General features: G+C 71.0%; 39 protein-coding genes. 20 read left to right on the top strand and 19 right to left on the bottom strand.

The window, feature by feature from the left end; all coding sequences use genetic code 11:
• A partial coding sequence (locus tag AB0C26_RS45815; RefSeq protein ID WP_360261516.1) for a hypothetical protein occupies positions 1–271 on the top strand: 271 nt, incomplete at its 5' end.
• Between the two features lie 314 nt (positions 272–585).
• Here the strand turns inward: AB0C26_RS45815 and AB0C26_RS45810 are convergent.
• Positions 586–1410, bottom strand: a complete 825-nt coding sequence (locus AB0C26_RS45810) for an alpha/beta hydrolase (protein ID WP_360261514.1) — start codon at positions 1408–1410, stop codon at positions 586–588.
• Between the two features lie 32 nt (positions 1411–1442).
• A complete protein-coding gene (locus AB0C26_RS45805; RefSeq protein ID WP_360261512.1) occupies positions 1443–2144 on the bottom strand; it encodes an alpha/beta hydrolase in 702 nt (233 codons plus the stop codon).
• Positions 2145–2721: 577 nt separating this feature from the next.
• On the opposite strand from AB0C26_RS45805, the gene AB0C26_RS45800 reads away from it, so the two are divergent.
• Positions 2722–3228, top strand: coding sequence for a sigma-70 family RNA polymerase sigma factor (locus AB0C26_RS45800; RefSeq protein WP_360261509.1), 507 nt, complete (start codon positions 2722–2724; stop codon positions 3226–3228).
• Here the strand turns inward: AB0C26_RS45800 and AB0C26_RS45795 are convergent.
• The 4 genes from AB0C26_RS45795 to AB0C26_RS45780 all read right to left on the bottom strand — a co-directional run bounded on the left by AB0C26_RS45795 (position 3205) and on the right by AB0C26_RS45780 (position 7865).
• Complete coding sequence (locus AB0C26_RS45795; RefSeq protein WP_360261507.1) at positions 3205–3954, bottom strand: alpha/beta hydrolase; 750 nt, start codon at positions 3952–3954, stop codon at positions 3205–3207. The two genes, AB0C26_RS45800 and AB0C26_RS45795, sit on opposite strands and share 24 nt — an antisense overlap.
• Positions 3955–4001: 47 nt before the next feature.
• Positions 4002–6131 (bottom strand): AAA family ATPase, encoded by a 2130-nt coding sequence (locus tag AB0C26_RS45790; protein WP_360261505.1) that lies wholly within the window; start codon positions 6129–6131, stop codon positions 4002–4004.
• Positions 6128–6277, bottom strand: coding sequence for a hypothetical protein (locus AB0C26_RS45785; protein WP_360261502.1), 150 nt, complete (start codon positions 6275–6277; stop codon positions 6128–6130). The genes AB0C26_RS45790 and AB0C26_RS45785 overlap by 4 nt, the downstream gene beginning before the upstream one ends.
• A gap of 67 nt (positions 6278–6344) precedes the next feature.
• Positions 6345–7865 (bottom strand): GMC family oxidoreductase N-terminal domain-containing protein, encoded by a 1521-nt coding sequence (locus AB0C26_RS45780; RefSeq protein ID WP_360261500.1) that lies wholly within the window; start codon positions 7863–7865, stop codon positions 6345–6347.
• Positions 7866–7970: 105 nt separating this feature from the next.
• Here AB0C26_RS45780 and AB0C26_RS45775 point away from each other — a divergent pair, with 105 nt between their 5' ends.
• The 5 genes from AB0C26_RS45775 (at position 7971) to AB0C26_RS45755 (ending at position 13049) form a co-directional block, all read left to right on the top strand.
• Positions 7971–8798, top strand: coding sequence for a helix-turn-helix domain-containing protein (locus AB0C26_RS45775; protein ID WP_360261498.1), 828 nt, complete (start codon positions 7971–7973; stop codon positions 8796–8798).
• A 32-nt stretch (positions 8799–8830) separates the two neighbouring features.
• Positions 8831–9265, top strand: a complete 435-nt coding sequence (locus tag AB0C26_RS45770) for an FCD domain-containing protein (RefSeq protein WP_360261495.1) — start codon at positions 8831–8833, stop codon at positions 9263–9265.
• Between the two features lie 12 nt (positions 9266–9277).
• The gene (locus AB0C26_RS45765; protein ID WP_360261492.1) at positions 9278–12031 is read left to right on the top strand and encodes an AAA family ATPase; all 2754 of its coding nucleotides are present in this window, start codon (positions 9278–9280) and stop codon (positions 12029–12031) included.
• Positions 12032–12179: 148 nt separating this feature from the next.
• Complete coding sequence (locus tag AB0C26_RS45760) at positions 12180–12734, top strand: sigma-70 family RNA polymerase sigma factor (RefSeq protein ID WP_360261489.1); 555 nt, start codon at positions 12180–12182, stop codon at positions 12732–12734.
• A 21-nt stretch (positions 12735–12755) separates the two neighbouring features.
• Positions 12756–13049, top strand: coding sequence for a hypothetical protein (locus AB0C26_RS45755; protein WP_360261486.1), 294 nt, complete (start codon positions 12756–12758; stop codon positions 13047–13049).
• Between the two features lies 1 nt (position 13050).
• Here AB0C26_RS45755 and AB0C26_RS45750 read toward each other — a convergent pair whose 3' ends face one another.
• Together AB0C26_RS45750 and AB0C26_RS45745 are read right to left on the bottom strand one after the other, a co-directional pair.
• Entirely contained in the window at positions 13051–13725 is a 675-nt protein-coding gene (locus AB0C26_RS45750; RefSeq protein WP_360261483.1) for a GntR family transcriptional regulator, read from the bottom strand.
• Between the two features lie 77 nt (positions 13726–13802).
• Positions 13803–14903 carry an FAD-dependent monooxygenase gene (locus AB0C26_RS45745; protein ID WP_360261480.1) on the bottom strand — a complete coding sequence of 367 codons (1101 nt, stop codon included), beginning with the start codon at positions 14901–14903 and terminating at the stop codon, positions 13803–13805.
• 206 nt (positions 14904–15109) lie between these two features.
• Here AB0C26_RS45745 and AB0C26_RS45740 point away from each other — a divergent pair, with 206 nt between their 5' ends.
• Positions 15110–16150 carry a class I SAM-dependent methyltransferase gene (locus AB0C26_RS45740; protein ID WP_360261477.1) on the top strand — a complete coding sequence of 347 codons (1041 nt, stop codon included), beginning with the start codon at positions 15110–15112 and terminating at the stop codon, positions 16148–16150.
• Here AB0C26_RS45740 and wrbA read toward each other — a convergent pair.
• The 4 genes from wrbA to AB0C26_RS45720 form a co-directional block, all read right to left on the bottom strand.
• The gene (wrbA, locus tag AB0C26_RS45735) at positions 16140–16763 is read right to left on the bottom strand and encodes an NAD(P)H:quinone oxidoreductase (RefSeq protein ID WP_360261474.1); all 624 of its coding nucleotides are present in this window, start codon (positions 16761–16763) and stop codon (positions 16140–16142) included. The two genes, AB0C26_RS45740 and wrbA, sit on opposite strands and share 11 nt — an antisense overlap.
• A gap of 130 nt (positions 16764–16893) precedes the next feature.
• A complete protein-coding gene (locus AB0C26_RS45730; RefSeq protein WP_360261471.1) occupies positions 16894–17364 on the bottom strand; it encodes a MarR family winged helix-turn-helix transcriptional regulator in 471 nt (156 codons plus the stop codon).
• A gap of 122 nt (positions 17365–17486) precedes the next feature.
• On the bottom strand, positions 17487–17966 hold the full coding sequence (locus AB0C26_RS45725) for a DUF6924 domain-containing protein (protein WP_360261468.1): 480 nt from the start codon (positions 17964–17966) through the stop codon (positions 17487–17489).
• Entirely contained in the window at positions 17963–19219 is a 1257-nt protein-coding gene (locus AB0C26_RS45720; RefSeq protein ID WP_360261465.1) for a M20 family metallopeptidase, read from the bottom strand. The genes AB0C26_RS45725 and AB0C26_RS45720 overlap by 4 nt, the downstream gene beginning before the upstream one ends.
• A gap of 129 nt (positions 19220–19348) precedes the next feature.
• On the opposite strand from AB0C26_RS45720, the gene AB0C26_RS45715 reads away from it, so the two are divergent.
• Together AB0C26_RS45715 and AB0C26_RS45710 are read left to right on the top strand one after the other, a co-directional pair.
• Positions 19349–20869: a M1 family metallopeptidase gene (locus tag AB0C26_RS45715; RefSeq protein ID WP_360261462.1), complete on the top strand. Its 1521-nt coding sequence runs from the start codon at positions 19349–19351 to the stop codon at positions 20867–20869.
• Between the two features lie 182 nt (positions 20870–21051).
• Positions 21052–21549, top strand: a complete 498-nt coding sequence (locus AB0C26_RS45710; protein ID WP_360261459.1) for a hypothetical protein — start codon at positions 21052–21054, stop codon at positions 21547–21549.
• Between the two features lie 12 nt (positions 21550–21561).
• Here the strand turns inward: AB0C26_RS45710 and AB0C26_RS45705 are convergent, their stop codons facing one another.
• The gene (locus tag AB0C26_RS45705; RefSeq protein WP_360261456.1) at positions 21562–24402 is read right to left on the bottom strand and encodes a BTAD domain-containing putative transcriptional regulator; all 2841 of its coding nucleotides are present in this window, start codon (positions 24400–24402) and stop codon (positions 21562–21564) included.
• 47 nt (positions 24403–24449) lie between these two features.
• Between AB0C26_RS45705 and AB0C26_RS45700 the strand changes: the two genes are divergently transcribed.
• From AB0C26_RS45700 to AB0C26_RS45690, 3 genes are all read left to right on the top strand, one after another.
• The gene (locus tag AB0C26_RS45700) at positions 24450–27215 is read left to right on the top strand and encodes an AAA family ATPase (RefSeq protein ID WP_360261453.1); all 2766 of its coding nucleotides are present in this window, start codon (positions 24450–24452) and stop codon (positions 27213–27215) included.
• 63 nt (positions 27216–27278) lie between these two features.
• Positions 27279–27791, top strand: a complete 513-nt coding sequence (locus tag AB0C26_RS45695) for a sigma-70 family RNA polymerase sigma factor (protein ID WP_360261451.1) — start codon at positions 27279–27281, stop codon at positions 27789–27791.
• 190 nt (positions 27792–27981) lie between these two features.
• Entirely contained in the window at positions 27982–28809 is an 828-nt protein-coding gene (locus tag AB0C26_RS45690; RefSeq protein ID WP_360261448.1) for a maleylpyruvate isomerase family mycothiol-dependent enzyme, read from the top strand.
• Positions 28810–28827: 18 nt separating this feature from the next.
• Here the strand turns inward: AB0C26_RS45690 and AB0C26_RS45685 are convergent, their stop codons facing one another.
• The 4 genes from AB0C26_RS45685 to AB0C26_RS45670 form a co-directional block, all read right to left on the bottom strand.
• The gene (locus AB0C26_RS45685; protein WP_360261446.1) at positions 28828–29253 is read right to left on the bottom strand and encodes a DUF6924 domain-containing protein; all 426 of its coding nucleotides are present in this window, start codon (positions 29251–29253) and stop codon (positions 28828–28830) included.
• 4 nt (positions 29254–29257) lie between these two features.
• Complete coding sequence (locus tag AB0C26_RS45680) at positions 29258–31138, bottom strand: penicillin-binding transpeptidase domain-containing protein (RefSeq protein ID WP_360261443.1); 1881 nt, start codon at positions 31136–31138, stop codon at positions 29258–29260.
• A 254-nt stretch (positions 31139–31392) separates the two neighbouring features.
• The gene (locus AB0C26_RS45675; protein ID WP_360261440.1) at positions 31393–32037 is read right to left on the bottom strand and encodes a TRIC cation channel family protein; all 645 of its coding nucleotides are present in this window, start codon (positions 32035–32037) and stop codon (positions 31393–31395) included.
• A 36-nt stretch (positions 32038–32073) separates the two neighbouring features.
• The gene (locus AB0C26_RS45670) at positions 32074–32205 is read right to left on the bottom strand and encodes a hypothetical protein (RefSeq protein ID WP_360261437.1); all 132 of its coding nucleotides are present in this window, start codon (positions 32203–32205) and stop codon (positions 32074–32076) included.
• A 310-nt stretch (positions 32206–32515) separates the two neighbouring features.
• On the opposite strand from AB0C26_RS45670, the gene AB0C26_RS45665 reads away from it, so the two are divergent.
• From AB0C26_RS45665 to AB0C26_RS45635, 7 genes are all read left to right on the top strand, one after another.
• Entirely contained in the window at positions 32516–33151 is a 636-nt protein-coding gene (locus tag AB0C26_RS45665) for a nitroreductase family protein (protein ID WP_360261434.1), read from the top strand.
• Entirely contained in the window at positions 33148–33720 is a 573-nt protein-coding gene (locus tag AB0C26_RS45660) for an SDR family NAD(P)-dependent oxidoreductase (RefSeq protein ID WP_360261431.1), read from the top strand. The genes AB0C26_RS45665 and AB0C26_RS45660 overlap by 4 nt, the downstream gene beginning before the upstream one ends.
• 99 nt (positions 33721–33819) lie before the next feature.
• Entirely contained in the window at positions 33820–34353 is a 534-nt protein-coding gene (locus tag AB0C26_RS45655; RefSeq protein ID WP_360261428.1) for a MarR family transcriptional regulator, read from the top strand.
• A 110-nt stretch (positions 34354–34463) separates the two neighbouring features.
• Positions 34464–36338 carry an LLM class flavin-dependent oxidoreductase gene (locus AB0C26_RS45650; RefSeq protein WP_360261425.1) on the top strand — a complete coding sequence of 625 codons (1875 nt, stop codon included), beginning with the start codon at positions 34464–34466 and terminating at the stop codon, positions 36336–36338.
• Positions 36335–37234 (top strand): LLM class flavin-dependent oxidoreductase, encoded by a 900-nt coding sequence (locus AB0C26_RS45645; RefSeq protein WP_360261422.1) that lies wholly within the window; start codon positions 36335–36337, stop codon positions 37232–37234. The genes AB0C26_RS45650 and AB0C26_RS45645 overlap by 4 nt, the downstream gene beginning before the upstream one ends.
• 15 nt (positions 37235–37249) lie before the next feature.
• Positions 37250–37375: a hypothetical protein gene (locus AB0C26_RS45640; protein WP_360261419.1), complete on the top strand. Its 126-nt coding sequence runs from the start codon at positions 37250–37252 to the stop codon at positions 37373–37375.
• Positions 37376–37418: 43 nt separating this feature from the next.
• Complete coding sequence (locus AB0C26_RS45635; protein ID WP_360261416.1) at positions 37419–38063, top strand: TetR/AcrR family transcriptional regulator; 645 nt, start codon at positions 37419–37421, stop codon at positions 38061–38063.
• Positions 38064–38089: 26 nt separating this feature from the next.
• Here AB0C26_RS45635 and AB0C26_RS45630 read toward each other — a convergent pair whose 3' ends face one another.
• Positions 38090–38827, bottom strand: coding sequence for a DUF2625 family protein (locus tag AB0C26_RS45630; RefSeq protein WP_360261413.1), 738 nt, complete (start codon positions 38825–38827; stop codon positions 38090–38092).
• Positions 38828–38911: 84 nt separating this feature from the next.
• Positions 38912–40518, bottom strand: a 1607-nt coding sequence (locus tag AB0C26_RS45625) for a hypothetical protein (protein ID WP_360261410.1), incomplete at its 5' end; no start/stop codon positions are given.

The raw sequence follows: 40518 nt of genomic DNA, 5'->3' as shown, positions 1-40518 counted from the left end.
TCTCACTCAACCCCACCGGCTGACCCGCACCAGCCAGCAACAACGCCAAAATCAAACGCTGCTGCCGCGCACCCAGATCAACCTCAACCCCGCCCCGCCACACCCGCACCGGCCCAAGCACGCCGAAAGAGAAAGAATTGTCGTCACCATTGGTCAAAGGCACGAGCTCACCCCCCACGTGCACCAGAGCCCTTCGACCGAAAACATGCCCAGGCCCCTCGAAGACTTCCTGATCATGCGCGCGAACAACGCTTGCCGGCATTCCATGTGACTGCGGTGTAACTGAAAGTCATCACTGAACGAATCATCCATTGTCGATAGAGCGACCGATCGTGCTTTCTGGAAGACTACACCTAAAGGTGATCTATCGATAACTGGACGACACTGATGTCCGGATCTGACGCACGTACCCGCCGGGATATCAATGCTGCCCTGAGTGAGAGTCAATCGCCGCAGCCAGCAAATATCTCACACAAGACCGGACGAGAAGGATTTGAACATAAAGAACATGAGCTATGCGGGCCGGAGCCCGCCCGGCCGGCCTCGCTGTGCGCGGCAGGGCCGACCGGGCAACCGTCCTTCCGCTCAGCGCGTGGTCGCGCGGGCGGCTTCGGTGATCAGCCGGGCCACCGCGTCCGGCTCGGAGACGGTGACCGCGTGCGAGGCGTTGATCTCGACCGTGCGCGACTTGGCCCGCTTGGCCATGAACCGCATCGAGTCGGCCGGGATGGCCAGATCCTGCTTCGTGATCATGAACCAGGACCGGATCGACTTCCACGCCGTCCGGGTGGCCTTCTCATCCAGCGCCGCACTCGTGATCGGCCGCTGCGTCGCCGCCATCAGCGCCGCCTGACCACGCGGCACATCGGCCGCGAACACCCGCCGGAACTGGTCCTGCTTGATGTAGAGGTCCGTGCCCGGCCCGGCGCCCGGCACCGTCACCGGCACCTCGTTCAGCGCCTCGCCGAGCTGCCCGCCCGGGAACTTCGCCGCCAGATCCGAGGTGCTTTCGCCCTTCTCCGGCGCGAAACTGGCGATGTAGACCAGCGCCTTGACGTCCTTGTCACCGTCGGCGGCCTCGCTCATCACCGACCCGCCGTACGAATGCCCGGCCAGGACGATCGGCCCCTTGACGCTGGCGAGGACGGTACGCAGGTACTGGGCGTCCGAGTGCAGCCCTCGCAGCGGGTTCGCGGCCGCCACCACCGGATAACCGTCGTGCAGCAGGTCGGCGACCACACCGTTCCAGCTCGACGAGTCGGCGAACGCCCCGTGCACCAGCACGACCGTCGGCTTCTTCCACGCATGTCCCGACCCCGACGCCGACGCCGCGCCGGCCGATCCGGCGACAAGCGCCGCGATCGCGACGCTCGCGGTGACGGCCGTCTTCTTCGAGAAACGAAGCTTCATGAGAGTGGTCCTTTCAGAGATGGAGAGAGAACTCAGACCGCGGCCGCGGCCCGGAGGATGAAATCGGCCACGGCCTGCGGCTGTGACACCGGCAGGGCGTGCGAGGCGCCGGCGATCTCCACCGACTCCTGGGCGTTGGCCCGCTCGGCCATGAAACGGAAGGTCTCCAGCGGGATGGCGCGGTCGAGCTCCGGCGAGATGAACCAGGACGGAATGGTCTTCCACGCCGGCTCGCCGGACGCCTCGTTGAGCGCCACGCTGTTGAACGGCCGCTGCGTCGCCGCATCGAGCGTGGCCTGCTCGGCCGGGAGGTCAGCGGCGAAATGGTCGTGGTAACAGTCGGGGTCCACGTAGACATCGGCCGTGCCGTCGCTGCGCGGAACCTCGTACAGGTGCTCGCCTAGCGTGGCGCCGGGAAACTTGGTGAGCAGGTCGGGCGTCGTCTCGCCCTTGTCGGGGGCGAGTGCGGCCACGTAGACCAGGGCCTTCACGTTGTCGGCGCCGACCGCGGCGTTCGACACCACGGCCCCGCCGTACGAATGCCCGACCAGCACGACCGGGCCGTCGATGGTGGCCAGCAGGTCGGACACCGAGGCGGCATCGCCTGACAAGCTCCGCAGCGGGTTGCCCGGCGCGATGGTGTGGTGCCCGGCCGCCCGCAGCCGGCTGATGACACCGTTCCAGCTGGCCGACTCGGCGAAGGCGCCGTGGACAAGGACGATGGTTGGCTTCATGATCACTCCCTCGAAGCTGGTATCGGCGCGTCCTGGATCGAAGCGCGCTGCCGACATCCACCATCGGCTCTCGGCCCGCCGGCCGAATCAGTCATTCGCCTCCGCCTGGCGTGCGGCCGAGCGGCCGCTCGGCCGATCGGCTCACCGCTGCTCGACCAGCGGTGGGCCGATCCCGGCACGTGAGCTCCACGCGGGCGTGGCCAGCGGCACAGATCCTTTAAGTCATTCGACAGATACGCCGTGAGCGGCGACTTCGCCCGTACGTCCACAGGAGACGGAGCCGGTGTCCTCGTTCGGCGGAAACCGTGAAAGAACTGACCGCCTTGTACGGCATCCTGATCGGCACGCACACCGCGTGGACTGGGCCGATGCCTTCCATGAGCCGGGCCGCTCGTCTGATCAGCGGGCCCGCGCCGAGCGCGTCGGACCCGGTCGCCTGCTCGATGGTCAGGCGGCCGGCACCTGAGGTTCGGTGACGGCCCGCCGTCGAAGGTGAACCGGTGGTGGAAATCGGCCGCGAGACCGATGTCACTCGGGCATCACAAATTCGTCACTGCGCCTTTTCTAGGTTGGGTGGATGTCCCGTCCGGAGAACTCGACCGACACCGAAGCCCGGATGCGCGAGCTGGTGTACCAGCACTGCGAGCCGCTGACCGATCTCGCCGCGGCGATCACCCACGACGGCGACGCCGAAGATCTGGTCCAGGAGACGATGCTGCGCGCCTGGCGCCACCTCAACGCTGTCCCGGCCGGCGAACAGGCCGGTCGACGATGGCTGCACACGGTCGCCCGCCACGTGGCCATTGACGCGTCCCGCCGGCGGCAGGCCCGGCCGGTCGAGGTGGCGGCGACGGCCGAGCCGGTCGCGCTCGAGGACCGGACGGCGGCCGCGGCCATCGCCAACGTGACGCTGCGCGAGGCCGTGGCCGGGCTGAGCCAGGCTCACCGGGACGTGCTGCTCGCCCTTGCCGTGGAGAACCGGGCACCTCGGGAGGTGGCCGAGCGCCTCGGCATACCGATCGGCACGGTCCGCTCCCGCTTGCACTATGCCCTGCGGGCGCTACGCGACCAGGTTGGCCACTGAGCCGGCCGACAGCAGCCGCGCCAGCTCGGCCGGGTGCTCCAGATGCGGAAGGTGGCCACCCGGTAGCACCGTGACGGCGACCGCCGGCAGCGCCGCGCGCAACCATTCGACATAGGGAGCCGGCGGCTCGGCGGCGGTGACCCAGCGATAGCCGATGCCACGCTCGGCGATCGCCCGCAGATCAGCCTCCCGGTCGGCCCGGATCTGCTGGTCCGCGCCCTGCAGGATTTCGGCCCAGTAACCCAGTAGGAGGTCGGGCCGCGGATCGGTGGCGGTCTCGGCGAGGCGCCGGGCCTCTCCGTGGAGTTTGTCGATGCCCATTCCGGCCAGCATCCGCTCCCACACCGCGCGCCAGCCCGGGCCCCGGAGCTCCGGTTCCGCCGCGCGCACGATGCCCCCGAAGGGGCCGGGCAGCAGGATCTGATCAAGGTTGACGACGTCGCGGACCGGGTAGCGGGCGGCGTAGACGGTGGCGATCACTCCACCGACCGAGTGGCCCACGACGGTGGGCGGCCCGGGCAGAGCCGCCGCCTCGATCTGGCCGTGCAGCACCTCGGCGACCTCCTCGGGCCGGTACGACGCCCGGCGCTCGGCGGCGCCGTGGCCCGGCAGGTCGAGGGCGAGAACCTGGCGGTCGGGATCCAGGGCAGCCAGCTCCCGGCGCAGCGGCTCCCAGTGCCGCCGGTCGAAGCTCAGCCCGTGCAGGAGAACGAGGGGAGATGTCATGCCCCTACGGCGTAACCGGGCCGGGAACATTTTGTTCGTGGCCGGGGTCACAATTGCCAGCGGGCCGGCCCACCGGCGGCCGGCTCGTACCGGAAGAAGCTGCCGGTCCGTACCGACGCCCGCAGGTGGGCGGCGGCGATCGGGACCAGCGGCTCGAGCCGGGTCAGCACCGTCCGAAGCGCGCGTGTCGCGTTGACCCGCGCGCGCTCCGCCTCGGCGTTGTGCCGGCGGGTGCGGCCGCCGAGTCCCGCGGCCCGCCGCAGCTCGTCCACCAGGGCCTGCCGTTCGGCGACGAGCCTGGTCGCCCGGTCCACGTCGCCGGCGCGGTCGGCGTCCTCCAGCCGGCCGGCCAGCTCGTCGAGCCGCTTGCGATACGCGGCCCTGGCCGCGGTGTCGAGCACCGGCTCGGGCGGGGTCAGCGTGAGTCCGGCGCCCCCGGCCACGAGGTCCAGGGCGGCGATCTCCCGTCCCGGAGCGGCCAGCAGCGTCCGCAGATAGTGCAGTCCGCGCACATCACGGAGGCGGGCGTGCTCCCGGCCCGCCTCGAGGACCCAGTCGCCGTCGTCGCGCACCAGGCGCCACGCGCCGGTGACGGGCGCCGCCGGCTCCAGGCCGGCGCGGGCCGCGCGGGTGGCCGCCAGCCACGGCAGCGCCCCGAGCCGCGCCTCCAGCTCGATCGCCTTGTCGAGATGGGCCCGGGCCTGCGCGGGACGGCCGAGCCGGGCGGCGAGCCGGCCGAGATAGTCGTCGACCGGCCCGGTGACGGTGTTCGCCCCGCCCCAGATCACGAGGCGACCGGCATAGGGCAGCAGCGCGTCGTAGAGGGCCTGGGTGGCGGCGGGGGTACCGCCGAGCGACGCGACCAGCGCGAGGTCGGCCACGGCGCCGATCCAGCGGGGACCGGCCCCGGCCAGCACCGCCGGCACCAGCCGTTCGACCTCGAGCAGCGCCTCGGTGACCTGCCCGGACTCGGCCAGCGCCCGAGCCGCCGTCACCTCGAAGAAGTGTCCGGGCAGTCGCCGCGCGAGCGCCCACAATGGCTCTACCTGGCCCGCCGCCTCGCCCCGGAGCAACGCCAAACGGCCCCGCAGCGAGGCGGTCAACCGGCCGGTGTCGGCCAGCCCGGCCCGCTGCCCGGCCACGGTCACCTCGGCGGTGAGCGTCTCGGCGAGATCGAGGCGGCCACGGATCAGCGCCAGCACCGCCTGCCGGGACAGCGCGACAGCCATTGCCTCCGGATCACCGTCGCGCTCCCCGGCTCGCGCGTACGCCACCAGCGCGGCTTCCGCCGCGTCGAGGTCGGCCAGCTCGACCAGGGCGACGAATCGCCAGAACAGGCCCCGGCGCTCGAGACCCGCGTCGCCCGCCCGCCGGGACAGGCCGACTATCTCGGACGCGGTGGCCAGCCGTTCATGGGCCGCCGCCGGGTCCCACAACGCGTGCAGCCGCCCGTCCAGCACCTCGGCCAGGGTCCGTGAGTCGCCGGCGGATCGGGCCAGCCGCACCGCCTCGTCGGCCAGCTCCCGTCGCCGCGCCGCCGCCGACGGGTCGCCCAGCAACTCCCCGGCCAGCCGCGCCAGCACCCGGGCCCGGACGGCCGGCGGGAGCACCCGCGACGCGGCGTCCTCCAGCAGCCGGATCAGGGCCGTGTCGACGGCGAGGAACTCACCTCGGGACGGGGCCGCCAGGACGATCCGCACCACCGCGTCCTCGCCCGAGCCGGGCGGTAGGCCCGCCGCGAGGTCGAGGGCCGGACCGGGCCATCCCGCGGTGAGCAACCACACCGCGTGCACTGTCTCGGGCGATTGTTCGGGCAGCAGGGCCGCCAGCTCGGCCTCGGGCAGCGGGGTGAGGTGGAGATGCCGGCCGGCTGTCCCGGCCGTGCCGGCGGTGACCAGCACGGCGGCGCCACCAAGAACCAGCTGGTCGACACGCTCCGAACCGCCGGCCGGGCCGAGGCCGTCGAGGATCACCAGCCGAGGGCCCGCCCCACCGGCCTCGGGTGACCGGCTCACAGGCAGTCCGCGCCGGCGGGCGAGCTCGGCCGCGGCGTCGGCCAGTGCCGTCTTGCCGGAGCCGGAGGGGCCCACGACAGTCAGGCGGTCTCCCGCTCCGGCGACCGTGCGGTCCAGCAGCCGGCGTACGGCGGCCAGCTCACGACTGCGTCCGATCATCATGCGTCAGGCGCGCCCAGCCGCCTCGGGTGACCGATGACCCGCGCGGTCGCGATCTGGTCGGGCTTGTAGTGCCGGTAGCCGGTGAACGGGTCCACCGCCGCCGGATCCGGCCGCCCGGCCTCGTGATAGCGGCGCAGTGTCCGCATGCTCAGGTGACTGAGTGGGGAACTCGCCGATACTCAAGCCGTTTCGCACCGTCACAGTGTCCCTCGATCAGACGTGCGCGGAGCGGATCATGTCAGCGGCCTTTTCACCGATCATGATGGTGGCCGGGTTGGTGTTGACGCAGACGATGCGGGGCATCACCGACGCGTCGGCCACCCGCAGCCCGTCGACGCCCTGGACACGCAGGTCCGGGGTGACCACCGCGTCGGCCCCGTCGCCCATGGCGCAGGTGCCGACCGGGTGATAGTAGGTGCCGGTGCCCCGGCTCAGATATTCGCGCAGCCCGGCGCGCTCGCGAACGTCCGGCCCGGGCAGCACCTCGCGGCCGCGCCATCCGTCGAACGGCGCGGTGGCGGCGATCGTCCGGGCCACCTCGAGGCCCTCGACGAGGCGGCGGACGTCGCTCTCCTCGGCCAGATAGTTCGGGTCGATCAGCGGCGCCACGTCGGGATCGGCTGATGCCAGCCGGATCGTGCCCCGCGAATCGGGCACGGTGGCGACGCCGAACGTGAAGCTGTTCGCCGGCGCCAGCAGGGCGGGCCGGTGGAACGGCGCCTCGATGAACATGATCTGCGTGTCCGGACCGGGCAGCGCGCTGTCACTGCGCCAGAGCATCGACGTCTCGGCGTGGTTGGTGCGAGCCGCGGGGATCGGCTGCGACGCCTCGAAGACCAGGCTGGCCAGCGGGTGGTCGTGCAGGTTGCGGCCGACCCCCGGCAGGTGCTGCGCCACCGGGATGCCCAGCCGGGCGAGGTCGGCCGCGTCGCCGATGCCCGAGTACATGAGCAACCGCGGCGAGTCGACCGCGCCGGCGCTGACGACGACCTCGTAGTCAGCGTAGGCCGAAGTGACCTCGCCCTCCCGCGCGAAGATCACGCCGACGCAGCGGCCACGCTGGATGATCAGCCGGTGCGCGCGGGCCCCGGTCAGGATGGTCAGATTGGGCCGGTCGGCGGCCACCGGGTGCAGATAGGCAGCCGCCGTGCTCTGCCGCAGACCCCCGGTGATCGACAGGTCGTGCCAGCCCACGCCCTCGGCCACAGCGCCGTTGAAATCCTCGGTACGCGGATATCCGGCCGCGACAGCCGCGTCGACGAAGACCTGAGAGAGCGGGTTGGGGTCGGCCGCGATCGCCGGCCGCATCGGGCCGCTGTCTCCGCGGTAGGCCGGATCGCCGCCCTCGACAGTTTCGATTCGGCGGAAGTACGGCAGCACCGAGGCGAAGTCCCAGCCGTCGGCGCCCTGCTTGGCCCAGCCGTCGAAGTCCGCGGCGTGCCCGCGGAGGAAGACCATGGCGTTGATGCTGCTGGAGCCGCCGAGGGTGTGTCCTCTCGGCCAGTCGTGTCGTTCGTCGCCGGTGCCGCTCTGTGGGACGGTGACATAGCCGTAGTCGACCGCGCTACCCCACAGCGCGGGCCAGGCCGGCGGAACCGAGATCTCGGGCAAGGTGTCGGCCGGACCCGACTCGAGCAGGAGAACCCGTACGCGCGGATCCTCGGACAGCCGGGAGGCGACGACCGCGCCGGCCGAGCCGGCACCGACCACGATGAAATCATAGTTATCTGCCATGCCGACCACGGTTGCTCGGCTCCGGCACAGGTGATTGACCATTTCCGCCCCGGCGTTTGACCGTCGGCGTCTGAACTTCGGTGGTGCCGACGCGTAAAGCTAGGCGTGACCTCACCGCCCGGCGCTGCTCTCGGCACCCTGTTGGCCTCCCGAGTCAGTGGGAGTCCGCAGACTCTGCGGCGCACGCCGCCCGTCCGGCGCGGGCCGAACGACCGCCTCAAGCTGTGTATGCAGCAGGACGGGAGTACCACGGTCAGTCAGGACGGTCACCAGGTGCGCATCGGGCCGGGACAGATGGCGCTCTATGACACCGGCCGGCCCTACACCCTGCGGCTGGAGGGCCAGTGGTCGTGCGTTGTGCTCGCCTTCCCGCGCCATGTCCTGTCCCTGCCGGACAACGTCGTCCGGCAGGCGATGCGGCACGCGCATTCGTTCGACGCGGGGCCGGGGGCCGTGCTGGCCGGTTTCATCGCCGCCGCGATGGCTCAGCGAACGACCATCGGCGCCTCGGCCGGACGTCTCGGCGAGGCCGCGTTCCACCTCATCGCCGGTGCGCTCCGGATCACGGACCCGGACCGCGAGGAGGCCGCTACGGACGGGCGGCGGCTCCAGGTGCTGCGGTACGTCCGTGAGCACCTGCCGGAGCCGGATCTGACCCACGACGGGATCGCGGCCGCCCACCGGATGGCTCCCCGCAGCCTGCACCGGCTCTTCGAGGACGAGCCGCACTCGGTCACGGAGTACATCCGGTTGCGGCGTCTGGAGGCGGTGCTGCACGACCTGGCCGATCCGTTGCTGAGTCATCTGAGCATCGCCCGCATCGCGGCCCGATGGTGCTTCACCAGCCAGGCCCACTTCACCCGAGCGTTCCAGGCTCGCTACGGCGTGCCGCCGTCGGCGGTCCGCCCAGGCGCCTCGACGCGCGCGGCTTGACATTCTCTCGCTGCCGTTATGCAATATATTGCATGTCCTTTGCTCGCGTGGCGCTGGCGGTGACCACAGCCATGCACGAGCTCGCCGTCCGCGAGGCCGTCCCCCTGCTCACCGTCGCCGACTTCGAAGCCATGCGGCAGGCGAACACACGCTTCGCCGCCGCCGTGGAGACCGGCGACGCCGAGGCGGCGATCCGCGCCGACGAGGAATTCCACGCGATCACGGTCACCGCGTCGGGCAATGCCGCCCTGCGCACAGTGCTCGAGCAGTTCACGCCCCCGCTCCTGCGGGCCGCGCGGCTCCGGTTCTCGTCACCGAGCGGGCACGATGCGGTCGTTCAGCACAGCCACATGATCGAACGGGGTGAGTCCGGCGACGTCGACGCCGCCGTGGCCGCCACCCGCGCCCACTGGCAGGAACTGGCGCCCCTGCTGGGCCGGCCCCTCGCGGGGCCGGCCACGACCTGATCGGAGCCGGTGGTGGAGGACCTGTTCGGACGCGAGGTGGAGCTGGCGCGCATCGACCGCTTCATCGCATCGGCGCGGCAGGACGGTGACGTGCGCCTGGTGCGCGGCGAGCCCGGTGTCGGGAAATCGGCGTTGCTGACGGCCGCGGCCCACCGGGCCCACGCCGCCGGTCTCCGCGTGCTGCGCGCGTCGGGCTCCGAGTTCGAGGCGGAGGTCAGCTACTCGCTACTCAATCAGCTGCTGTTACCGTTGTCGTCCGAGATAGCGCGACTTCCGCCCGCGTACCGCGATGCCCTCGTCGTCGCCCTGGGCCTCGGGTCCGGCCCCGCTCCGCAGACGTTGCTGGTGGGCAACGCCACCCTGTCGCTGCTGACCGCCGTGGCTCGCAAGGCGCCCCTCCTGCTGGTCGTCGACGACATCCAGTGGGCCGACCGGCTCAGCGCTGTCGTGCTCGGCTTCGTCGCGAGGCGGGTCAAGGCATCGCCGATCGGTGTCATCGCCTCGTCCCGCATCGGCACGGAAAGCTTCCTCGATCGGCGCGGCCTCACCGAGGTCACGGTCGAGCCGCTCGCGCGGGAGGCCAGCGCACGGCTGGTGGACGCCCGGTTCCCCACCATGGCTCCCCACGCCCGGGAGCGGCTGCTCGAGCTCGCTCAGGGCAACCCGCTGGCTCTCGTCGAGCTGCCCGCCACCGTGGCCACGTCCACGGAGCAGTTTCTCGAGCAGTCAGCGGTGGTTCCGCTGAGCGAGCGCCTGCAGAAGGTGTTCGCCCTGCGCGTCGCGGGTCTGCCTGACGCCACCCGCCTGCTGCTGCTGCTCGCTACTTTCGAGGGCAGCGGCGACGTGGGTGTCCTGCGCGGCTTGACCGACCTCACCGACCTGGCACCGGCCGAGCGAGCCGGGCTGGTAAGAGTCGACGACTGCACCGGCGTGCTGGTCTTCCGCCACCCGCTCATCCAGTCGGCGATCGTCGCGACCTCGACCCATGAGGAACGCCGCGGCGCCCACCTGGCCATCGCCTCCGGGCTGACCAGCGATCCCGAGCGCCGGGCCTGGCATCTGGCGGCCGCCACGGCCGGACCCGACGAGTCGGTGGCGGCGCAGCTCGAGGAGGCCTCCCGCCGAGTGCTCCAGCGCGGTGACGTCCTGGCGGCGATCGCCGCGCTGGTCAGGGCCGCGGAGCTGAGCGCCACCACCGAGGACCGGGCTCGGCGGCTGGCCGAGGCCGCGTACATGGGAGCGGAGGCCGGCGGCGTCAGCGACGCGACCACGTTGCTGGCCGACGCCCAGGCGACCAGCCCCAACTCGGCCGGGTCGCTGCACGCGGCGAACGCGGCGGCACTGTTGATGGTCAACGGCGACGGGGACGTGCACACCGCGCACCGGCTGCTTGCCGGGGCGATCGAGTCCGGCGAGCACGGCTGGCGGGCCGACGACGCGGCCCTCGACGAGGCTTTGCACACCCTGCTCCTGCTCTCCTGGTATGCGGGCAGCGCCGAGCTCTGGGCCGTGTTCCACCGGGCCGTAGCACGGTTGACGCCGGCACCGCCCCTGCTGCTCTCGGTGCTCAGCCGGACCTTTCCCGACCCGGTTCGCACCGGCGCGGCCGCCGGGCGCGACCTGGAGACCCTGCTGTCCACCCTGGACACCGAGGAGGATCTGACCCGCGTCATGCGGATCGGCACGGCCTCGGTCTACCTCGACCGGCTCGGTGACAACCGGGAGCATTCCTGGCGGCTGGTACGCCAGGGCCGTGACGGTGGGGCACCTCGACGGCACCTCAGCGCGATCATGCACCTGTGCCTCGACGACTACCTCACCGGTCGCTGGGACGAGGCCACCGAGCTGGCGCACGAGGCCCAGAAGGTCTGCTCCGTCAGCAACCTTCCGTTCCTGAACTGGTACTTCGCCTACAACCGAGCCATCGTGGCGGCGGGCCGGGGCCGGACCGACGAGGCGTTCAAACTCGCCGACGAGATCACCCACTGGGCACTGCCGCGGGGTGTCGCCGGCGCGGTGGCCATCGCCCATCACCCCCGCACGCTCGCCGCGGCCGCCGACGGTGACTTCGAGGCCGCCTACCAGCACGCCACGGCGGTCAGCCCCGCCGGCGTGCTCGCGCCGCACGTGCCGATCAGCACCTGGGTGATGTTCGACCTGGTCGAGGCCGCCCTGCGTACCGGCCGATCGGACGAGGCCCGGGCGCACGCCGAAGCCATGCGCTCGGCTCAGGTCGCCATGATCTCCCCGCGTATGCGGCTGATCCAGCACGGCGTCGACGCGCTGGTCCTGGACGGCGAGGAGGCCGCGGTCCGCCTGGAGGAGACGCTCGACGATCCGGCCTGCGAACGCTGGCTCTTCGAGTCCTCCCGCATCCGGCTTGCCTTCGCCGAAAAGCTGCGGCGGCGCAAGGAGTTCTCGCGCGCCCGTGGGCATCTCGCCGTCGCTCATGACGGTTTTGCCGCGATGGGCGCGGATCCGTGGGTGGCCCGCACGCTCACCGAATTGCGGGCGACCGGATTCCGGGCGGACGCCGACGAGCAACCGCCGGCCGCGCTGACCGCGCAGGAATTCGAGATAGCGAGCCTGGCCGCCTCGGGTCTGACCAACAAACAGATCGCCGAGCGCCTTTATCTTTCGCATCGCACGGTCGGCGCGCACCTCTACCGAATCTTCCCCAAACTGGGCATATCGACACGGGCGGGCCTGCGCGACGCACTGTCCGGCCAAAATGTGCATCGTCCCCACCAACCAATTCTTGACTAATAGCTGACAGCCCATAAGCTGGTCGCAAGCACACTTCAAATGGTCACCGAATTCCTATCCACATCGGCGTAACAAGTCTTTAAGTAGGATTTCACAGCCCTCCTCGTACGCTTTTCTGGAACCTGCCGAATTGCTACGGGGATGAGCTATGACAACCGCGACCAACGTCATCGACCGCAAATTCACCGTCGCTGCCAGGCCCGGCCGGGCCGAGGTCCAGATGCGGGACATCGTCCGCGACAATGGCGCTCCCCTGCTGCACTTTCTGCGAGGGCTGCTCTCACCGGGCGCCGCGCACACCGCCGAGGATCTGGTGCAGGAGACCCTGCTCCGGGCGTGGCGCAGCCTGGACGCCGTACCGGTCGAGCCCGAGTCGCAGCGGCGCTGGCTGTTCACGGTGGCTCGCCGGCTGGCCATCGACGCGTACCGCAAGCGGCAGTCGCGGCCCGTGGAGGTCGGCCTGATCGACAGCGAGCCGGCCGCGGCCGGCAGCGAGGCGGCCGAGACGGTGATCGCGACGATGACCCTGCGCCACGCGATCGGCCGGCTCAGCGTCGCGCACCGGTCGGTGCTTCTGGAGCTGTACTTCGAGGGCCACACCCTCGACGAGACCGCGACCCGCCTCGGGGTCCCGGTCGGCACGGTCAAGTCCCGCGCCCACTACGCCATGCAGCAGCTGCGCAGCGCGCTGATGGAGGGCTGACCCCGGAGCAAGGGAGCGAAAGTGGAACAGAGCCAGCACACTGCGACGGACCACGAGTTCCGGCGATTCCTCGAAAGCCTGGACGGGCGGCTCCCGGCCGAGTTCGTCGCGGGCCTGAGGGCCAGAATGGCCGGCGGTCACGTGGCGGAGGTGGCCCACGCGGTCGTCTTCGCCGCCGTCGCCGGGCCCACCGCCCTGAGCGACGCCGAGATCGACCTGCTGATCGCCACCCTCGCCGGGGCGGACGAGGATGCCACGATGACACAGGCCATCCCGCGATCCGGCCTGACCGACGCCGGCCGCCGCCCCTCCTGAGTCACTCCGCCCGGTCGCCCGTCTCGAGGTCGAAGACCTGCTCGAGACTCATCCAGTTGTCACGGGCGGCCGCCGCCGCGCCTTCGGCGTCGCCCGCCTCGCACAAGGTGATGATGCGGGCGTGCAGGGCCACCGAGGCCCGGCCGTCGAGCGACGAGAACCGCAGCCGCTCCAGTCGCCTCAGCATGGGGGTGAACTGGTCGACCACCGAGCGGAGCACCGGGTTGGCCGAGGCTGTCACCGCGATGCCGTGGAACTCGTCGTCCGCGGCGATGGCGGCATCGACGTCGTGCGCCTGCAACGCCTCAGCGAAACGGGCATTGGCCGTACGCATCGCCTCGATCTCATCGGCCGACAAGCGGGGCACCGCCTCGCGGACAGCCAGCTCGTGCATTGCCGCGGTCACCGTCTGAGCGGCCCGCGCGGCCCGCCCGTCCAGCGGGCTCACCATCGTGTAACGACCGGGCTTGGTCTGCACCAGCCCGGCTTCCTCAAGCCGGGCCAACGCTTCGCGCACCGGGGTGCGGCTCACTCCGAGCCACTGCGCCAGCTCGACGTCGTTGAGCCGCTCCCCGGGAGCGAGCGTGCCGTCGACTATGGCGTCACGGATCGACTGGTAAGCGTTGTCCCGTAACAGCGATCGCGGGATCACACCCACACGAGGAGGCACCGGCATGCAATATATTTCACACCCGCGATCAGCGGTCGTCAACGAGGGAAACACCACCCAGCGTCACCGGTGCGGGCCTCGGTTCACGGGCGGGCGAGCAACTGCTTGTGGTTGGACCGGAAGATGCCCTCGGCGAAATGCCGGAACACCACCCGGCGAACGAAGGCCGGCATGTGCCGGGCCTGATCGCGCCGCCGGTTCTGCGCCAGGACGAAACGCAGACGATCGGCTCGGCGCTCCCGATACGCCGCGAGCAGAGCCGGGACGGTCTCCCGGCCCCGGGCCTCGGCCAAGGTCTCGGCCAAGACGATCGCGTCCTCGGCGGCCATGGCGGTGGCCTGCGACATGCTCGGCGAGCAGGCATGCGCCGCGTCACCGATCAGCACGGCCCTGGGGTGGGTCCGGTCGAACGCGTTGACCTCGTACAACGGGGCGAAATGGGCCTCGCCGGCGTAGTCGAGCAAGCCACCCGTGGCGAAGTCGTCGAACACCGCACGCCAGTCGTCCGGCTGCCCCCCAGGACTCGCGCTGTCCATCGCCGCCGAGCAGTACACCTGCCCATCGCCCACCGGCACGATAAGGAACGTCCGGCCCCGGTCACCCAGCATCACCGTCCAGGTGTGCTCGGGCAGGCCGGCCGAGGGTGCCAGGAATCGCCAGGTCACCTGGCCCAGGAACCGCGGCTCGGCCTCCGGGAAGGCATAGAGGCGGACGGCCGAATGAATGCCGTCGGCCCCGATCACCAGGTCATATCGGCTCTGCTGTCCATCACCGAAAGTCACGGTCCCGTCGCGGTCTACTTCGCGGACGGCGACGCCGAACCGGACCTGGGTCTCACCGACCGCCTCGAGCAGCAGGCTGTGCAGGTCGGCTCGGCGCATCGCCACACAGTCGCCGGTCTCGCCCCAGATCGCGCTGACCGGCAACTCGGCCAGCACCCGGCCCCGCTCGTCCTCGAGCTGCTGCCGGTGGATCGGGTGGGAACGCTCGCCAAGTTGCTCCCCCAGGCCGAGGTCGCGAAGCGCCCGCACCGCGTTGCCGGGGAGATAGAGGCCGGCCCCGGTGATCCTCGGTACCGCATCACGCTCGACCACGTCGGCATCGATCCCGCGCCGAGCTAGCGCGTGCTTGGCGGCCAGCCCGGCGATGCCGGCGCCCGCGATGAGGATTCTCAGCGCTGTCATCAACTCTCCTGCTTCTTCGATCGCAACACCGGAGTGGACGCGGACCGTCCGATCGGGTTCAAGCAAGCCGTTGTCTTGTGAGGCAGCACCCACTCGCGGCCTCCGCGGTGCAAAACCTCACAGAGATCGACATGAGAGTCGGCGACGGTTGCGCGTCAGCACGGTTGAGAAGTTCTTTCGACCAACGGCACGGAGATGCGGAAGAGATGACCGACCGGGCAACGTCCGAACAACGTTTCGCCGACGCCGTACAGGCGGCGACCGAGGTCGAGCGGTGGGCGACCGGCGCGCATGCTCTCGCCCTGCTCACCGCGGTTCATCAGTGGGGCTGGACTCGATACTTGAGCACACCGCGCGAGATCGAGCGGCTGGCCGAGTTCACCGGGCTGCCGCGCACGCGGCTCGAGGACGTCCTCGAAGCGCTCAAGGAGCACGGCGTCGTCGAGCGGAACGGCTCGAGTGTGTGCCTGAGCCCGCTCTTCGCGGCCCTGGCGGCCGAGGACGCCTGGCTGGCCCTGCCCGACGTACTGGACCATGCGGAGACGAACCGGCGCCTGATCCATGGGGCGGTCCAGGCGACGGCCGCCGCGCTCCTGGCCGGCGACGCCCTGGTCGCCGCCCGGGCCGCGGGCGGCCGGGCGACCACGGTCACCAGTGGGTTGTACGAGCAGTTGCTGGCGGACCTGCCGGAGTGGACCGCATCGCTGCGGGAGGCGCGACTTCTCGATGTCGGATGCGGCGTCGCCACCTCCGCGATCACGGTGAGCTCGGCCTTCCCCGGGCTGCGCACTACGGCGATCGAGGTCGTGCCCGAGGTTGCCGCGGAGGCACGACGGCGGGTGAACCAGCACGGCCTCACCGACCGGATCGACGTCCGCTGCGTGGACGCCCGGGACCTCGCCGAGGACACCGAGTTCGACAGCGCCTTCTGGGCGCAGCAGTTCTTCCCGGAGCGGACCCGGGCCGCGACACTGGCGATGATCCGGCGGGCCCTGCGGCCGGGTGGGCTGCTGATCGTCCCCGAGGAGGACGCCGGCTCCCAGGACATGGATCAGCGGTCCCGATCCCTGCGAAAGCTCCTTCGCGGCCAGCGGCACGCTCCGCTCGACCGCAGCGCAACCCAGCTCGCGGCCGAGGCCCAGGCGGCCGGCTTCGCACTGGTGCGGGTGGCGCCGACCAGCTTCGGGAGTTTCGTGCTCCTGCGCCGTCCCGCCGACCCCTCGAAGGTCAACTCGGTCAGGCGGTGAGTCCCTGTTTCAGGGTCGCCGCGATCCGCACGACCCGCTCGGCCTGGTGACGCGCCGCGTTGCGCGTGTCGTCGCCGATCTCGCCGAGGGAGGGCCCGGGCTCGGCGTGGTGTGAGGTGCCGTACGGGTTGCCGTCGACGAACTTGACCGGATCGGTGTAGCCCGGCGGCACGATGATGCCGCCGAAGTGGTAAATGCTGTTGTAGATGGCCAGCAGCGTCGACTCGTGCCCGCCGTGCCGGGTGCCGGTCGAGGTGAAGGCGCTGTAGACCTTGTCGGCCAGGCCGCCCGAGAGCCACAGCGGCGACAGCGTGTCGATGAACTGCTTGAGCTGGGCGGCAACGTTGCCGAATCGGGTCGGCGAGCCGAAGATGACGGCATCGGCCCAGTTCACATCGTCGAGCGACGGGGCCGGAATCTCGGCGGTGGCCGCGTGGTGACTGGCCCAGCGCTCGTTGGCGTCGAGCGCGGCCGGGGGCGCGAGCTCGGCGGCCTTGCGAACCCGGACCTCGGCGCCGGCCACCGCGGCCGCCTTGGCCACCTCGTCGGCGATCGCGGTGCCGGTGCCGGTCGACGAGTAATAGATGACGGCGAGCTTCACAGGGTCGGACATGTCGGTGGTCCTCTCGGAGATGAGGTTCGGCGACGTCACCCTGACGAGGCCGCCCCTCAACCGTAGACAGATCTAGGTGACGCGTCACCTATTAGTGGCGGGTACCACGCCCGCCGAACTTCGGCGCTCTCTACTCGTCGAAAGGCTCGGACTGGAGGTTCTCGAGCACCGTCTCGGACAGAGCGGCCAGAGTGTCGAGCTGGCGCGGGGTGACCACATCGAAGAAGAGCTGCCGCACATGGAGCACGTGCAGGGGAAGCGCCTTGTCGATCACGGCTCGCCCCTGATCGGTCAGGGCGATGTCCGTACCCCGGCCGTCCTCGGCGCTGGTCCGGCGTTCGACCAGGTCACGACGGACCATGCGGGAGATCTGATGGATCAGCCGGGTCTTCTCCCAGCGGAGGGTCTCGATCAGCTCATACACCCGCATCGGCCGGTCGGGGGTGATCCGCAGCGCGCTGAGAATCGAGAAATCGGCCAGTGAGATCCCGGCCTCGCTGGTCAGCTGACGGTTGATGTGGCGCCTCAGGTCCTCCTGCATGGTCAGCAAACCGCCCCATGCGCGGAGCTCGCGCTCGCTCAACCTCTCCGGCCTTGTCACCACCCCATGCTAGTCACGGCGCGAATGGTGAAGGGTCACCTTTCCGGGACGTTCTCTTTCCTGGTAAAGCCCATCCTCTGATGGGCCCTACGAGGCAAGAGATCATCAGCTCACCAGCGATGTCAATCGGGAAAACCCCGAAAGACGCCGTCGGGCGAGCCGGCTGCGGTCTCGGCGAACTCGGCGAAGCTCATGTTCCCGAGCCCGACGTTGACGCTCACCTGGTAAGCCTCCCGCGGGGCGGACCGGAACTCCCGGCCGTACCCGAAGGTCTCGCCGCCCGGCCCGGTCGTGGCGACGACCAAAAGCAGGTGCTCGTCGCCGGTCACGGCCTCGGTGTCGGCTATCACCACCACGCCGAGGTACTGCGACAGATATTCGTCACTGCGGACCACGTCGCGTATCTCGTCCGGGCCGGCGCCGGACCAGGAAGGGTCGTCGACGATGAAGTTCTCCGGGTCCTCGCCGTCCCAGTCCTCCGGCGCCTTGGCCAGCTCACCGAGGACGGCGAGCCATCCCTCGTCGTCGGAGTAGTCGGTACGGACCACGACACTGGCATAACGCTCGATCGCCTCGTTGACGGCGGGCGGGAAGGCACTCATGCCATGACCGACGTGGCCTCCGCCCCCGGGTTCACCGGCGCGGCGAGGCGCGTCAGCGCACGCCGGGCGAGCTCGGCCAGGACGAACGAGGCGTCGGCGAGCACCGAGTCGTCGAAGACGGCCTGCGGGCTGTGGTTGCTCGGGGCAGTCGCCGGGTCGTCAGCGGCCGCCGCCCCCAGGAACAGGAAGCAGCCCGGAACCTCGTTCAGGACGCGCGAGAAGTCCTCCGCGGCGGCGACCGGCGCCTCCAGCGGGTCGAACCGGTCGGCGCCGAGGACGTCGCGCACCACGCCCGCGGCGAACTCGTACTCCGTCGCGTCGTTGACGGTCACCGGATATCCGTCGTCGAAACTGACTTCGGCAGTCATCCCGAACGACGCGGCGAGGCCCACGCACAGTCGGGCGATCTCGGTCCGGATCCGCCCGCGGTTCTGCTCCGAGAAGGTACGGACGGTGCCGCTGAGCTCGACCCGCTCCGCGATGATGTTCGAGAAGGCGCCGCCCTCGACCGACGTGACGGTGACCACGACCGGGTCGAACGGGTCGAACCGGCGGGTGATCAGTGTCTGGATCCCCGTGATCATCTGCGCCGCGACCGGCATCGGATCGTTGGCCGCGTGCGGCCGCGAGGCGTGCCCGCCCTTGCCCTTCACCGTCACGCGCAGCGAGTCGGTGGCGCCCATGATGGTGCCGGGCTTGCTGCGGAACACCCCTCGGGGGGTCTCGTACGAGCGCACGTGCAATCCGTACGCCGCCCGTACCCGTTGACCGGCGGCGTCCAGCACCCCTTCGGCAACCATGTGGCCCGCCCCGTCCCAGCCCTCCTCGCCCGGCTGGAACATGAAGACCACGTCGCCGGCCAGCATGTCGCGGTGCTCGGCCAGCGTGTGGGCGGCGCCGACGAGCGCGGCGGTGTGCAGGTCGTGGCCGCAGGCGTGCATGACGCCGGGCGTACGGCTCGCGTAGTCCAGGCCAGTGGACTCGGTCAGGGCGAGCGCGTCCATGTCGGCGCGCAGCAGGACGGCCGGGCCCGGCCGGCCGCCGCGCAGGACCGCCGTGACCGACGTCAGCGCCTCACCCCGGGAGATCTCCAGGTCCAGGCCCTCGAGCGCCTCCAGCACGGCTGTCTGGGTGCGGGGCAGGTGAAGGCCGCGCTCGGGGTGGGCGTGCAGGTCCCGGCGCAGCCGCACCAGGTCCGGCTGGAGTCGTCCGGCGGTCTTTCGCATGTCGCCGGCGGCCGGGATGTCGTACATGTGGTCCCTCCCTTGTCTCACCGCCGGACCGGCGGTCACACCGGCTAGTACGCGGTCGAAGCCCGGAAGTTCGCTCCGGGTACACCGGACCGGGATGAACGTGGCCCGGTCCGACCCGTTTGGACAGTCATGAGAGATATTCCCGCCCTGCGCCGCCTGCTGACGGCCGGGCTCGTCCTGACCGTCGGCGTCACCGCCGCGCCGGCTGCCTCGTTCGCCTGGCCGGGCGCCCCCACTCCGGGCTCGGCCGGTCTCGGCGATCGCCTCTTCCCCACCCTGGGCAACGGCGGGTACGACGTCCGGGACTACGACCTGAAGCTGAGCTACCCGGCGAAGAACCCGGCGCAGACCGTCACCGGTGACGTCAGCATCACCGCCGTCGCCACCCAGAATCTCTCCCGCTTCAATCTCGACTTCGCCGGCCAGGGCCCGGCGCGGGTCGAGGTGAACGGGAAGCCGGCCCGCTTCTCCCGCACCGGGGAGGAACTGGTCATCATGCCGCGAACCGCTCTCAAGGCGGGCCGCGCCTTCACCGTCACGGTCAAGGGCTTCAAGGCCACACCCGAAGCGGCGGATCCCGAGGCGCTGTACGGATTCACGATCACGCCGGACGGCACCGCTCTGATCTCCCAGCCGGCCGCCGCGCACCAGGTGTTCCCGAGCAACGACCACCCCAGCGACAAGGCCCGCTTCACGGTCACCACCGACGTTCCGTCCGGCTGGACCGGTGTCGCCAGCGGCGTCCGGACGTTCAGCCGCAGCGGCGGCGGTCGCACGGTCACGACGTTCCGGCAGGAGCAGCCGATGGCCACCGAGCTGCTTCAGGTCGCGGTCGGCGATTTCGTCGTGCGTGACCGGGCGCCGGTCGGCCCGGTGCGCGTCCGGGACGTGGTGCCGCGCCGCCTGGCCGATCAGCAGCTGCCCAAGTTCGACGCCGAACGCGAGCAGATCCGCTGGATGGAGCAGAAGGTCGGCCCGTATCCGTTCGACGCGTACGGATCCCTGATGGTCGACGTGGCGGGCGACACCGCGCTGGAGACCCAGACCCTGTCCCTCTACGACGCCTCGACCACCGCGGCGCCGCCGGCCAGTCTCGAGCCCACCATGGCCCACGAGCTCGCGCACCAATGGTTCGGCAACAGCGTCGCCAAGGCCACCTGGAGCGATCTGTGGCTGAGCGAGGGACACGCGACGTGGTACGAGCTGCTCTGGGCCGAGCGCATCGGCTCCCTGGAGGAGCACACCGGCTTCCCGACGCGTGAGGAGTTGTTCCGCCAGCTCTACGCGCTGAGTGACAGCTGGCGGGCCGAGAACGGGCCGGTGGCCCGGCCGAAGTCGGCCCAGGAGCTGTCCGACCTGTTCAACATCAACGTCTATCTCGGTGGCGCGCTGACCCTCTACGCCCTGCGACAGAAGGTCGGTGCCGCCGCCTTCGAGCGCCTGCAGCGTGACTGGGTCACCGCGTACCGCGGGAAGTCGGCCTCCACCGCCGACTTCATCGCGCTGGCGTCACGATCGACCGGCCGCGACCTCAAGCCGTTCCTGACGTCCTGGTTGTACGGCACGGTGACGCCGCCGATGCCGGGCCACCCCGACTGGACGACGACCGGCAGCAGCACCGCGGCCGCGACCCTGCGCCTGCACAAGTAGGTCATCCGGGGTGGCGGCTCGCCGATGAGCCGCCACCGCCGGGGTCACGCGGCCGGCCGCGGCTCGAGCACGAAGTCGTACGTCGCGATCGAGCCGTCCCCGGTGTCCTCGACCGGCGTCTCAGTGACGGAGGTCTCCCCCTGGCGATTGTGCTGAGGCGGGTCTCGTACGTCTGTGGGGGCATGACGGACAATCTTGAGATCCGGACCTGGCGTGCCGGCGACCTGGAACTCCTGCGGGCGTCCGAGTCGATGTTCGAGCGGCAGTCGTATCCGCGGCGCTTCATCACCGGCCACCGCCGTCTGCGTTCGCTGCACGCGTCGGTGCTGCACCAGATCGCCGAGCCCGTACGGCGATGGACGGGACAGGTCGCCCTGGACGGCGAGCGGATGGTGGCGCTGGCCGAGTGCTCCTGGGACCCGGCCGACCCCGGCTCGCCGACGCTACGGGTCAATGTCGCCGAAATCTGGCAGGGCACCGGGCTCGACCGCCGGGTGCTCCGCGACCTGGTCAACCGCTGCCTGCTCATCGGCCTGACGACGTTGACCGTCGACTACGCGGCGTCCAACGTCACCATCGACGCGATGCTCCAGGCGATCGCGGCCGAGGCGGGTGAGAAATACTCGATGAGCTCGGCCACCCGAAGCGGCATCGGCTACCTGACTGTCCGTGCCGGCTAGCGAGCGGACCGGCTACGCCGTCGCTCCCCCGGCGCCGTGGTCCAGCCGGGCCAGACGGCGCCGGATGGCGGCCTCCTGGGCGGGATCGGAGCCGGTGCCGAGGGCGGCCGCCTCTCGCCAGGCTGCCTCGGCGACGGGCCGGTCGCCCGCCTCGAAAGCGGTGTCGCCCAGCCCCACCTTCGCCCGGACCAGGTGGACGCGGTGGCCGACGGCGGTGGCCAGCTCCTGCGCTGCCGCCCAGTCGGCCCGTGACTCGGCGAACCGGTGCTCACGCAGGTAAAGGCCGGCCCGGCGCAGATGGCACTCGCTGCGGCGGACGTCGTCGCCCAACTGCTCGCTCATTGCCAGCGCACGGCCGAGGATCTCGAAGCCCAGCGCGTGGCGGCCGATCTCGTACTGCGCGTCGGCGAGCCGGCACAGCACATCGGCCTGGGCCGTCCGGTCCCCGAGCGACTCCGCCATGGCCAGGGCACGGTGATGGCATGCCACGGAGCGGTCGTAGTCACCGACCGCGAAGCTCACCTCGCCCAGGTTGCGCAGCGTCAGCGCCTCCCGGGAGACGTTGCCCAGCTCGGTGAACACCTCCAGCGCCCGGTCGAGCAGGGACAGGGCGGATTCACTGTCGCCGACGTAGAAGCGGGCGCCGGCCAGGCTGCGCAGCATCTCGGCCACGCCGGCCCGGTCGCCGGCGCGCTCGGCCGCGGCGAGGCATTCGGAGACCACCGTCGCCCACTCGTGCCACCAGCCCTCACGCTGGTAGAAGCCCTGCACCATGAGCTCCAGCTGCCAGGCCTCGTACACCCGTCCCCGGTCGTTGGCCTGCCGCATGACAGCCTTGAGCACCTCACGCTCGGCCGCGAACCAGGCGGCGGCCGCTCGGGCGTCGGCCGGCCTCTCGTCGGCGACGCCGTCGTGCTGGGCCGGCGGATCCGCGTCGATCTCGGCGTTGATGAAGAGGTTGGCCGCGTACGCGGTGCGCCGGTAGTACGCCAGCACCCGGTCGGCGGCCGCGTCGCGATCCGCGCCGGACTCGACGTCGAGCATCAGCTCGCGAGCGTAGGCGGCGATCAGATCGTGGGCGCCGTAGCGGCCGGGCCGGCGCTCGGTGACCAGTCGGCTGTGCACCAGCTCACCGAACACCTCGCGGGCGCCGGTCGCGGGCAGCCCGGCCAGGCTCGCCGCGGCCGCGAGCGTGACGTCCGGGCCCGGATGCGCGGCCAGCAGGCGGAACAGGCGCGCGGCGGCGGGGCTGAGGCCACGGTAGGACCACGAGAAGATGGCGCGCAGGTCGCTGTCCGGGTCGTCGGAGCCGAACCCGTCGAGGCTGCCGCGGGCATCGCGGAGTTCCCGGGCGACGTCGGCCAGCCGGTATCCCGGACGGGTCTGGGCCCGGGCGGCCACCACGGCCAGCGCCAGCGGCAGTCCCCCGGCCCGCTCGACGATCTCGTCCAGCGCCGGCCGGTCGGTCTCGGCCGGGGCCGCCCCGACGCGCGAGACCAGAAGCTGACGGGCCTCGTCGTTCGGCAGGACATCGAGCGTGAGCACGAGTCCCTCGGGCGCCGTAGCCAGACCGGCCAGGCTGTACCGGCTCGTGACGAGGACAAGGCTGCCGGGGCCACCGGGCAGCAGCGGCCGCACTTGATCGGGATCGCGGACGTTGTCCAGCACGATCAGCATCCGGCGCTCGGCCAGGACCCCGCGGTAGAGGGTCGCCCGGGCACTGTCGCTACCCGGTATGTCCTGGCCCCGCACGCCCAGCGCGTGCAGGAAGCCCTGGAGCACATCGCCCGGCGCCTCCGCGGCCTGCGGATCCAGGCCCCGCAGGTCGGCGTAGAGCTGGCCGTCCGGGAACTCGTCGGCCACCCGGTAGGCGAGGTGGGTGGCCAGGCTCGTCTTGCCGACACCGGGAATACCCTCGATGGCCACGATGCCCACGGGGGTCGTGGCGGCGCGCCCGTGAATGAGCGTCAGGACCCGATGGAGAGTCTCGCTTCGCCCCGTGAAATGGGGCAGGTCCGGCAGCAGCTGGGCCGGGCGGACGAAGAAGCCGTCGGCCGGCGCCGGCGGATCGACGGGCGTACCGTGCCGCAGGGCGGCGCTGTACGCCTCCTGAAGCTCTCGGCCGGGATCCATACCGAGCTCGTCAGCGAGCCGGCCGCGGAGCCCTTGGTAGAGCGCGGTCGCCTCGGCCTGCTGCCCGTCTGCGACCAGTGCCAGCAGCAACTTCGCCTGCAAGGCCTCGTCCAGCGGGCGCTGGCTGGCCACGCGCCGCAGGACAGGCAGCACAGTCCGGACCGCTCCGGCACGCAGGGCCACGCCGGTGGCTTCGCGCATCAGATCGGCGTATTCGTTGTCCACGGCCTCGAAATCGGCGACCGGGTGGCTGGTCAGCTCCGGCGCGCCGGCGCACGGGCCGCGCGAGAGGTGCAGCGCTTCGGCGAAAGAGGCCAGCGCCTCGGCCGGGTCCCCGGCCGAGCGCCCGCGTTCCACCAGGACGCGGAACCGCAGCAGGTCGAGTTGCTCCACGCCGGCCATCAGCCGGTAGCCGGACGCGTCGCCCGCCAGCCACCGGCCCGGCGCGCGCGGGCGCAGGCCGGGCTCGAGCATCCGCCGGAGCCGGCCCAGGTAGAGGTGCACGATGTTGGTGGCACTTCGCGGCGGGCGCTCGCCCCACAACATCGCCACGAACTCCCCGAGACCGACCGGCTCGCCCGCGCGCGCCAGCAGCAGGGCCAGCACCAGCCGCTGCTGACGCGAGCCGGGGTCGAGCTCCTGGTCACCCCGCCACACCCGCACCGGGCCGAGCACGGCGAACCGGACGAACGCGATGTCGCCCGACGGCCCGGTGATCATCGCTCCACCATAGTGAACTGGGGCCGGACGGCCACGTAGTGCTGGGTATGACGTCATCCCCCGAAGTGCTTTTCGGGCGTGAGGTGGAGCTCGCGCGTATCGGCCGGTTCATGAAGTCCGTACGCCAGGGCGGCGACGTCCGGATGGTCCGGGGCGAGCCGGGTGTCGGGAAGTCGGCACTGCTGACCGCCGCCGTGCACCTGGCCGAGGCCGACGGCCTGCGGGTACTGCGAGCCTCCGGCTCCGAGTTCGAGGCGGACGTCAGCTACTCGTTGCTCAACCAACTGCTTCTGCCCCTCTACACCCAGATGCAGCGACTACCGCCGGCGCTGCGCGACGCGCTCACCGTCGCGCTCGGCTTCGGCCCGGGCCCGGCTCCCGCGACCCTGCTGGTCTGCAACGCCGCCCTGTCGTTGCTGACCGCCGCAGCCCGTAAGGACCCGGTCCTGCTGATCGTGGACGACGTGCAGTGGATCGACCGGCCCAGCGCGGTCGTTCTCGGTTTCATCGCCCGGCGGGTGGCCGGATCGCCCGTCGGCGTCATCGCCGCGTCCCGGACCGGCACCGAAAGTTTCCTCGACCGGCGCGGCCTCACCGAGGTCACCGTGGGCCCGCTGAGCGACGAGGCCGCCGCCCGGCTCGTCGACGACCGTTTCCCCGCGCTGACCGGCCGAGCCCGGCAGCGCCTGCTCGACCTGGCCCGCGGCAATCCGCTGGCCCTGATCGAGTTGCCGGCCGGCCTGACCGGTCCGGCGCAGCCCATGGAGTCCTCGGATGTGGTGCCGCTCAGCGACCGGCTCCAGACCATTTTCGCCAACCGGGTCGCCGGCCTGCCCGCACCCACCCGCCTGCTGCTGTTGCTGGCCACGTTCGAAGGCAGTGGCGACATCCGCATCCTTCGCGGCATGACCGACCTGACCCACCTCGCCCCGGCCGAACGAACCCATCTGGTGCACGTGGACGACCGCTCCGGGCGTATCGCCTTCCGTCATCCCCTCATCCAGTCGGCCATCGTCGCGATGTCCACGCACGAGGAGCGCCGGCGGGCCCACCTGACTGTCGCCGAGGCGCTGCCCGGCGATCCGGAACGCCGCAGCTGGCATCTCGCCGCGGCCACCTCCGGCCCCGACGAGACGGTTGCGGCCCAGCTCGAGCAGGCCGCGTTGCGCGTCATGCAACGCGGTGACACCCTGGCCGCCGTCGCGGCGCTGATGCGGGCGGCGGACCTGAGCGCCACCACCGAGCAGTCGGCCCGGCGCCTGGCCCGGGCGGCGTACATCGGCGCGGAGGCCGGCGGCTCCGACGACGCGACCGGCCTGCTGGCCCGGTCGCGGGAGATGAGCTTCGACGCGACCGGCGCCCTGCACGCCGCCGGCGCCGCCGCCCTCCTGATGATCAACGGGGATGGCGACGTGCACACGGCCCACCGCTTGCTCGCCGGCGCGATCGAGACGGGCGAACACGGCTGGCACGCCGCGGACCCGGCGCTCGACGAGGCCATGCACACGCTGCTCCTGCTTTCCTGGTACGCGGGAAGCCCCGGCCACTGGGCCGTCTTTCACCGGTTCCTGACCCGGCTCCGGCCGGGGCCGTCCGACGTCTTGTCGGTGCTGAGCCGGACGTTTCCCGATCCGGTGCGCACCGGGGCCGCGGCCCAGGCCGACCTCGACGAGCTGATCGCCACTCTGCCCGGTGAACGGGATCTGACCCGGGTCATGCGGATCGGCACCGCCTCGGTCTATGTCGACCGGCTGGGCGACAACCGGGAATTCTCGTGGCGGCTCGTGCGCCAGGGCCGCGAGGGCGGGGCGCCGCGGCGGCAGTTGTCGGCGATGATGCATCTCGGGCTGGACGACTACCTCATCGGCCGGTGGGACGAGGCCGAGGAGCTGGCCACCGAGGCGCAGCGGGTCTGCGCCGACAGTGGGCTCACCTTCCTGCGGTGGTACTTCCTCTACATCCGGGCGATCGTCGCGGCCGGGCGAGGCCGGTCGGGCGAGGCGTACGAGCTGGCCGACGAGATCACCCAGTGGGCGCAGCCCCGCGGGGTCGCGGGTGCGGCCGCCATCGCCCACCACCCCCGGGCGCTGGCCGCGATCGCGGACGGCGACTTCGAGGCCGCTTACCGCCACGCGGCCGCGTCGAGCCCACCCGGCCTCCTCGCCCCGTACGTGCCCAACTGCACCTGGGTGATGTTCGACCTGGTCGAGGCGGCGCTGCGGACCGGGCGAACGGCCGAGGCCGGCCGGCACGCCGAAGCCATGCGCGCGGCCGACGTGTCCGCGTTGTCGCCTCGCATGAGGTTGCTGCAACACGGAGTGGACGCGCTCGTGCTCGGCGGCGAGGTGGCCGGCGCGCGACTCGAGCGGACCCTGAACGACGCGGCCTCGGAGCGCTGGCTGTTCGAGGCGTCGCGGGTGCGGCTCGCGTACGCCGAGAAGCTGCGCCGCGACCGCAACCCGACGGCGGCCCGGACCCACCTGCTGGCCGCCCGGGCGGGGTTCGCCGCCATGGGCGCCGAACCGTGGCTGGCCCGGGCCGACGCCGAGCTGCGCGCCGCCGGCCATCGGCCGGCCGGGGCCGAGACGGCGACCGCCAGTCTCACCGGCCAGGAGCTCGAGATCGCCGGCCTGGCCGCCGGCGGCCTCACCAACAAGCAGATCGCCGAACGGCTCTTCCTGTCCCACCGTACGGTCGGGGCACACCTCTACCGCATATTCCCGAAGCTCGGGATATCGTCCCGGGCCGGGCTCCGCGACGCTCTTTCCGCGCAGTTCCCCGAAAGCCCAGGCAAGCATTTAACTTGCAATTGAGTACGAATCAACAAGCACTTTCCTACGCTTTCCCAACCTGTTGGACGACGGAGGGGGAAAGCGATGCCGCAAGTGACCGCGACCGACGCCCGTATGCGGGAGCTCCACCAGAACGGCGACGCGCTGCTCCGCTACCTTCGGCGGCTGACGCCGCCGGGCTCTCCCCAGGCGGCCGAGGACCTGGTTCAGGAGACGATGCTCCGGGCCTGGCGCCATCTGGACCAGATGCCCGAGGGCACGGAACCGCAGCGCCGCTGGCTGTTCACGGTCGCCCGGCGCCTGGCCATCGACGCCCACCGCAAGCGGCGGACGCGGCCCGAGGAGACCGGCCTCACCGAGGCCGACCTGGCCCCCGCGAGCAGCGCCTCGGCGGAGACGGCGATCGCCTCGCTCACCCTGCGCGACGCCGTCGGTCAGCTCGGCGCGGCCCACCGGTCCGTCCTGCTGGAACTGTATGTCAAAGGCCGTTCCATGAACGAGGCGGCCACCCGTCTCGGCCTGCCCGTGGGAACCGTCAAATCGCGCGCGCACTACGGCGTCCGCCATTTGCGCGACGCCCTTTTGAATTCAGATTGACGCGGTTGTTTCCGGCCGGCCGAACCTGAACTTCTCCAGGGCCCGGGACGTCTGCCTCGTTGTCGGGATGGTCGTCATCAGCGTCCCGGACGTCTCAGCCGATCACGAGCCGGCTGAGCCAGTGAGCGCCGGTGACTGCCTCAGAAAGGCGGTCACCGGCGCACGGATATCGGCCCACCGGGAGGCAGCTTTGTCGGCGACGCTCGTACTCACGGAGAAGAAGGGCGTGCCGGGCGCTCCCCTGCTGATCGCGGACGAGCTCCACCGGCAGCGGACGAATTTCCTCCGCCTGCTCGCCGATCTCGATCCGGACGAGTGGGAGGCGCAGTCGCGGTGCACCGAGTGGTCTGTCGCGGACGTCGTCGGCCATGTGATCAACGGTGCCGAGTTCCACGTCGCCCGGTTGACGGGCAGTGCTCAGCTCGCCCGCTTCCGGCGCTACGGCGCCTTCGATCCGGCGACCACGCCGGGGGCGTGGCTGCGAGACTCGGTCCGTCGTACGCCCCGGGAGGCGATCGCGACGCTGCGGCGGCTGGCCGGGGCGGAGCGCCGGCATTTCCGGATCCGCGCCGAGAAGCCGGAGAGCACGCTCGAGCCGGGACCGGCCGGCCGGCCGCTGCAGTGGTCCGTGCGATCGCTGCACACGCTGTGGGACTCCTGGATCCACGAGCGCGACGTGGCGCTCGCTCTCGGGCGGGCGCCGCGCTCACCCGCCCGCACCTTGCCCTTGACGACGATGTACGGCCTGCTCATCGTCGGCAGCGCAGCGGCTCGGCGGGGCGAACCGCTGTCGGCGACGCTTGACCTGTGGGACAGCGCGGCCTCGCCTTACGAGGTCGGTGTCCGGGCCGACGATGTGTTCGTGGCCTCCGGTGTCGGAATGCGGCCGCAAGGCTCCGGACCCGTGGCCGAGGTGCTGGACAGCGCGGCCGGGCGGGGAGCTGACCCACGGCAGACGCTGGACGCACCGGAACCCGTACTGGCGGCCCTCACTCATTTCCGCGATCTGCTCGCCTGACCGGGACCGCTGAGACCGTCAATCGGGGAACCCGCGGAACGCCCCCGCGGAGTCGCCGTCGGCCGCTTCGACGAAGTCGCCGAAACGCATGTCGGTCAGGGCCAGGGTCCCGTGCACGAGCATGACCCAGCCCGGTACGACCCTCAGCTTCCCGGCCGCGCCGCCCACCTCCACGGCCAGCACCTTGTGCTCGGGGTCGGCGAGCGCCGTACGGTCGGCGACGAAGACGACGTCGAGGTTCCCGTCGTCGCGAGCCGCCTTTCGTACGTCGTCGGCGGTGGCCCCCGCCCAGCTCGGATCCTCGACGACGAGCAGTGGCCATACTCCCCCGCCCTCCATCCCCAGCGCGGCCCGCAGAGCCGGCCAGCCGGACGTGTCCGAGTAGTCCGTTCGCACCAAGACGGCGTCCAGATGCTTGCGGTCGCCGATTTCCGGAAGCCTCACCGAGTCAGCCGTTCAGCGTGTCGAGGAAGCGGCGCACGATCGGCAGGGCACTCTCGGCGCCGGCGCCACCCCGCTGCACCAGCACGGCGAAAGCCACATCGCCCTGCCAGCCGACGAACCACGCGTGGGTCTCGGGTGAGCTGTTGTCGAACTCGGCGCTGCCCGTCTTGCCGTACACGGGCTTGCCCTTGACGTTCTTCAGCGCCTTGCCGGTGCCCGAGGTCACGACCTCGCGCATCATCTGCCGCAACGCGCCGGCCGCATCCCGGGGCAAGGCGTCCCCATCGGCGGCCGGCCGGGCCGGCGCCGGGTCGAGCACGAGCCGGGGCTGGACGAACCGGCCGCGGGCCACCGCGGCCGTCGCACCGGCCATGGCGATCGGGCTGACCGACGTCTGCCCCTGCCCGAAGGCCGCCTGGGCGAGTTCGGCCGGGTCGCCGGCTGCGGAAACCTTGCCGCTGGACGCCTTGAGGCCCAGATCCCATTCGCCGCCGAGGCCGAGCGCGGTGGCCGCCGAGCGCAGGCCGTCCGCCCCCAGCTTGGGCGACAGATTCACGAAGGCGGTGTTGCAGGACTGGGCGAAGTCGACGCGGAAGGGCACCGTGCCCAGGGCCATCTCGTGCGCGTTCTTGAAGACCTGCCCGCCGGCCTGCTTGGTCTTCGGGCAGTCCACAAGCGTGTCCGGGGTCACAACCTTCTTCTGCAGCAGGCCCAGGGCCGACACCATCTTGAACGTCGAGCCCGGCGGCACCTGCCCGGTCAGCGCCACGTTGTCACCGCCGCCGTCCGGGCCGTTGCTGACCGCGAGCACCGACGAGTCGCTGATCCGGATGGCGACCAGCGAGCTCGGCCGCTTCTCGGCCGCGGTGGCGAGGTCGGCCGCGTTCTGCGCCCGCGCGTCGATCGTGATTTTCACCGGAGCACCGGCGACCGGCTCGGTGCGGTGCAGCTCGATCGGCTCGCGCTGACCGGCACGCTCGATCACCACGGCGACCGCGGGCTTGCCTCGCAGCCGGGTGTCGTACTTCTGCTGGAGCCCGCCGTGCCCGGCGTCGTCGTCCCGGGCCAGCGTGCCGGGGTTCTCCGCCAGATCGTCGGCCGTAGCCGGGTCGACCGTGCCGAGCAGAGCCCGGGCGAACTTGCGGGTCGGAGCCAGCTCACGCTGCTGGTCGGCGAAGGTGAGCCCGGGCAGCTTACGCAGTTCCTTCTCCACCTTGGTGAAGTCGGAGCGGCGCAGCGTGACGAACTCGACCGGGCTGGTGGCCGTTTGCAGGTCGGCCGGATCGACGTCCACACCGATCCGCTTCAGAATGGCCTCCAGCGCCGTCACCGCGGTGAAGCGGGGCGGGGCCGTCACGACGACGACCGGGCCGGCGGTGACGATCGGCTTCCCGGCCGCGTCCAGGATGTCGGCCCGGTCGCCCGCGATCCGGCGCGGCGCCAACTTGTCCCCGGCGGCCAGCTCCGGGCGGAGCACCGCCGGCTCCCAGATCACCTTCCAGCCGCCCTCGCCCTTGCGGGTCAGGCGGACGGCGCTGTCGTACGACCACGGCACGTTCCCGCCCAGGGTCCAGCTGACCTTGATTCCGCCCAGCCCGTCGTCGCCGGTCTCCTTCACGTTGCCGGCCCGGACGGCCCGCAGGGTGTTCAGTGGCATCTCACCGGCCAGCCTCTTGAGGTCGGCTTCCACCGCCGCCCCCGCCATCGGCTTTCCGGCCGCGTCGACGATGTCCACCTTCGACAGGTCGCGCGCCGGCCATGCGGCGAGGAAGTCGTCCAGCGCGTCCCCGGCACCGTCCGAGCCGCAGGCCGCGAGGCCTGCCCCCAACAGCATTGTCGCCATCAGGGCGGCGGCGCCGCGCCGGGTGGCCCGCTCGAGTCGCATCTCGTTGTTCCTTTCCGGAGAGGGCGGTTCGGCCCTCGTACAGCTCGAAGAAGACCTCAGCGCGCCGTGGGGCTCGCCGTCCAGGTTGCGAGAGATCCGCAGGTAGTGCGACGGGACCGCCAAACGTCAACGGCGCCGACCGCGACCAGCACGACGAGGGCGGTACCGGCACGCAGGAACCATCGCGGGATCACAATGCAGCCGACGAGTCCGATGTCCGGAAGTTCACCTGAACTCGCGCGCCGCCATCCCCCTCACCGGTTGGAGCGCATCGCCCGCTGTTCGGGGAAGGTCCAGCCGAAGCGGACGGCGGCGAGCCGCACCACGGTGGTCACCACCAGGCAGACCAGAGCCGCCATCGGAATCGGCGTACCGAATCGGGCCAGCACGATCAGGGCGCCGGCACCGGCACCGGCGGCCACGGCATAGAGCGTCCCGACCTGCAGGAACGAGATCGGCAGGTTCAGGATGACGTCACGCAGCATGCCGCCGCCGATGGCCCCGATGACGCCGACCACCAGTGCCCCGGCCGGGCCGACACCCAGCGCCAGCGCCTTCGAGGCCCCGATGGCGCCGAACAGTCCCATCACCACCGCGTCGAGCACGGTGATGACCCAGTCCATCCGCGCGAACATCGGTTGCAGCACCATGCCGAGGACGGCCGACGCGCCGGCCACCAGCAGGTACCAGTTCTGCCAGATCACCACCGGCCGCTGATTGAGCACGATGTCGCGCAGCAGGCTGCCCCCCAGGGAGACCGCCAGCCCGATCACGATGACACCGAGCACGTCGATGCGGCGATGCTTCTCCCCGGCCGCGAACAGGGCGCCCTGCAGGCCGCCCAGCCCGGCGGCGAGGAGCTCGATCCACAGCGTCACCTGAAAAGGTGTGATGGACATGCGGTCACACTCCCGGAGGTGGCGCTTGATCCGGGATCAGCCGGCGTTGCGCGCGGCGGTGGCGATGACCTCGGCACCGATCCGCTCAGCCACCCGCCAGCCCGAACCGTCCGCGAACGCCCCACGCACCAACACGATGTTCTTGATCTCTTGACCGTTGCTGCTCATCGGACTTTCCCTCCATCGGTGTCCCGGGCGACTGCCGCCCACAAGGTTGGTGTAGCCCGCGTCTCGCCTTCGTGACCTGTGGTTTCACGCCAGATCCAGGGGCTCGACCGCCGCGGAGGCGTCACCCGCTCTCACCCGGTTCTACGAGGGCCACCGCACGGAGTTCACTTGCGTCGTGTCGAGTTCCATCGGGCGCCGTACGTAACGAACACCGTCGTGGCCCCGGCCGGAAGGCCGGTGAACCAGCGCCTGCCGCACGCGTCTGTGTCATCGGTACCGCCTGGAGGCGGCGGTGGCGAGTGGAGGAACGATGACCAGCGCGATCAGACTGCCGGGCGAGCCGTGGGACGAGTACGAGGCCATGGAGAGCCTCTATTCGACGCCGGCCCGCCGCTTCCTGTCGTCCGAGACCGTCCCCGGGGAGGTCGTCCAGCGTCTGATCGACGTCGCGGCACAGAGCCCGCAGGCCGGCTCGGCACGGCCCTGGGCCTGGGTCGCGGTGACCGACCGGCATCTGCGGACGACCATGGCCGGGTGGTACCGGCGGAGCACCGCGAGCGGGGACGGAAGCGTCGCGCACCATCGCGACCTCGCGGCCGCCGGCCAGTTGGCGACCCATCTCGAGGAGGCGCCGGTGTGGATCGTGCCGGTGCTGCTCGGCGCGGACGGGCCGCCCGGATCCCGGTCGCTGATCGGCTTCTACAGCGCGATCACCAGCTTGACGGTGGCGGCTCAGGGGTACGGCCTCGGACCGTCGGCCACCGTCCTGGCGGTCCGTCACGAGAACCGGATGCGGGGCCTGCTCAACCTGCCGGACAACGCCCTCGTCATGGCGGTGATCCCGCTGGGCTACCCGGCGCGAGGCGACTGGCTCGTACCCGCGCGTCCCGCGGATGGGGCGGCTCTGCACTGGAACTCGTTCGGGACGGGAAGGAGCCACCGATGAGCGTCGTGGTCATGTACGGCTGCGGGGACGACACGGATACTTCGATCATCCGCACCTTCGCCGCCCGAGGGGCCCGGGTGGTCCTGACGGGTGGCGACAGCGAAGCGGTCGAGCGCCTGGCCCATGAGGCGCCGGCCGCGGCCGGCGCCGTCACGACCGTCCAGGTCGATCCGTACGACGCGGCGGCCGTCGACCGTCATCTGGCGTCGGTGATCCGGTCAGCCGGTCAGGTGGACGTGTGCTGCTCCTTCGTCGCCGTGCCGACGAGCATCTCCAGCGTGCCGGTCGCGGTGCCGGGCTCGGTGCGGCCGACGTTCGTTCCGCCGTACTTCCTGCCCGCTCGGCTGGCCGCGAACCACATGATCGCGCACGGTTCGGGAGCGATCCTGGTGGTCAGCGACCGAGCCGGACACGACGCCGACGCCATCGAGCCGGCCTGGGTGGTCAAGCAGGCGCTGGTGCGCAATCTGGCCGAGGAGTGCGAACCACACAACGTCGTCGTGGTCGATCTGCCGGCGCCGGTCACGGCGGACGCCGTCACTTCCTGGTGGCCGGCTTTCTCCCGATGACCACGTCGTTCGGCCACGTCATCAGCAGGAACGCTCCGGGCTTCCTCGCGTCCGGCCGCGCCTCGTCCATCGTCGGGACCGAGACCGTACGCTTGACGCATGGGCGTGCGTGACTCGGATGCGGACGGGGACTCCCCCACGGTGGGGATTCCCGGCTCCGACCTGGGGTGGTACCTGGGAGTCATCCTGCGCGGCTGGCACGAGCGGGTCGAGCAGGCCGTCGAGGGAGTGCCGCACGGCACGCGCGGCTATCAGATCCTCTCCGTCGTCGGCCACAACGACCCGCCCACCCAGAGCGGGCTGGCCAAACACCTCCAGATCGACAAAACCGTCATGCCGTACGTCATCGACGCGCTGGAGGGCGCGGGCCTGGTGGAGCGCCGGGCCGATCCGTCCGACCGGCGCGTCCGGCGGATCGCCATCACGCCACAGGGCGCGGCCAAGCTGACCGAGCTGGAGGCGAGGGTCCGGGCGGCCGAGGACGGGGTTTTCGAGGGCGTCCCGACGGCGCTGCGGCGCATGTTCGTCGACAACGCCGCCCGGCTCGCCGTCTCCCTGCACAACGAGAATCCCGCTCTCGGCCCCTGTGTGGCCGTGATGGACAGCCTGGCCGACCCCGCCTTGAAGCGCTGACCCCTCCTCACACCCTCACGTGACCCGCGTTACACGGGAATCCAGGCACCTCTCTACGCGCTATCGTTTGTCACACATACTAGTTGTCGGACAAACGAATGGGGTGTCAAGTGGAGATCGGTGTGCTCCTGGACGCGGACAGCACCGGAGCGGACGAGCTGGTCACCCTCGCGCAGGCGGCTGAGGACAACGGGATCGGCCTCGCCCTGGTGACCGGTGACCGTCACGCGGATGCGTGGACCGTGGCGACCTGGATCGCCGGGGTGACCAAGCGCATCCGCGTCGGTGTCCCGCTGAGCGCGGAGCCGTTCGACCCGATGGACGCCGGCGCGGCCGTGCCCGCGGTGGTGACGAAGGCGGCGGCCACGCTGGCGGCCCTTCTCCCCGAACGGACCCCACCGCCGGGTGACCGCTGGACGGTGGTGGGGGCCGGCGCCGACGACGACACGATCCGCGACGCCTCCGGGAGCGGCACCCCGGTCGTACCGGTCCGCTCGATCGCCGACGTGGCCCGGCTCGCGCCGCTGGCGGCGGCGCCGATGCCCGCCGCGCCGGCCGGACGCCCGCGACGATCCGCCTCGGCCCTGGCGCAACGGGTTCGGGGCATCGACTACGACGCGGTGCCCGCGAGCCTCGCCGGCCGCGCGGTCGAGCCCGGCGACCCCGGGCACCACGCCGTCTCCTCGACCTACCTCCGTGGCGGCCGCCCCGGTCTGGTGCTGCGCCCGCGCACCGTGACCGAGGTGGCCGACGCGATCGCGTTCGCCCGCGACCATCGGGACATCCCGTTCGGGGTACGCAGCGCCGGGCACGGCATCAGCGGCCGCTCCACCAACCGGGACGGGCTCGTGATCAGCGTGGGGTCGATGGACTCCCTGACGGTTCTCGACGCGTCGCGCCGGCTGGTCCGGATCGGGCCAGGACGCACCTGGAAACGCGTGGCGCATTCGCTCGTCGCTCACGGGTGGGCGCTCGGCTCCGGCGACTACGGCGGCGTCGGGGTCGGCGGGCTGGCGACCGCCGGCGGCATCGGATTGCTGTCCCGCAAGCACGGCCTCACCATCGATCACCTGCGGGCCGTGGAACTGGTGCTGGCCGACGGCACCCCGGTCCGCGTCTCCGACACCGACAATCCCGACCTGTTCTGGGCCGTGCGTGGAGCGGGCGCCAACTTCGGCATCGCGACCGCGTTCGAGTTCGAGACCTCAGCGGTCGGTCAGGTCGGCTGGGCCCAGCTCACCCTGATCTCCTCCGACATCGAGGAATCCCTCTACCGGTACGGGCAGCTCGCGAGCCAGGCGCACCGGGACACGACAGTGTTCCTGGTCACCGGCCGCGAGCGTCAGGGACAGTGGGTGATCTCCCTGTACGGGGTGGTCGACAACCCCGACCCGAACACCGTCGTGGCGCGGCTGACCCCGTTTCTCGAGCTCGGTCAGCTCGCTCGCCAGCAGGTGAGGATGACCGACTACCCGGGAGTGATGGACAACGCCGCCGACATCGGGCCGGACGGCCAGCAGGGCTACGGCGAACCGGTCTCGCGGTCGGCGTTCGTCCCCGAGCTCACCCGCGGCTTCGCTCGCGAGGCGGCCGAGCTGCTGAGCACCGATCTGGTCTATTTCTTCGAGCTGCGGGCGATGGGCGGGGCGATCACCGAGGTGCCGCCGGGCGCCATGGCGTTCAGCCACCGGTCCCCCCAGTTCCAGCTGACGGCGATGAGCTCCAGCGACGACCGGCTGAGGGCGGAGTGGGAGCGGTTGCGGCCTCACTTCGACGGCCTCTATCTCAGCTTCGAGACCGACCGGCGCGCGGAGCGCCTCCTCGACGCCTTCCCGGGGCCGGTTCTCGAGCGCCTGCGGCGCCTCAAGGCCGAGTACGACCCGACCAACTTGTTCCGGGACAACTTCAACATCCCGCCCGCCGCTCTCCCGGTCAGCGCCACGGCCGACCGGCATCAGGCGATCGCGACCAAGGAGGCGGCATGAACGACTACGGCCACGATCTGCTGTTCGGCAGCTTTGCCACTCCTCTTGCCCAGCCCGCCCAGCGCGGCGTCGAGCTGGCCCTCGTCTCCGAGCGGGCGGGCCTGGACCTGGTCACCTTCCAGGACCACCCGTACCAGACCTCGTTTCACGACACCTCGACCCTGCTGACCCATGTCGCCTCACGGACACGGACGATCGCGGTCAGCGGCAGCGTCACCAGCCTTCCGCTACGCCCTCCGCTGGGCCTGGCCCGCATGGCGGCGACCGTCGACCAGCTCTCCGGCGGCCGGTTCCGGCTGGGCATCGGAGCGGGAGCGTTCTGGGACGGCGTCGCCCGAATGGGCGGCCGCCGGCTCAGCACCGGGCAGAGCGTCTCCGCCCTGCGGGAAGCGATCGGCCTCATCCGGGACGCCTGGGACCCGGCCCAGCCGTGGCCGCTGCACCACGACGGCGAGTACTACCGCGCCGAGGGTGCCCACCGTGCCCCGTACGCCCATCACCGGATCCCGATCTGGGTCGGCGCTTACAAACCTCGCATGCTGGGCCTGACCGGCGCCGTCTCCGACGGGTGGCTGCCCTCCATCGAGTACGTCGAGGGCGGGCTCTCCGGTCTCGCCGACGCCAACAAGCGGATCGACGACGCCGCCCAGGAGGCCGGGCGGGAGCCGGCAGCGGTCCGGCGCCTGCTGAACGTCATGAACGTCAGCCTGACGCCCACGGGGCGGGGTTTCCTCGACGGGCCGCCCAAGCTGTGGATCGACCGGCTGACCACGCTCGCCCTCGACTACGGCATCAGCGCATTCATGATCGGCGGCGACGACCCCGTCACCCTCACCCGCTTCGGCACCGAGATCGCGCCCGCCGTCCGCGAGAACGTCACGCAGGCCCGCCGGTAGATGGAGGAAAGAGCAATGAAATGGGAGCTGCTCGAGACCATCGAGCTGTACGGAACCGTCGTACGGCCGGCCGTCCGGGCGGAGCTCGGCACCACCGGCGTCGGCGAGCTCGTGGGGCGGGAGATCGGAGTACCCGCCTGAGGCGGGGCAGCTTTCCGGCGGCCGGGCAGCGTAGCCTTTCCTGATGGGCAGCCTTTCCCGGCCGGAACGTCGGATCCGTTCTGATGGCGCGCGCAGCCGCCACGCCATCCTGGAGAAAGCGGTCACTCTCACCACCGTGGTGGGGCTGGACGGGCTGTCCATCGGTCGCCTGGCCGAGCAGGCCGGCATCAGCAAGAGCGGGCTCTTCGCGCACTTCGGCTCCAAGGAAGAGCTGCAGCTGGCCACGATTGACGCCGCCACCGAGATCTTCATGGCCGAGGTGGTGACCCCGGCCCTGGCTCGGCCCGAGCCGCTGACGCGTCTGCAGGCGCTCTGCTCGCACTTCCTGGCCCACGTCCGGGACAACCTGCCCGGCGGCTGCTTCTTCGTCGCGGCCAACGCGGAGTTCGACACCCGCCCCGGCGTGGTCCGCGATCGCCTCACCAAACTGCACACGGCCTGGCTGCACACTCTCGAGGCACAATATGCCGAGGCGCAGGCGGCGGGCGTGCTCAGCGGCGACGCCGAGCCCGACCAGGCGGCCTTCGAGCTGAACGCCTACCTGCACATGGCCAACAACATGTACGTCCTCTACCGCGACGCCGCCTATCTCGAGCTGGCCCGGCGGAGTGTCACCAACCGTCTCACGCCGCTCGGTGTCACCACCGGCCCGGAAAGCCGGCCTTAGCTCGGTCGTCCGTGAACGGCGTGCGGTCAGCCGTCGACTGCGGGATACCTGCCCATGGCGCCGTCGACGCGCCGTCCCCGCTGCCGGGCCGCGTCGAACTGAGCCGCCAGGATCTCGTCCATGGGGACCACGGCCCGGGCGCACTCGCCGCCGGCCGCCGCGGTCCGGTCGCTCCAGAGCGGCGGGGAGACCGCGATGCCCTGATCGGCTCGAAGGACCATCACGTCCCGGCGCCAGCTCGGCCACAGTCGGCCCTCATAGAAATGAGGGAGATCGCCCGATACGCACCACGCGAGCCACTCGCTGTGCGACATCCCCGTCCTCGCCCAGTTCAGCGTCGACGGATCGAAGTAGATGATCTCGCCGGGCACGCCTGGCCGGCCGGAGCCCGGGCGCAGGCCGTTGAGGAAGAAGATGCCGCCAAGTACGTCATGCGCGACTATCAGGCCCTCGGTCGGTGTCCACATGCGGTCGACATGTGCCGGGAAATCGTTTACTTGCCCGATGCTGGGCAGCCGTTCCTCAAGACACGGCGATCCCCCGAGGATGCGCAGCCAGCCGTCGTAAAGCAATATCCCGCCGCTGTTGAACGCGATGGCCCCCAGCGGTGAGCCGGCCGTGACCCTCAGCTGGAGCAGAATGGCGTGCGCCTTGCCCTGATCGACGGGCAGGATCCGTGGTGCGGCGAAACTGCGCGACAAGACGTCCACCAAGGTAAGCCAGGGTGCACGGTCGTCTTCGACAGCCTCCAGCTCGCTGGTCACCGGAGGGAGCGTCCGCGCAATAACCTTTGTCTCATACCCGACACGACGGTGCCGAAACCGGTAAGTTCACCGCTTACCGAACGGTCATATAGGTGAAAGCGACCCGAGCTTCCTCAAATGTTCTTCTATGACGGCCACCTGCGGTACATGAAGGTTGCCCAGCAGCTCCAGGGCCTGCTCCCAGGCCGCACGGGCGGCGGCCCGGTCGCCTAGAGCGAGTGCGACATCACCCTGGTTCCGCAACGACTCCACCCAGTTGACCCGCCACCCGTTCTGCTCGTACAACTTGCTCGCGCGTTGCCAGAACGTCAGTGCGGTCTCCAGGTCTCCCCCGGCTCGCAAGCCGATGGCCATCGCCTCATAACCGAGGCCCACCTCCACCCTGCCGTCCTCCAGCCTCTCCGCGAGCGCCATGGCGCGATGGGCCAGCTCCATAAGGACCTCCGGCGGAGCGGATTCGGCTTGGACCTCGACAAGGACGTAAATGACGGCGATCTGTTGGCGCGGATCCTCCATCGCCTCGAAGAGACGGAGGGCTCGTTCGAGAGAGGCGACGCCCTCGCGATGCCGACCGTGCTCGATGCTGACCTGGCCGAGGTTGCGGTGAACGAGTGCCTGCTCCCGTTCGAGCCCGAGCCGCTGGAACAAGTCGAGGGACTGACGCAGCAGCTGCGCGGCGGAGTCGGCGTTGCCCAGCATGCTCTCGGCGCCGGCCAGACTCCGCGCCATGTGAGCGCGGCCCAGGTCGTCGCCGGCGGCGGTCGCCGCCCGCAAGCACAGGCGCGTCATCGCGGCCCAGTCGTGCCACCAGCCCTCCCCCTGGTTGTACCGCTGAATCGTCAAGCACAGGCGCCAGGCCTCGTCGACCCGGCCGTCGTCGAGCAAGCGCTGCACCAGGGCCTTGAGCACCTGCCGATCGGCGTTGAACCACGCCACGGCCTCGGGGACATCGGCCAGGGTCGTGGTGACCACGTCTGCCATCGCCTCGGGACGCTCCAGGACGACGGAGGAACCGACCAGCTGATCAGCCTCGTAGGCGGTCAGCCGGTAGTGGTTCACCAGCCGGCGGAGGGCGACCTCCCGGGATGGGCCGTCGTCATGTTCCTCTACCAGCTCCTGGGCGTAGGCCCGGACGAGGTCGTGGAGCCCCAACCGGCCGGGCGAGTGCTCGGCGAGCAGACCCGTGCTCACCAGTTCACCGACGAGAGTCCGGGCCTCGCCCAGCGGGACGCCGGCCAGGCTGGCCAACGCGGGCAGCGTGAAGTCCGGGCCCGGATGAAATGACAGCAGACGGAACAGACGCGCGGAACGGCCGCCGAGCATCCGGTACGACCAGGAGAAGACAGCCCGGATGTCGTTGCTCATGTCATGCTCGGCGAAGCCGTCGAGGGTGCCCTGTGCCTCTCGCAGTTCCTGGGCGATGTCGGCCAGCCGGTGATCGGGGTGGGTCAGGGCCCGCGACGCGACCACCGACAACGCCAACGGCAACCGGCCACACAACTCGACTATCTGCTCGATCGCACCGGGATCGCCGGCCGCGCGCTCCACTCCGATCCGCGCGGTCAAGAACCGGCGGGCGTCCTCCCATGAGAGCACGTCGAGGGTCGTCAGATGCGCCCCGTGCGCCGTCGCCAACCCGGTCAGACGCTTACGGCTGGTCACCAGCACCAGACACCCCGGAGCACCCGGCA

The organism is Actinoplanes sp. NPDC048796, from assembly GCF_040650035.1.
Lineage (GTDB): Bacteria > Actinomycetota > Actinomycetes > Mycobacteriales > Micromonosporaceae > Actinoplanes.
The sequence above is the reverse complement of the archived record's forward strand: the minus strand, read 5'-3'. Positions and strand labels throughout refer to the sequence as shown.

Coding starts and splice junctions, on each gene's coding strand:
- AB0C26_RS45810 (WP_360261514.1), bottom strand. CDS start 1,410: ATGAAGCTTCGTTTCTCGAAGAAGACGGCCGTCACCGCGAGCGTCGCG.
- AB0C26_RS45760 (WP_360261489.1), top strand. CDS start 12,180: ATGACAACCGCGACCAACGTCATCGACCGCAAATTCACCGTCGCTGCC.
- AB0C26_RS45705 (WP_360261456.1), bottom strand. CDS start 24,402: ATGATCACCGGGCCGTCGGGCGACATCGCGTTCGTCCGGTTCGCCGTG.
- AB0C26_RS45780 (WP_360261500.1), bottom strand. CDS start 7,865: ATGGCAGATAACTATGATTTCATCGTGGTCGGTGCCGGCTCGGCCGGC.
- AB0C26_RS45660 (WP_360261431.1), top strand. CDS start 33,148: ATGAGCGTCGTGGTCATGTACGGCTGCGGGGACGACACGGATACTTCG.
- AB0C26_RS45675 (WP_360261440.1), bottom strand. CDS start 32,037: ATGTCCATCACACCTTTTCAGGTGACGCTGTGGATCGAGCTCCTCGCC.
- AB0C26_RS45695 (WP_360261451.1), top strand. CDS start 27,279: ATGCCGCAAGTGACCGCGACCGACGCCCGTATGCGGGAGCTCCACCAG.
- AB0C26_RS45805 (WP_360261512.1), bottom strand. CDS start 2,144: ATGAAGCCAACCATCGTCCTTGTCCACGGCGCCTTCGCCGAGTCGGCC.
- AB0C26_RS45740 (WP_360261477.1), top strand. CDS start 15,110: ATGACCGACCGGGCAACGTCCGAACAACGTTTCGCCGACGCCGTACAG.
- AB0C26_RS45680 (WP_360261443.1), bottom strand. CDS start 31,138: ATGCGACTCGAGCGGGCCACCCGGCGCGGCGCCGCCGCCCTGATGGCG.
- AB0C26_RS45745 (WP_360261480.1), bottom strand. CDS start 14,903: ATGACAGCGCTGAGAATCCTCATCGCGGGCGCCGGCATCGCCGGGCTG.
- AB0C26_RS45720 (WP_360261465.1), bottom strand. CDS start 19,219: ATGTACGACATCCCGGCCGCCGGCGACATGCGAAAGACCGCCGGACGA.
- AB0C26_RS45635 (WP_360261416.1), top strand. CDS start 37,419: ATGGGCAGCCTTTCCCGGCCGGAACGTCGGATCCGTTCTGATGGCGCG.
- AB0C26_RS45710 (WP_360261459.1), top strand. CDS start 21,052: ATGACGGACAATCTTGAGATCCGGACCTGGCGTGCCGGCGACCTGGAA.
- AB0C26_RS45800 (WP_360261509.1), top strand. CDS start 2,722: ATGTCCCGTCCGGAGAACTCGACCGACACCGAAGCCCGGATGCGCGAG.
- AB0C26_RS45715 (WP_360261462.1), top strand. CDS start 19,349: ATGAGAGATATTCCCGCCCTGCGCCGCCTGCTGACGGCCGGGCTCGTC.
- AB0C26_RS45795 (WP_360261507.1), bottom strand. CDS start 3,954: ATGACATCTCCCCTCGTTCTCCTGCACGGGCTGAGCTTCGACCGGCGG.
- AB0C26_RS45790 (WP_360261505.1), bottom strand. CDS start 6,131: ATGATGATCGGACGCAGTCGTGAGCTGGCCGCCGTACGCCGGCTGCTG.
- AB0C26_RS45725 (WP_360261468.1), bottom strand. CDS start 17,966: ATGAGTGCCTTCCCGCCCGCCGTCAACGAGGCGATCGAGCGTTATGCC.
- AB0C26_RS45700 (WP_360261453.1), top strand. CDS start 24,450: ATGACGTCATCCCCCGAAGTGCTTTTCGGGCGTGAGGTGGAGCTCGCG.
- AB0C26_RS45655 (WP_360261428.1), top strand. CDS start 33,820: ATGGGCGTGCGTGACTCGGATGCGGACGGGGACTCCCCCACGGTGGGG.
- wrbA (WP_360261474.1), bottom strand. CDS start 16,763: ATGTCCGACCCTGTGAAGCTCGCCGTCATCTATTACTCGTCGACCGGC.
- AB0C26_RS45670 (WP_360261437.1), bottom strand. CDS start 32,205: ATGAGCAGCAACGGTCAAGAGATCAAGAACATCGTGTTGGTGCGTGGG.
- AB0C26_RS45665 (WP_360261434.1), top strand. CDS start 32,516: ATGACCAGCGCGATCAGACTGCCGGGCGAGCCGTGGGACGAGTACGAG.
- AB0C26_RS45785 (WP_360261502.1), bottom strand. CDS start 6,277: ATGCGGACACTGCGCCGCTATCACGAGGCCGGGCGGCCGGATCCGGCG.
- AB0C26_RS45640 (WP_360261419.1), top strand. CDS start 37,250: ATGAAATGGGAGCTGCTCGAGACCATCGAGCTGTACGGAACCGTCGTA.
- AB0C26_RS45645 (WP_360261422.1), top strand. CDS start 36,335: ATGAACGACTACGGCCACGATCTGCTGTTCGGCAGCTTTGCCACTCCT.
- AB0C26_RS45750 (WP_360261483.1), bottom strand. CDS start 13,725: ATGCCGGTGCCTCCTCGTGTGGGTGTGATCCCGCGATCGCTGTTACGG.
- AB0C26_RS45770 (WP_360261495.1), top strand. CDS start 8,831: ATGTCCTTTGCTCGCGTGGCGCTGGCGGTGACCACAGCCATGCACGAG.